Genomic DNA, 56,669 nt, shown 5'->3' on the forward strand with positions numbered 1-56,669 from the left:
TGGATCTTCTGCTCGGGTCGGGCGCGTAGCTTAGCCGCCGTCGGAAAGCCCGCGCCACCCAGCCCGGCGATCCCGGCCTCGCGGATGATCTCGGTCAGTGTGGCCGGCTCCAGCGCGCTGTAGTCGGCGACTGGGTCGAGCTCGGTCCACTGATCCTTGCCGTCCGGCTCGATTGTGATCGCCCATTCTTCCAGTCCGGACGCATGCGGGTAGGGCGCAGGTCCAATCGCTGTCACTGTGCCGGAGGTCGGCGCGTGCAGCGGGCAGCTGACCATGCCGCTGGCTTCAGCGAGCAACTGGCCCTTGAGCACCGTATCGCCCACCTGCACCACGGGCTCGGCACGCGCGCCGATATGCTGCTGCAACGGCAGAATCAGCCGGCTCGGCATGGGCGCGGCTTCCATCCCGCGCTGGGTCGACTCGGTCTTGTGTTCTTCCGGGTGAATGCCGCCTGGAATATCCCAGATACGGATGGGAGCGGCTTGCATCAGGCGGCACCTCGTTGGGCGTCGGTGGCGATCAGGGTTTCGCCGGGCAGTGGGTAGTCCCACTTCCAGGTGGCCGGTGTGGTTGGCAGCGGCACCATGTCGATGCAGTCGACCGGGCAGGGCTCCACGCATAGGTCGCAACCGGTGCATTCATCGACGATCACCGTATGCATCTGCTTGGCCGCGCCGAGGATCGCATCGACCGGGCAGGCCTGGATGCACTTGGTGCAGCCGATGCATTCGGCCTCGCGAATGTAGGCGACGGTGCGCGGCTTCTCTTCGCCGTGTTCGGCATCCAGTGGCAACGGTTCCACGTCCAGCAGATCGGCCAGCGCCTGAATGGTCGACTCGCCACCGGGCGGGCACTTGTTGATCGGCTCGCCATTGGCGATGCCTTCGGCGTAGGGCTTGCAGCCAGGGTGGCCGCACTGGCCGCACTGGGTCTGCGGCAGCAGGTTGTTGATCTGGTCGACGATCGGGTCGCCGTCAACCTTGAAGCGAATGGCGGCGTAACCAAGGATCGCGCCGAACACGACGGCCAGGGCCAGCACAACCAGAATGGCGGTAACGACGATACTCATGGCATTACAACCTGATCAGGCCGGTAAAACCCATGAACGCCAGCGACATCAGCCCGGCAGTGATCATGCCGATGGCGGCGCCACGGAACGGAACGGGTACGTCGGCAATGGCGATGCGCTCGCGCAGACCGGCGAACAGAATCAGGATCAGCGAGAAGCCCACCGCCGCGCCCAGCCCATAGATGGCCGATTTCATGAAGGTCTGCTCGGCCCGGTTGGTGTTGAGCAGCGCCACGCCGAGCACCGCGCAGTTGGTGGTGATCAGCGGCAGGAAGATACCCAGCACACGGTAGAGCAGGGGGCTGGTTTTGTGCACCACCATCTCGGTGAACTGCACGACCACGGCGATCACCAGAATGAACGAGATGGTCCGCAGGAATTCCAGGCCGAACGGCACCAGCAGGTACTGGAAGGTCAGGTAACTGAGGATGGACGCCAGCGTGAGCACGAAGGTGGTTGCCATCGACATGCCGATCGCCGTCTCCAGCTTGCCAGACACGCCCATGAACGGACACAGCCCGAGAAACTGCACCAGCACGAAATTGTTGACCAGAATGGTACTGATCAGAATCAGGGCAAATTCCGTCATGTCACCCAACCCAGAATGGAAAAGAGGCCGGCACGAGGCCGCGCCGGAGTATACCGTCTGGAGCCCCGCACGCGAAGCACAAAGGCCGCGCGGTTACCCGAGCGGCCTTGGTTACTTCACGCGCTGATTACATGACACGCTGGCCGGGCTTGGCGCCGCTATCCGGGCTGAGCAGGTAGATGTCCGAGCCACCGGGGCCGGCCGCCAGGACCATGCCTTCGCTGATGCCGAACTTCATCTTGCGCGGCGCCAGGTTGGCCACGTACAGCACCAGCCGGCCTTCCAGCTTGCTCGGGTCCGGGTAAGCGCTCTTGATGCCGGAGAACACGTTGCGCTTGGCATCGCCGATATCCAGCGTCAGGCGCAGCAACTTGTCCGCACCCTCGACGAACTCGCACTTCTCGACCAACGCGATACGCAGATCGACTGCCGAGAACGCATCGAAGTTGATCTCAGGTGCCAGCGGCTCCTTGGTCAGCTCACCGTTGCCGGTCGCCTGCGCGGTACCGGAATCGGTCGACGAAGCGGCCAAATCCTCCTTCGATGCAGCCACCATCGCCTCGATCTTCGCCGGCTCGATGCGCGTCATCAACGGCTGGAAGGCGTTGAGCTGGTGATTGGTCAGCAGCGTGTCCAGATCGGTCCAGGCCAGCGGCTCAACATTGAGGAACTGCTCGGCCTGCGAAGCCAGCGTCGGCAATACGGGTTTGAGCATGGTCACCAGCTGGCGGAACAGGTTGATGCCCAGCGAGCAGATCGCCTGCACTTCGTCCTGCTTGCCTTCGATCTTGTTCAGCGCCCAGGGCGCCTTGTCGGCAATGTACGCATTGGCCTTGTCTGCCAGCGCCATGATCTCGCGCATGGCGCGAGAGAAGTCGCGCTTCTCGTAGGCCTCGGCAATGCTCGGGGCTGCGGCGGCGAACGCCTCGGTCAGCTCCGGCGCCGGGTTGGCATCGACCATCACGCCGCCGTTGCCCTTATGAATGAAGCCTGCGCAGCGGCTGGCGATGTTCACCACCTTGCCGACCAGGTCCGAATTGACCTTCTGCACGAAGTCTTCCAGGTTCAGGTCCAGATCTTCCACGCCACGGCCGAGCTTGGCCGCGTAGTAATAGCGCAGGTATTCCGGGTTCAGGTGATCCAGGTAGGTGCGCGCCTTGATAAAGGTGCCGCGCGACTTGGACATCTTCTGACCGTTCACCGTCAGGTAGCCGTGCACATTGACCGCGGTCGGCTTGCGGAAGCCCGCGCCCTCGAGCATCGCCGGCCAGAACAGCGTATGGAAGTTGACGATGTCCTTCCCAATGAAGTGATACAGCTCGGCGGTCGAGTCCTTGCCCCAGAACGCATCGAAGTCCAGCTCCGGCGTGCGGTCGCACAGGTTCTTGAAGCTGGCCATGTAGCCGATCGGCGCATCCAGCCATACATAGAAGTACTTGCCCGGCTCGCCGGGAATCTCGAAGCCGAAGTAGGGCGCATCACGGCTGATGTCCCACTCCTGCAGGCCGCTGTCCAGCCACTCGGCAATCTTGTTGGCCACCGCATCCTGCAGCGTGCCGCTGCGCGTCCACTCCTGCAACATCGCCTGAAAGTCGGGCAGCTTGAAGAAGAAGTGCTTGGAATCCTTCAGCACCGGCGTGGCGCCGGAAATGGCCGAGCGCGGGTCCTTCAGCTCGGTGGGCTCGTAGGTCGCGCCGCACTTTTCGCAGTTGTCGCCGTACTGATCTTCCGCCGCGCACTTGGGGCAGGTGCCCTTGATAAAGCGGTCCGCCAGGAACATGCCCTTCTCGGGGTCGAAGTACTGCGTCACCGAACGGGTAGCGATGTGTCCGGCATCGTTCAGCCGCTTGTAGATCAGCTCCGACAGCACCCGGTTCTCGTCCGAATGGGTCGAATGGAAGTTGTCGAACGCCACCAGAAAATCGGCAAAGTCCGCACTGTGCTCGGCCTGCACGTTGGCAATCAACTGCTCCGGCGTGATGCCTTCCTTTTCGGCACGTAGCATGATCGCCGAACCATGCGCATCGTCCGCACAGACATACACTGCCTGGTTACCGCGCAGCTTCTGAAACCGCACCCAGATATCCGTCTGAATGTACTCCAGCATATGCCCCAAATGGATCGAGCCGTTGGCGTAGGGCAGGGCGCTGGTAACGAGGATCTGGCGAGGCTTGGCGGTACTGGGCATGGGCGTTTTGGGTTCTTTGCGGTTGAACGGGGAAAGGGTTGGGATGATAGCAGATGGGGAAGGGGTGGGGGGAGCGTCTAAGTCCCTGCTCGGCAAGAGAAGGGCCCGCGCCGCGTTGGAAAAGGACTTTCGTTGTAATATCCTCTGGGGGGGGAATGGACGCCATAGACGCTCCTCTATATAAAGCTTCAAGATGGACATTTTTCGACGGAAAATGAAATCATCTTTGAGTGAGGCTGCATGCTACTTGAAGTAGTCCAATAAAGACTGTTACGCCCGAGACCAACGCTAGGGAGCTTGTATGAGCGATGAGATTGCATGGATTGATGCTGAGGATGACTTCGGATCATCAGAAGATATAAGTTTCACAGAATATGACATTTCAGCATCGCCCAATGATTTTAACGTTAAAACCTTATTCGATTTCATTGGCTCTGGTGTCGTTAAAATTCCGGGTTTTCAGAGAAACTATGTATGGGACATAAAAAGGGCTTCGAAGCTGATTGAGTCGATCCTGATCGGTATTCCTGTGCCCCAGATATTCTTATACGAGGAAGCAAAAAACAGATTTACCGTGATAGATGGTCAGCAGAGATATATGACCATATATTATTTTATGAAAAAAAGGTTTCCACGAAAGGAAAAGAGACAAGAGCTGAGGGTTATTTTTGATGAAAATAAGGGGATCCCTGAGCATGTTTTAAGTGACAACGAATACTTTCTAGATTTCAATCTAAGTTTGCCGACGAGTCAGCCAAATCAAAAAAATAAATTCAACGGGAAAAATTATTCTACGCTTGATGAAGATGATCGAATATCGCTAGAGCTAAGGACTATAAGGAATATCATAATAAAACAGAATGCTCCGAATGATGATCACTCTGTTGTATTTGAAGTATTCAACCGCCTAAATTCTGGAGGGGTAAATCTAAAGCCTCAAGAAATTAGAACGAGTCTTTTCCATTCAGACTTTTACGATATGCTTTACCGCGCCAACTTGCTGAAAAAATGGAGAGGACTGACTCCCTCGGAAGTGCCAGATTTGAACATGAAGGATGTAGAGATTCTCCTCCGAGGATTCGCGATGCTAATAGAAGGTGAGAATTACCAGCCATCTATGACGAGGTTTTTAAACAAGTTTTCGTTCATAGCTAAGTCCTATCCGAAAGAAAATATAGAATATCTGGAAAAGCTATTCGAAGCCTTTATTGATAAGGCTGGCGAGGCGGGCGCTAAGTTATTTCATAGTAAAACCGGACGATTCAATATCTCTGTTTATGAATCGATATTTGTCGCGGCCTGCTCTGCTGCTTTTCGGAACAAAAACTTGGAAATATTGGATATTGATGCAGGGAAGTCGGAGGCGCTAAAAGAGGATCAGGAGTTTATTAATGCAACGCAATCCGAGACTGCTAGTGCGAAGAACGTGATGCTCAGAATCAATAAAGCTAAAGAAATATTAAACTAACATGACGCCAGTCGATGTTCTTAATAGCGAATATCATTCGATCGTTGAGTTTCTCAACGAGAATTCGCAGCCATCTCTTTCCAGTGATGTGAATAAGTACTTCAAGAAAGTTATCGTTCTTTCATCGGCAAGTTATTTCGAACACAGAATACAGGACATATTGACAAAATTTGTGGAAGAAAAGACTAATAACGATATATGTGCTATCAACTTTTTCAAGAAAAAAGCTATAGGAATGCAATATCATACATACTTTACATGGGGCGAGAAAGGGAATCCGGATAAACCTGGAAAGAATGCTAATAGTTTCTTTGCGCTTTTTGGGGATGACTTCAAAAAAGCCGTCGAAGCTACGATAAAAGATTCGCCAGCCCTGGATCTTTCAATGAAGTCCTTTTTAGAGATAGGGCATTTAAGAAATATTCTGGTGCACAGTAACTTTGCTGCGTATAATCTCGATAACAAGACCACGGATGAAATTTTGGAGCTGTACGGCAATAGTGTGCCGTTTGTTGATTTCATCGAGCAAGTTCTGAAACGGTAGCATCATCAGTCGAAGCCGAACGGCGGAGCGACTAAGGTGCTACGTTATAATTAAAATAGCAAGGCTGTATTTTTGAACAAATTACGCTTGGCTGCAAGGGCACAGCGTCAGTGTCAAGGGTGGAGGATGCGTCTTGGAAGCTAAAGCACCGACCTTAAATATAAAATCGGCTGAACATATGAAAGCAGATCAATCCCATAGCCAAGTCGTTTACCGGATGCCAACATTCTCGCTTGGGCTTCTTCAACGTTGATGGCAGCGCAAGTTAACTCATCAGGGGAATCACAGAAGCCAAGGCGCATAGCTCCAGGCAAGCGAATCGAGTCGCGCCGTTGAAATCGACGCTATTTCTGTGCGGAAGGAGATTGATTGGTGTCCGACTACGATTTTCGACAGTTGAATGATAAAGAGTTCGAGGTGTTTTGTGCCGACCTTCTGGGGGTTGTGCACGGACACAGAATCGAACGATTTAAGCCCGGCAGAGATTCCGGTGTGGACGGACGTTTTTTTTCAAGCTCCGGTAAAGAAGTGATACTTCAGTGCAAACATTGGAGTAGTACGCCACTTGGAAATCTGATACGGACTCTCAAGAAGGCCGAGAAACCGAAATTAGAAAAGTTAAATCCAGAAAAATATATATTTGCAGTTTCTAATCCGTTATCCAGAAGTGATAAAGAGGAAATATTCAAAATTTTCGCTCCCTATATTTCCTCTGAGAGTGATATATACGGAAAGGAGGATTTGAATGATTTGCTGAGTAAGCACCCTGCAGTCGAAAGGCGACACTATAAACTTTGGCTACACAGCGCGTCTGTGATAGCCAATGTATTCAGTAGCGCCCTAATCGGAAGAAGCGAGCATTCTCTAAAGGAGATTGTCAGCACGTCAAGGATGTACGCGATTACATATAACCATGAGCGTGCGCTAACAATTCTTGAAAAATTGGGGGTTCTGATCATCTCTGGTGAGCCGGGTGTCGGAAAAACTACGCTCGCAAATCACCTCTGTTTAAAGTACGTGGCTGAAGGATACGAGTATTACAAGGTTTCCGACGACATTAAGGAGGTAGAGTCAGTATTCAATGCTAACGCCAAGCAGATATTTTATTTCGACGATTTTCTAGGTCGGAACTACCTTGATGCGCTGCGGGGGCACGAAGGTAGTCAAGTTACGCAATTCATAAGACGGATTTCCGCGAACAAAAAAATGCGGTTTGTGCTTACCTCTAGAAGCACTATCCTAAATCAAGGAAAACTACTATTCGATAGCTTTGAGCACGACAATCTGAAGCGGAATGAGTTTGAATTGAGAATCAAGTCTCTATCTGAGATAGATAAGGCCAAAATCCTTTACAACCACATTTATCATTCAGGTATTGGTGATGATTACGTCGAGCAGTTATATGTTGACAAAAGATACAGAGCCGTTATCTCCCATCGTAATTTCAATCCGCGATTAATTAGCTATATCACCGATCCAGCAAGGTTAGAAAATTGTCCTGCAGATGCTTATTGGCAGTACGTCGTTGCCTCTCTTGATGATCCATCTCAGATATGGGATAACCCATTTAGCGTGCAACTAGATGACTTTGGCAGAGCACTGGTTCTTTTTGTTGTATTGCACGGTTATGCAATCCACGAAAGTCAATTAGCAGAGGCGTATCAGTGCTTCGTGTCGTTGCCGAGCAGTCAAAGCTTGCAAGGTAGAAGAGACTATCTGACTAGCTTGCGTGTACTCACTGGCTCGTTTCTAAATAGGACAGTGTCTTCGGTCGGTCTACAAACGATAGATCTGTTCAACCCTTCAATTGGCGATTATGTTTTGCGACGTTACTCACGTGACGTGGCTTCGATTCAGACGGCTTTGATGTGTTTGAAAACTACGATGTCGCTATACACGCTTATCAGCTTGAGAAGATGGGAATATGTTTCCTATGCTCAGTATAAGCAAATTTGCCGAGCGCTCCTGAAGAATGCCCATGTCAGTGGGTATGAGGGTTTGAGGTGTTCTTATATCTCTAAATTAATTAGAATTTACATAGAGTTGTTTGGCGAGGGCGCTCGAGATGAGTCAGAAATTCAAGCTGCGGTTTTACATTTGATAGCGGCTCGGCATGGCGAAATTAGTGAGGATTCATTTGTAGCGATGAAGTGGGCGGTCGAGGTTGAACTGATCGCACCGCTGGACGCTGCAAAGTTTGTCAGTGCTCATTACCAATTTGCTAGCTCCGATGAAGAAATAAGGTCGATCTCGGAGCTCATTGAAAAGTTCCCTAAAGGCTTTGAAGAATACACAGCAGTAGGTGATGTCGTTAGGAGTCACGTCTTTAGCCTCATTTCCGAGAACTTTCTCGAATTCGTTGAAGCAAACGATGCGTTTTCAAAGGTCCAGTACGGTGACTACGACTCAGCAAAGCAAGAGCTTGAGCATTTGCTCGCGGGAAAGCTGGATGAGCTGGGGATTTCCTACGACCAAACAAACATTTCCGAGATAGTCGGTTGTTACGATATTGCTTACGAGCTAGACAGGTATTTCGAGAATACCTTTGACACTGGCGATCGCAGCGTAGAAGGACCAATAGGTCTCATCATCGACGAGATCGATGACCTGTTTGAAAAATCATAGTTTACGCGAAAAAAGAAAGATTGAACTGACCCCGATTTCCACGGACACCGGCCTAAGGGACAGTGTGCAATCGTTCATACTCTAACGGCGTCACGTACGCCACGGGAAAAGGTGGCACACGGAAAAACGGAAAAGGGGACAGATTTATCTTTCCCTCTCCGGTAGCAACATCCTTGCGCCAGTTCACGGCCCCGCTCGCTGATCAAGGAGCCATCGGCTTCAGATGAAAGTCAGCCGGTTTCGAAAACCTTCATCTGCCCCGCGATTCGTCAACACTAGACGCGTGCCGGTCCGATAGGTAAGCGATAAACAGGGCGGATGCCGCCAGTATCGTGAGGCCAATGAAGTCGCCCTGCAGTAATGGCGTGGTACCTGTTTCTACTCCCCCAATCAGTACCAGCGCTGCCGCTGCGAGCAGATACAGCAGGTAGCCGGCAAGGCGCGGCAGAAGCTGCCCCTGGCGCAGACCTATCCATACCAGCCCTGTTGCCTCGATCGCCCAGGTGGCCGATGTCCACTCGGCATCCAGTGCGAGCGGGACGGCCAGTGTCGCAAACAGAATGCCTAGCCCGAGAAAGGACTCGTACAGCAGGCGCAATGGGTGATCCTCGGGGCGCCGAAGCGCTGCGGCAATCGCCAGATAGACTGCAGCCAGCACGACAGCGCTGAGTTCGATACCGTGATCGGTATGTTCGAGCAGGGCGTACTGCAATCCGAATACGACGATGGGCAAGCCAAACACCAGGCTGCCGTCTACCAGCCCTCTCAGCCTGGGTGGCTGGCGGAGCGCGAACAGAATCGAGACAGCCAGGTACAGAGCGAAGAAGGCCGCTATGAACAGCTGAGCTGACATGTAGTGTTCGGGACGGTACTGCATCAGGCACCACGCGCAGGTGATGCCGAAGGTAAACACGAATCCGACCCAATTGTGAGAAATCGGGGTCAGATGAACATTAATTCGTCTGGCTCTTCGGTGGTCGACCCGGTTTCCCTGCGCTGACTGATTGGCCGCTCAGCATCTCTATTTCGCGTTTGAACTTATCGTTCCCCAGAGCCAGACCGCTGAGCGTGGTGGTACGTATCGCCTCGACCAGGTGGTCCGGAAGTACTTCTTTGAATAATCGGCGATAGGCGGACTGCCGCTCCGCTTGGGTCTTTCCCAGCTGTTGAGGATGGAAATCGGGGTCAGATGAACATTAATTCGTCTGGCTCTTCGGTGGTCGTCCTGGTTTCCCTGCGCTGACTGATTGCCCGCTCAGCATCTCTATGTCGCGTTTGAACTTATCGTTTCCCAGAGCCAGACCGCTGAGCGTGGTGGTACGTATCGCCTCGACCAAGTGGTCCGGAAGCACTTCCTTGAATAATTGGCGATAGGCGACCTGCCGCTCCGCTTGGGTGTTTCCCAGCTGTTGATAGAGTGCATGGGGCGAAACCAGTCGGGACGCTTTGCCAAACGCATTGGTTCGGTAGCTGCTCCAGCGGTAGTCGCCCGGAGCGGTCACCATCGCTGCTCGAACGGGGTTGAGCTCCGCAAAAATTGGGGTCAGATGAAGATTAATTCTTTTCGAGGAGGAGCGGAAAATCGATCAGTTCAATGAATGCGTCATCCGCGGTATATGCGTGTGCGGTAACGCTTCATGCGAACTCAAAGAGAAGAGCTTATTCGCGCATTCGTTCGTGCTTCCGATGATTTCTGGAGCGTTTTGGTTTATACCTCTAGTTTTCGCCGCGGTCGGAGTGAACGTTCTCTCGGAAGGTCTACGAAGACCCCCGCAGAAGGGTGAAATCACTCTGGAATCGCTGGCAGACCGCTCTCCTAGATTAGCGGCAAAAGCGATCAGACGATTACGGGATAAGCTGAGCTGAACTGACCCCGGTTTCACGGACACCATAAAAAAGGTGCCAGGTTTATTTTTCCCCTTCGAAGGGAAATCGGGGTCAGATGAACAATAAAATCGTCTGGCTCTTCGAGGGAAATCGGGGTCAAAAAATATTGGGGTCAGATGAGCATCAATTCGTCTGACCTCCGCAGAAATCGTAGGGCAATTGGGGTCAGATGAAGGTTAGCCGGCTTCCGTGCGGAAATCGAGGTCAGATGAACATTAATTCGTCTGACTCTTCGGTGGTCGACCTGGTTTCCCTGCGCTGACTGATTGCCCGCTCAGTATCTCTATTTCGCGTTTGAACTTATCGTTCCCCAGAGCCAGACCGCTGAGCGTGGTGGTACGTATCGCCTCGACCAGGTGGTCAGGAAGTACTTCTCTGAATAATTGGCGATAGGCGGACTGCCGCTCCGCTTGGGTGCTTCCCAGCTGTTGATAGAGGGCATGGGGCGAGACCAGTCGAGACGCTTTGCCAAACGCGTTGGTTCGGTAGCTGCTCCAGCGGTAGTCGCCCGGGACGGTCACCATCGCTGCTCGAACGGGGTTCAGCTCTATATAGCGCTGGCACTGGAGTAGGTATCCATCGGAGTCGACCAGGCAGGACCGGTAGCGTCCTTCCCACAGGGTGCCGGTACGCCGGTGGCGATTGTTGAAATAACGGACATAGCGCCTCCCCAATGCCTGCATCATCAATCCTATGCTTTCCGGGCCGGTCGGCGTAGCAAGTAGATGAATATGGTTGGTCATGAACACCCATGAATGAACGGCCACGCTGTATTCGTTTGAGTATTCGCATAACCACTGCCCGAAGGTGAACATATCTTGCTCGTCTGTGGAAATCGGGGTCAGATGAACATTAATTCTTCATTAATTCTTGGCAGGAATCGCCGAGGACGGGGAAGAACGCGAGCGGCGACTAGATCACAGAAAGCGGCAGAATACTCACCTAGAAATGTTCATCTGATCCAGATTTCCGGCCCCGATTTCCCGTGCCGATCCTGCAATGTTCATCTGACCAGCTTTCGCCGACTTTCCGGGTCGCTTTTCCGTGCTAGACAATCACATCGATACTGTGTTTTTATACAGCTGTGTGCTTTTGCCATGCTATACGAACACCACAACGCTAAGCGGACAATCCTTCATCCTTTGCGACGTCTGGACGTCCTTCTGGTTGACGTCCAGACGTCAGGTTGATATGGTCTGCGAACCAAATCCTAGGCGAAAAACGATGTCTTTAGCTCCCGGTGTCATACGTGATGCAATTATTGCTTTCCTACATACATTGGGCGACGACGCGTCATCCAAGGAGATTGCCGCCGGGATCTCGCGCACTTTAGGGCAGGTATCACCGTCCTCGGTCCGCTCGTACCTTGCTCTCAATACTCCCAAGATATTTGAACGCACCGGGCGAGGACGTTATCGCTTGCAGGGGCTTCCCCTGATCAATTCGTCCGGCGGCGGTAATTTTACACAGGAAAAAATAGGACAAGCCACTTTGTATCGCGCTGACTGCTTCGACTGGTTAGCCTCGCAGGAACCTTGTTCAGTACATGCAGTCGTGACCGACCCGCCTTACGGTCTTGTCGAATACACTGCTAAAGAGACAACGAAGCTTCGCGCTGGTAAAGGAGGGGTATGGCGAATTCCTCCATCTTTTGATGGGCATACCAGGGCTCCGCTTCCACGTTTTACAGTCCTCGACGATCGGGACCGTCAGGCTCTCCATGCCTTTTTTACGAAGTTTGCTTTGCTTACTGCTCGGATCGTTGTGCCCGGCGCGAATGTAATCATTGCGTCGAACCCTCTGCTTTCCCACATCGTCGCTGATGCGATGACTTCCGGAGGTCTAGAGCTCCGGGGATACGTCGCGCGCCAAGTGATGACCATGAGAGGTGGCGATAGGCCGAAGAACGCACACGAGGAGTTCGAGGGCGTGTCGGTGATGCCTAGGTCTCAATGGGAACCATGGGTCGTATTGCGCAGGCCACTCGAAGGGCGAGTGCAAGATAACTTGAGAAAATGGAAAACGGGGGGATTTAGAAGACCCAGTGTGGATAAGCCTTTCGGCGATGTCATACGGTCTCATCCAACACCAGCAACTGAGAAGAAAATCGCGCCACACCCGTCCCTAAAGCCTCAGGCGTTCATGCGTCAATTAATCAGAGGCGTACTCCCTCTTGGGGAGGGAGTAGTCCTCGATCCATTCATGGGGGCGGGATCGACGCTCGCTGCCGCTAATGCTGTCGGCTATAAAAGCATAGGCGTGGAGTTGGACGAAGACTTTTATCAGCTGGCAAAAAATGCGGTCCCTGAGCTATCTCATCTTCGTATCAAAAGCATTGAAGACTGAGCCTGACGAGCCTTACCTCTTCTTTCTCGCTTTTGCCTCTGGCGCACGAGTCGAGGCATAGGAGGGGATTTTATAAACCCACCCTTCCCGAAGCTTTTTGACGCCCTCTGCGTGGAGGGTTGCAGTACGGGTGCCAAGCTCGCCTCGGGCGTTTTTGCGAAAATCATCCACTGTCACTTGCGCAATGTAGACCTCAGTAAATTGCATGGGAAAGCGGTCCGAGACAGGTTGGGTCTCGTTATCGACCTCGTAGACGAAAACACACATCCATTGTGTGCGCGCACCATGCGTATCAACCGCTCCACCTGTTTTTCTCGTGCTTTTGATTTCTACTCCTTGTTCTCCAGCTTTCACGGAGTCATTGGCGTAGATTCCTCGAACAATCAGATCGGGATGACCGTTGAAATACTGGTTTTCAACGAGCGCGCGGGAGGATTTCGCTAATACTGCAGTGATCATGTCAGAGATCAAACCCGACATGATTGCTGGGCGAGTCATGTCGTCCAGACGTTGCAGGCCTTTACCAGACAGGGCCGTATTAACGTCCGCAAAAAAATCGTAAACGTCCTGCATTGCGTGCTCAAAATCGATCAGCCGCAGGTCATACGGAAGGTTGACGTTCTGGTTGAACGCGGCCCTGTCAATCGTATTTTTCTTGACCAATGATATTCTTCCTTGAAGTCTAAGGTGGTGAGGATGAGAGCGCAGGCTGATGCTTACCCAGCGCTTATGGCGCCAACATTACTCTATCTTGTACTAGAAACGCGACATCCGCGAAAATTGGGTTTAGATCAGATGAACATTCCGACTGGCTCCTCGGTGGTCGACCTGGTTTTCCCACCCTAACTGCTTGCCCCGCTCAGCATCTCAATTTCACGTTTGTGAAAAAGGGGTCGGATGAACATTAAATCGACTAGCTCTTCGGCGGTCGACCTGATTTCCCGGCGCTGACTGATTTCCCGCTCAGTATCTCTATCTCGCGTTTGAACTTGAGAGAAATCGGGGTCAGATGAACATTAATTTGTCTGGCGCTTTGGTGGTCGGCCTGGTTTCCCCGCGCTGACTGATTGCCCGCTCAGAATCTCTATTTCGCGTTTGAACTTGTCGTTCCCCAGAGCCAGACCGCTGAGCGTGGTGGTACGTATCGCCTCGACCAGGTGGTCCGGAAGTACTTCTTTGAATAATCGGCGATAGGCGGACTGCCGCTCCGCTTGGGTCTTTCCCAGCTGTTGATAGAGAGCATGGGGTGAAACCAGTCGGGACGCTTTGCCGAACGCGTTGGTTCGGTAGCTGCTCCAGCGGTAGTCGCCCGGGGCGGTGACCATCGCTGCTCGAACTGGGTTCAGTTCTATATAGCGCTGGCACTGGAGTAGGTAATCATCGGAGTCGACCAGGCAGGACCGGTAGCGGCCTTCCCACAGGGTGCCGGTACGCCTGTGGCGAGTGTTGAAATAACGGACATAGCGCCGTCCCAATGCCTGCATCATCAATCCTATGCTGTCTGGGCCGGTCGGCGTAGCAAGTAGATGGATGTGGTTGGTCATGAACACCCACGAATGAACGGCCACGCTGTATTCGTTTGAGTAGTCGCACAGCCACTGCCCGAAGGTGAGCATATCTTGCTCGTCTGCAAAGCAGACCTGGCGATTATTTCCTCATTGAATCAGATGCTGGGGTATGCCTGCGTAAGAAAGTCGCCGCCGCCTGGCCATGTTGAGTCCCTTCCAGTTTCGCAGGCGCATCTTGGCAGGAATCGTCGAGGACGGGGAAGAACGCGAGCGGCGACCAGATCACAGAATGCGGCAGAATACTCACCAGAAATGTTCATCTGACCCCGATTTTCTCGGATTTTCTTTCGAGGTCACCAGTTGCTTGCACAACTGACGGCGATCAAGAGCCTGCTTATTCGCCGAGGGCACCTGGAGCAAGACGATATAAGCGAGCCGATGCAAGTAGCTGCGCAGAAAATCGACGCCGCGCTGACCGCGCCCCATTTAGCCGCGTTGCCAGATGTGCCGGTGCATCAGGCCTGGCCTGTTGAGAACACAGGTGCCGATTCGCTCGATTACGACCTGAAACCCTGGATTCTGCGGCGGTTGAATCTGTCTGTCGATATCGCCATCAAGCTGCGTCAAGATGCGGATAGGGCATTAGCGATCAGGAGTGCCGAGAATCGCCAGGCTAGCCGGGACCGACCGAACTGACCTTCAATTTCTCCCAACGAATAGGAGATTCACCCTTTGGCTTCCAGTCTGCTTGCGCTGATCGATGATATCGCCACCATTCTCGACGATGTCTCGATCATGACCAAAATCGCTGCCAAGAAAACAGCCGGTGTGCTGGGCGATGACCTTGCGCTCAACGCGCAGCAAGTGACCGGTGTGAAGCCGGTCCGAGAGTTGCCGGTAGTGATGGCCGTGTTCAAGGGCTCCTTGCGGAACAAGCTGATCCTGGTTCCTGCTGCGCTGTTGATCAGTGCATTCATCCCCTGGGCGGTGACGCCTTTGTTGATGCTGGGCGGCGCGTTCCTCTGCTACGAAGGCTTCGAGAAACTGGCGCACCGATTTCTCCATGACGATACCGAAAAGCATGCCGAAACCGTCAAGGCGCTATCGGATCCGCATGTGGATATGGTGGCTTTCGAGAAGGAGAAAATCAGCGGAGCGGTAAGAACCGACTTCATTCTGTCTGCGGAAATCATCGCGATCACGCTGGGCACAGTGGCCGACGCGCCGTTCCTGCAGCAGGTCCTGGTGCTGACAGGCATTGCATTGATTATGACCTTCGGCGTTTACGGCCTGGTTGCGGGCATCGTCAAGCTGGACGATCTGGGTCTCTTGTTGAGCCAGAAGACCAGCGCCGTGGTAAAGCGTATTGGCAGGGCCATACTCTTTATCGCGCCCTGGTTGATGAAAGCCCTTTCAATCGTCGGCACGGCAGCGATGTTCATGGTCGGTGGCGGCATTCTTACTCACGGCTTCACCGCTGTGCATCATGCGATTCTAACCAGCGCCGAGTTTACCCTGGCTCTGCCGTATATAGGCTCAGTGATGAGCGGACTGTTGCCAACGCTCCTCGATGCGCTGTTTGGCATATTGGCTGGTGCTGTGATTCTCGGCGTTGTCACGTTGGGGAGCCGGCTTTTTGGGAAGGGTCGGGCTCACTAACCTGTCCGGTTTATTGGCGCGACGTTGGGCCTACGTGCGGAGCGCCGTGGCCCAGGCTGCCCAGACAAAGTAAATCTGCACTCTTAATCAAAAGCCGCTTATAGCGCTTACTCCACCATCCTGATCAGACCCTCTTGCGCCACCGAAGCGACCAACTGGCCATCCTGGCTGTAGATGCTGCCTCGGTTGAGTCCGCGCGAGGCTCCGGACCATGGGCTGTCCATAACGTATAGCATCCAGTCCTCGGTTCGGATTTCAGCGGCGTGAAACCAGATGGCGTGGTCGATGCTGGCGGAGCGAATCTGGGGGTCGCGCCAGGTCACGCCGTGAGGCCGCATGCAGGTACTGAGCAGGGACAGATCCGACGCGTAGGCGAGGGTGGCTCGTTGCAATGGCGCGCTATCCCCTATCGACTCGCGGCTGCGGAACCACATGCTCTGCTGGTCCGTCGGCTCGACTTTCAGGAAGTTGGCATCACCGTTAACCGGCCGGACCTCGAAAGGGCGCTCCCGGCTGAGCATGGGGTAGAGCGCCTCAGGAAGCTGGTCGGCGTGCACCTGGGCGAGTTCTCGCTCATTCGGCAAGCCTTCCGGGCCGCGTTTTTCTGGCATCGGTTGCTGGTGGGCCAGCCCCGGCTCGGGCGCCTGGAACGACGCCGTCAGGCTGAAGATCGGCTTGTCGTTCTGCCGGGCGACCACCCGGCGGTTGCTGAAGCTGCGGCCGTCCAGGTCGGCGAAGACCTCATAGTGGATCGGCAAGGCGCTGTCGCCCGGGCGCATGAAATAGTTGTGGGCGGAATGCACCTGTTTGTCCGGGGCCACCGTGTTGGAGGCCGCCATGAGCGCCTGGGCCAGCACTTCGCCGCCAAAGATTCGGCCGCGATCGCCCTCAAGGCGGTGCCCGATGAAGTGAGTCTCGTCGATCCGGTCCACCTCCAACAGGTCGGATAGCGAGCTCTTCTGTTTCGGTTGGTTCATGAGGTGAGGTTCTCGTGCCAATTTGGAAGCGCTTCCAGCGGAGGGGAACCTTAGCACAGCCGACCTGCGCTGTTCAGCGTCTACATTAACGGGGTCAGAAGAACCTTAATTTAGCCAGAAGCGTTCGTCTGGCCCCATTTCTCCAAGCGTGCGCATGCCAGTACCATGTGCTGGAAGTATCTGCTCAAGACTAGAACTGCGGAGTCGCTTGAACTTCAGCGAGCCGGCTCTTCTGGTTCCACCTGACTATCGCCGCCCTGTTTGTCTTTAACGTCAGCCTCAGCCTCCGCATCTTTGGCTATCCGCCTCCCAGCAAAGCGCGTGATCATCGGCCCAACAAGGCAGGTCACGAAAATTACGATGATGATTGCGTCGACGGTTGTTGCATCGATCAGCTCGGCCTGGAGCGCAGTGACTGCCACCGCGAGCGTCGCAGCAGCCTGGGGCAGTGCGAGTGATGCCATGACGATTCGGGCGGTCGGCCGGTAGCCGAACCACCAGCCGGTCGCCCAGGCGGCGGCAAACTTTGCGAATACGATTGCGAGCAGCAGCATTGCAGCCTCCAGCCATGCTTCGCTGCCGCCGAGCAGCACGTCGAGCTCGAGGCGCATGCCGGTTGAGAGGAAAAAGAACGGGATGAACAGCACCTGACCCGCGAAGCGGACGTGCTCAAGTAGCGGCGGCTGCGACTTCAACGACCGATTCAAGCACAGACCGGCAAGGAATGCCCCCAGGATATTCTTGGTGCCTATCAGTTCAGCGGCCATCGATAACACGAACAACACGGCCAGCACTGCGAGTGCCTTATCGGCACGGTGTGCCCATGGGCGCTCAAAAAACCAACGGCTGGAACGCGGTAAGACGAGAAGGCCGACGGCAACCAGTGCGACGAGCAATACCAGCGGCAGGTAGCCGTCAGGCCCCTTCGTATCGCCGCCGGCTGACTGAAGCACCAGGACCAGCATCACCAAAGCGAGCGTGTCGGTCAGCAATGTGCCGCCGATGGTCGCGACGATAGGGCGGTGGTGCATTAGCTTTTGCCGCTTGATGATCGGATAGCCGAGCAACGTATGCGACGACAAGGCCGCCCCGATCAACAACGCACCAGCCCAGCCATCGGCGAATACGAGGCCGACACCCACCGCTGATACCATCGACAGGATGAACGTTGTAAGTCCGAATCCGATCGCCTCAGCCTTGTGATGGCGGACCACCTCAAGGTCGATCTCGATGCCGGCGAGGAACATGATGTAGACGAGCCCGACGGTGCCGAGCAGCCCGACCACCGGCTCGGACGGCACGAGCTCATAGCCGCCGGGGCCGACCAGCATGCCGATCACCAGCAGCCCGACCAACGCCGGAATGCTCAGCCGCTGGAAGAGCAGGTGCACCAATAGCACCCCTACTGCCAATACGGTTAACTGGAGCATCGGGTCGGAGATAGGCAGTTCGATCATGAGTGGATGCTCCAAGAAAAAAACTAGGGTCAGATGAGCATTTCGCTCGGGGACTGCGGCCAGTTCAAACTGACCCCTTTATCCGCTGATTCACTCCCGCATCTCGTTGCGGCGCATGGGCATTGCATCGATGTCCGCAAACAGAGCCTCTAGATCGACCTGGTCCAGCCGGTCTTTCACTCCGCCATCCTTACCGATCAGGATCACCTGGCCGGGCTCGATCCGGTAGGTCTGCAGGGTGTTGGCCTTTAGCTCCGGTGCCATTGGTCCCGAGTAGTTGGTAAGGGTTCTGGAGTCCTTGAATACCAGCCAGAGGAGATCGCGATCTGTAACGCCGGCTGCATTGTCTTCGAGTAGGGATGCTGCCTTCTCTGCGTCGGCCACTTCATTAACAACGATGATCCGGTTTTGCCATTGCAAGCTGGAAAGGTCGGTCAGCATAGGTTGCTCGCTGCTTTGCGCACAGAGACTGAACAGGAGAAGAAGGAGGGTGATGTACCGCATAGATTGATCTCCAGATACTTGGCCCAGGCCCGTATGGACGCCAGTGAACTGATCCCCGAGCGTACCGATACATCAAAAGTAACCATACCCAGCCTATGGTGAGTGGACCGATGAGAACCGGAAGCTAATATCGTAGCAGTCACTGTGCGATCACACTTCGGCCGTCATGGCAGAACAATGGATTACCCTTCAGGAGCACTCATGGTCCCTTTCAGACATTCCCTGATTTTTCTCGCTACTCTTGGGCTGTTGACGGCCTGCGACAACTCAACAAACGCAGATGACACAGATCAAGCTTCTGCGCCGTCCAATTCAGCCCAGGCAGCTCCTGCAGAATCGTCTTCCAGTGCGGCCGATACCGAATCTGCTGAAACAACGGCGGCATCGGATCAGGACGAGGCGGAATCAACCGATTCTGGTACGCCGTTTTCCGTCAGCGAGGTGACGCGGTTCGAGCAACCCTGGGCCATGACATTCCTGCCAGACGGCCGACTGCTGGTGACAGAGATGGCGGGTAACCTGCGTTTGCACGATCTCGACAAAGGCGAGACCGGCAGCATCGAGGGCGTGCCCGACGTGGTTCAAGCCGGACAGGGTGGCCTGGGTGATGTGCTCGTGCATCCGCAGTTCAAGGATAATCAGCAGATCTATATCAGCTATGTCGAGGCTGGAGACGGCGGTTCTGGTGCGGCGGTCGCCCGGGCGCGGCTGGTATTGGACGAGAATGGTGGCGGCGAGCTTGAAGATCTGGAAGTTATCTGGCGGCAGACACCGAAGGTGTCTGGCGATGGTCATTTCAGTCACCGGCTTGCCTTTGATGATGAAGGAAAGCTGTGGATCAGCTCCGGCGAGCGGCAAAAGTTCGACCCGGCTCAGGACATGGACGGTAATCTGGGCAAAATGATCAGACTGAACGCCGACGGCAGCGTGCCTGACGGTAATCCTTTTACCGATCAGGGCGAGGTGGCGGCCCAGGTCTGGTCGTTGGGTCACCGCAATATTCTCGGCATGGCATTCGATGCTGACGGCAGGTTGTGGGCCCATGAAATGGGGCCAGAAGGTGGCGATGAGCTGAACCTGATCGAAAAGGGTGCCAACTACGGTTACCCGATCGTATCCAACGGCGAGCACTATGACGGCAGGGACATCCCCGATCACGATACCCGCCCAGAGTTTGAGGCGCCCGTTATCACCTGGACGCCGGTCATTTCACCGGCAGGGTTCATCATTTATGACGGCGAGCTTTTCCCGGAGTGGAAGGGTAGCGGCTTTATCGGCGGCCTCTCATCCAATGGGTTGGTGCGTGTCGCGTTCGATGGAGAAAACGCCCGGGAGGCGGAACGCTTTGATCTGGAGCGTCGTATACGCGAGGTCGAGCAAGGACCGGACGGCGCAGTCTGGCTCCTGGAAGATGGTCGGCGTGGAGGCAACGGCACGCTGCTGAAGCTGACGCCGAAGGAGTAGATCGATAGCAGAGCCAGCCTGGTGCTGGCTCTGCTACGCCTCGCGTTACAACTCCAGATATTCCGCGATCAAGAACGCTTCACCCTTGCCTTCGTGCGCACCGAAGTAGCTGACCGGCTCGCGTTCGCCGTTTTCGATAGACCCCACCTCACAGTCAATGCCGTATTGCTTGGCCAGGCCATTGAACAGGTCCACCGGGTAGTTCAGGTGAATGTTTTTCGTCACCGGCTGGCTGATGCCCAGCTCCCAATCAGCACAGTCCTCGCTGTCGCAGGCGTTGATCAGGGTGACATCGTTAGCCGTATTGGCTTCGGCATAAGCCTGTAAGGCCGCCTGCAGTTCAGGCAGGCTCTGCCGTAGTTTCTTTTCCCGCTTTTCTTCCAGGCGGTCACAGGCAACAAGAAAGTAGACAAGCATCTGAAGTATCCGGTTTGGCGGCAACACCCAGCCCGTTGCCGATCAATGAAGGTTGCCGTCAGTTTACCTGCTTACGACGTGCGAGGGAGCCGCAACGTGACTCGTTACACATCCCGGCGTGCGAACTGGCGGGCATCCCGTAGACTGAGCAAACACTCATCTCGAGAGAACCCATAATGTTCGGCCTATTCAAGAGCGACCCGGCAAAGAAGTTGCGCAAGCAGTACAACGCCAAGCTGGAAGCGGCCATGCAGGCGCAGCGTAACGGCGATATTCGCACGTACTCCATGCTGACTCAGGAGGCCGATACGCTGTGGAAGCAGCTGGAGCCGTTGGAGAAACAGCGAGGATGAATGAACTGGCCTCTCGCCTGATGTTATCCCTGTTCATCGTTGCCCTTGTGGGCTGCAGTGCCGTCCCAGAGGGCGAGGGCGGTACGTCTGTTGGCTTCACCGAAACCGGGCTGGCGTCCTTCTACGCGGACCACCACCAGAACCAGAAGACCGCCAACGGTGAGCGCTATAGCCACAAGCTGAATACCGCCGCGCACAAGAAGTTGCCCTTCGGCTCTCAGGTGCGGGTGACCAACCTTCAGACGGGCAAGAGCGTGGTGGTCCGGATCAACGACCGCGGCCCCTTTGTGCGCGGGCGGATCATTGACCTGTCCAAGTCGGCGTTCAGCAAGATCGGCAACACCTCTGCGGGGGTGCTGAAGGTGAAGATCGAAGTGATCAAGTGATGTCCGTCAGCTGCGGTAAGAGGGTTTCATACCGTCCGGGTCAAGGTCAGGTACCGTGCGATACCCCGCCATTACCAGACTGAACACACCAAACAGCAACAGGCCGATCGCCACCAGCGTGAATAACACGCCGGCATCTCTCAGGGAGGAGACTGCCTCGCCCAGTGTCTTGACCTGCGAAGAACTGGACAGCCACGCCGATTGCACAAAGGACCAACTGATCACCGCAAAGACCACTGCTCTGGCAGCGAAACCAGCGTGGCCGATGAATTTGGTGAAACCAGGTGCGCGGGGCGAAATCCGTTGCATGAATTCGCCCGAAATAGCTTTTTTTGCTTGAGCCAATGCAGCCCCCAGGAAGCACAGACCAACAATCCCTACCACGATGGCCCCGAACTCCATCGACAATATGGTATTGGTCGCTTGTTGTGCTTCCCCTCCGCCCCCGCCGCCGGAGGATTGCTGATTACCCTGGGCGAACTGGAAGGCGGTGTACGCCAGCACCAGGTGGGCCAGGCCGCTGGCACCGTGCCCCAGCCGCTGGGCAATGCCCTTCTTGTCTCGGCCATAATTTTCTGCGTCAAAAAGCAGTGAAGACAGGCGGTAGAGCGCATAGCCGACCAGACCCAGTGCGCACAAATAGAGTATGGGGGTGCCACCTGGCACTTCCTGCAGGTAATCAAAAACGCCTTGCGGACCCTCGCTTGCCTGGCTTTGCCCTGTGGCAGCCAGGAAGAGGTAACCGAGCAGAAGATACACCACCCCACGAGCGGCAAAGCCCAAGCGTACCAGCCAGCTAAATTTTTCAGATTTGTCTACCATGACCAGTTCCTTCAGTTGAAAGCATCACCCGCAGCAGGCGAATACTCGGTCGGATGACTGCGTGGAGGCCTACCTACTCGGACTCCAAAAGATGTAGGAGGTCAAACGCGGGGGTTGGTTCAGGAAGAGCGGAGAGGTGTGCGTAGACGGGAGAATGGCGGCAGTTGCGAGTGAGCTGACGCCGGGCCTGCGTTTCCAGCGCCCCAAGACACACGTTCTCCGAGGGTAAAAAGTAATGTCCTTTGTTGTTGTGTTGCTGTTGCTGTTGCTGGAAACAGCGCATCCGTACGGTTTGAATTGGTCTGTTGGCTCTGCGCCTGGCACTGCTGGCGACATCTGCGCACCGGCATGCCAAAACTATCACGGCGCTTCCGGACTTGCGTTAACCGGAATGAGCTATATCGACGAAATGAAAGCGGGTGCTGTGCGGAGCCGGGCGGCACTTTTTCAGGCGATGCATTAAGGATGCGAGATTGTCTAGGCTTGTACGGGCAGCCGCGCGGTTGAAAACCGATGATGTGTCAATTTAACCGCTTCCGCCACAGCCTGGCTTGTTCTCCCGATTTGGGCAACCTACATGCTTCGGTTCAGCGTGCTCGGCCGCGTTGGTCCAAAGCAGCGCTTGCCCAAAACCCAGATTCCGACGCGAGCGGTTTTTGGAAAGGTGGCAGGACGCGCAAAGCGGGGTGGTGATAAACTTTGCCTTTCGCTAGATCGTATGCCGAACGAAAAAGGAATTTTCGATGCAACCAAGGGGGAAGTGGTTTCCGACGGTCGCCATCTCTTTAGCTATCGCGCTGGGGGGATGCAAGGAAGATCGAGGCGGAGCGGAGTCCGACGCCAAGCATTCTGAACCACGCATATTGATAACTCAGTCGAGCGGCCTGGCAGCAGGGATACCCGCGACGCCCTTGATAAGGAAACCTCTTCCAGTCGCGGAGCATACAAGGCGCGCTCATGACTACCGCGTTTTCCAAGCGGAGCTTCCGATCGTTCCTCCAGCGGCGCTTCAGGACGCCGAAATCTATCTCGGTAAGTATGATGCTCTGCAAGGCGATGCGTTGTACGTACTGGAGGTGCCTGACGGCTGGGATGGAGATGGCCTGATTATGTGGGCTCGCGGTTATGCCGGCGACGGCGATATCCTGACTTTGCCTACGCCTCCCGCCGCATGGCGCCAAGCGGTCATAGGTGCGGGGTACGCTTGGGCGGCTTCGTCCTATTCGGCCAATTTCTATGACGCCCGGGCCGGCTTGGAAGATACCAACAAGCTCGCTCTGAACGTGATGAGCTATGTCGAGCGTGATTCAGGTGCACGGCTTTCTGTACCTAATCAGTATCTTATTTCCGGCGCGGGCATGGGCGGGCACGTTGCCGCCGCTGCAGTCGACCGAGAGAACAATGAGCGCACCAACTCCAAGGTCCCCTACGAAGGCGCTGCACCTTTCTGTCAATCCGAGCAGAACCAATTTCAATGGCTCGGAGATTACACTTGGTTGATGATGGAACTAGCTGGATACGGTGATGAAGACTACTCCAAATTTCCAGAACTAGTCGGCCAGTTTCAGTATGTCGATACCCTGCCATCGCTAGTCCGCTTCGGTCCGATGGTAGACGCCCTGTTCTTTCGACAACCACCCGGCGAGCCGAAATGGCTCTAGCCCACGGGATTCGGCGGGTACCCCTTGATGAACATCGCTACGTATTTGACCGGAGGTCAGCGGCCTGTCTTTACGTTAGGCTTCATGTCCGTGTACCAAGATGTGGTTATGAGCACCGGCGGCGGTGACGGGACGATCAACGGAATTCTGGGAAAAAACTTTTACGGTAATGAAAGTCAGTTTTATCGGTTTTCCGGTACTCCAGCGAAGACCATGGAAGAGTTTATCTTTAACGCCGGGGTCTCTCGAGTTACCGCTGACCCGGATGCGAATCCCCTTCGCGACGATGGGGTGCGTTGGATTCCATTGGTAAACGGAGATTTCGATGTGCCGGTGCTGACTATGCACACGCTCGGCGACTTCTATGTACCGTTCCGTCATCAGCAGTTATACCGTGAGCGGGCGATCGCAAGCGGGAATGACGATTGGCTTGTGCAGCGAGCGATTCGGGCGCCAGGTCATTGCGACTTCTCGGCAGGTGAATACCAGGTAGCGCTCGCCGATTGGCTGCAGTGGGTGAATCAAGGTGTCAAGCCGACCGGTGATGACGTGCTCACTCCAGAGATAGTCGCAGATTTCAACTACGGGTGCGCATACACCGTCGGCCAACGCCCCCTGGTAGGAGTCTGCCCGCCCGATAGTCTGCATGCGAAATCTGGCGTTATGCAAAACGATGTTATTAGGCGGTTTCCCTGAGGGGAGGCGGCGACCTCCGCTTGTGCGAAAAAGGAAAAAGGCGGCGAGAATGCGCAGATTGCGTCGCGATAAACACTGCATTTCGCTAGAGTCAAATGCCGAAAGAAAAGGGAATTTTCGATGCAACCAAGAGGAAAGTGGTTTCCGACGCTCACCATCTATTTAGCTATAGCGCTCGGAGGATGTAAGGACGATCGAGGCGGAGCGGGGTCAGACGCCGGGTATTCTCAGCCACGCACACTGATAACTCAGTCGAGCGACCTGGCAGCAGCAATACCTCCAGCGACGCCCTTGATTAGGAAACCGCTTCCAGTATCGCGATCGGCTCAGATCGAGGAGGTCGTTAGCGCTTCAAATGACCCTGCCCTAGTGTCAGGGAATGACGTGTTAGTCGAGGTATTGGTCTCCAATCCCATGGACGCAGTGGCAGACGTGTTGGTTACGCTGAACGGTGTCGACGTTACGAGCGAATTCGATTTGCGAACGCAACATCGCATTATCGGGCTAGTTTCCGGTCTTGAAATTGGCGAAAACACGATCATCGCATCGTCCCGCACCAACCCGTCGTCGTCCGCGCAACTAATCGTAAGAAATCATCCATCCTCAGGACCTATATTTTCTGGCCCGCATCTTCAGCCTTGGATTTGTGCTCAGCCGAGCCCAACCACAGTTACAGTTGTTAACCCGGCCAGCGGAGATTCCGCAGAAGCGGAGGCACGTGTAAGCGGATTGTCCAACCTGCCGGACTCAGACTGCAATATCCCACAGGAAGTGAGCTATTACTACCAGCCCGCCAGCATCTCAGGTTATTGCAGGCCCGATACTCATTCACCGAACGCGTGCTTCATTCCGTTTGATGTCGCCAATCCTCCACTCGATAACGAGATCGCCAGATTCAAGAATGATCGAGGTGATACTGTTCGAAAAATCCTTGCGGTTGAGCGCGGGGCACTGAATCGAGGGATGTATTATTTAATGGTGTATCACGATCCTGAGAAACCTCATCACCCCGCGCAACCGCAGAAAGGTTGGAACAATAAGTTGATTCTTAATTTCGGAGGGAATATATGGGGCGGCCGATACCAAATCCCTTCGTCGGGCTATTTCCCTGATCCTGTAGTGCTGGCGCTGCATGCAGGGTATATGTTCGTCAACACGACCTTGAATGACTACAGGAACAACTTCAATCACGCCGTAGGCGCGGAAGCGCTTATGATGTTAAAAGAGCGAATCGTAGAAACGTACGGGCCAATTCGCTACACCGTAGGCATCGGGGCTAAAGGTGGGTCCACCGCTGCGCTGTCTGTAGCTGGCAGTTATCCAGGGCTGATTAATGGATTGGTTGTCAGCGAAAGTACCGCGGATGAATTGACCATGCGTATCGAAGCCTCTGAGTGCGCGCTGTTCAGTGGTCCCGGTGGATATCTTTCAACCATTCCTTCGGACGAGCAAGACGAGTTGGCACTTAGCTTTAGCGGTCATTTCGCTGCTAGTAATTGTGTAAACTTGAACCAAGATTATCATCTATGGGGCGCGAGACCGGGTTTCGCAACAAATTGCGGCGAGATTTTTCCATCCAGCCTCGTATTCCATCCGACAGAAAACCCCGGCGGTGTGCGTTGCTCGCATGTAGAACATAATGTCAACATGCTTGGCAGCAGCGCCTACCCAGACGGTGTTACCCGAGCAAACCAGCCACTGGATAACGTGGGGGTGCAGTACGGCTTGATGGCTCTGCGTCGTGGCACCATCTCACCCGAGCGGTTCGTGCACTTGAACGAAAATATTGGTCAGCACGATGGGGACTTCAGTCGTGTTCCTGGAGTACGTAGGAACGAAGCTAAGGTTGAGGCTCTAGAAAGAGCTTATCGTTCAGGAATGGTGACGAATGGGCGTCACCTGGCAAGCGTCGCAATTATTGACATGCGGCCAAGCGAGCAGGCTTGGAGCAATACGCTGAGCTGGAGAGTCCTTCCTCTGCGCAAGAGATTAACTGACGCAAACGGCCGTTACGACAATCATATCATTTGGGCATATTCCTCAATATCCCCCCCTCAAATAAACGCTTTCACCGCGATGGACCGTTGGTTGGAGACTGTCGAAGCAGATGATACCGATCGTTCCAATGCGGAAAAGGTGGCAGCAGCTAAACCAACGGACGTTACTGATCAATGCTTGACTAAGTTCGATCTAGAGATAATAGATATAGGATGGGGCTCCCAGGACTGTCCGGTGAAGTTTGGTATGTCACCTCGCCAGGTCGCTGGGGGGCCGCTCGCCGAAGACGTACTTAAGTGCCAACTCAAGCCGCTTGTTCTGGAAAGTGATGATTACACTCTGATTGAAAATGGTGCTGCGATAGTCTTTACTTCAGAACAGCGAGTGCGACTGAAGTCCGTCTTTGCAGAGGGCGTCTGCGATTGGACGAAGCCGGGGGTTGGTCAGCAAGCCAGTCCCGGTTGGATGAGCTTCGCCGATGGCCCCGACGGAAAACCTCTAGAGTTAACTTCGTATGGTCCTGGCGAGAAATAAAGGTTGCCAGTGTGATGACGAAACACGGTAGATCGGAGGATTGGCTATAGGCGACGCGTACGCTTCTCGATGAGAGGCATAGTGGATCCAGCGATACCTGGAACCAACATAGGCCCTGTGAAGCCGGCAGCGGGAGCGCTCGATGGCGCGCTCGTCAAAGCGTTCGCTCAACCCAGACCGGTAGAAGGCGAGTTTCGGCAAACCGAGTTATTTTGACGGAGAACACTAACTCATCTGTACTCGATCGAGGCGAAGCAAGGCGTTATGCCCGATCCTAACGCTTGTTGTTCTCGTCTGCACAGCTCTAGCTCGATTACCCGGATGCCTACCAATCATTCCGGACGTTCGAACCAGGCTAACTCTAACGGCACAGCGTCGGGGCCATTGACGTAACTCATCCAGCCTGGGTTCAGTTGCTGTCCCACGCCTGGCTTACCCCAATCACACACACCGTCAGCGAACACCTTCTGTAGCCGGTCTTGCTGGTGTGCTGTAAAGGTTATCCGATCACCACTGCCGGCGAACGTATAATCCTTACTCTTCAAATCGAGCGGTTTGAGTCGACACTTGAGTATATTCTCAGTCGCTGGTCCACCTGCAACCTGGCGGGGTGACAGGTTGAATTTTACGGGACACTCTGGCGCATCAAGGCTCATTTCCTGCACCGCGCCTTGTCCCGTGCCGGCCAAACAGCGATCGGTTGCTTCAGCAGGCTTCGCAACGATCACCTTCTCCGTTAGGAGGCGCGGGGTATCATCCTTTTCTATTGCGCTGAGCCAACTATCCATGGTCTTAAACGCCGCCTCGCTCAGCGGGGGCATGGAATGGAACGCCCAGATCACGTGGTTGTCATGGTGATGATGAACGTCAACGAGCCGCTGACGTACCGACTGAGAGCGCCAGTTTAAGTCTTGACTCCAGGACGTTTCATTTATTCGGAGGTCGATGATCGGCACGTTGCCCAGGTAACGGCCGTCGGTGACCATTCCTGAGCGATAAGCCCTTTCCAAGCTTTCGAGTGTTGCAACACTTCGCCGAGGGCCCGCGACTCTTACATGGTCCTGACTGTAGTAACCAATGTTTTCATTGATATGCACGAACTCTTCCGGGGACATGGTGCCGTTCCTCAAAGACAGCAAACCATACTGAATCCCAGTATTATCCAATGGATGGCCAGCTCTCGTTACGCCGTCCGGGCCAGTATGTCGGCCGAGCAGGTTAACGTTGTGTTCGAGATGAGAACATCTCACGCCGCCGGGATGGTGGGTCGGATTATATTGCAAGTACGGATGGAACGTGGGGCCACAGCTTGTATGCGAGCTAGGGTTGAGTGCCTGCAACCGTCCGCCATTCAAGCTGAGGCAATGACTGAAATCGTAGTGGCCGCTAAATGTCATCGACATGCGGTCTCGTTCCTGCCAGTCAAGCGTAGGGAAGTTAGAAAGATAGCCACCAGTAGCGCTAAACAGACCACAGTCTATCGCTTCGATGCTGGTGGTGAGTTCATCGGCATGGGTTTGTTCTGTAATGAGCCCGTCCAGAAGACCAGGATACGCTGACGCTATGGACAGCTGCGTGAGCGAGCCGCCCGAACTTCCAGTCCCCACTGCGTATCGAATTGGGCCGTAAGTCTCTACGATACGTTCTCTCATCATCATCAGTGCTTCAGCTCCGACGGCATGATTGGAACTGCTGGAATGGTCAGTCAGCGTGGTCGTTGCAAGCATGTAACCAGCCCGAAGGGCGGCTTCGTTAAAGAAAGGAGAGTTTGGTGGTGCCTGGCGTCGGCTCCCCCAAATATTTCCTGCAAAAGAGAAGACGACCTTGTTGTTCCAGCCCTTCTGGGGTTGTGCAGCGTGATGCGGCTGAGCCGGGTCATGGAAAGTCACTAAGGAGAACATCCCTCGGTTTAGCGCACCGCGCTCTACCGCTATAATGCTACGAACTGTATCGCCTCGGTCATTGGTGAATCGCGCAATGTCACTATCGGCCGGTGGGGTGGCAGGATTGAACGGGATGAAGCAAGGCTTTTCGCCCTCTATAGTCATAAAGCAGAAGCTTTCCGCTCGAGCTAGCGGTTGGTAGTAATAGCGGGTTTCGCTAGCCATGTCACAGTTTGCGTCCGGCTCTACGGCCAGCCCGCTTACAGGTGCGGTCATCTCGGCCGATCGTCCAGTCGCCGGATCGGTCACTGTCACCCATTTTTCTTTAGGCTGAGCACAGACCCAGGGCTGTAAATGCGGACCAGAAAATATTGGTCCCGACGAAGAATGGTTCGTTACTACCAACCGCGCGGACAACGACGGATTTGCCCAGGATGAAGCAACGATAGTGTTTTCGCCAACTTCAAGACCTGAGACTAGCCCAATGTATCGATTTTGCGCTCGCAGCCCGAATTCGCTCGTTACGACGACACCGTTAAGCGTTACAATGACATCGGCAGCTGCTTCCATTAGGTTCGTGACCAGTACCTCGACCAACACGTCATTGCCTGACACTAGAGCAGGGTCATTTGAAAGACTGATGACACCCTTAATCTCGGCTGATCTCGAGACTGGAAGGGGCTTTCTAACTAGTGGCATCGGTGCGGGCAATAGCGCTAGGGCGCGTACCTGAGGTAACTCTGTGCTTTGCTCCGAATGCTCTTGATCTAAATCCGGTGCACCTCGATTGTTTTTGCATCCACCCAGGAGAATAATTAGAGATACGGCGAGTAATGGAGCCCACTTCCGTTCTTGTCGCATCGAAAATTCCTTTTTTCGTTAGCATATGAATGTGTCTAAAAGCGCAGCTTTGTCTTGATCACGTTGGCACATCTTGACTGCCATTTGTTGAAACAGCAACGTTAAGGCGAGGCAAAACTACGAAGCAACTGGACCACATCCATACTACTGTTGATGAAATGCAAGCTTTGGATTGACGCCATTGCAGTGGTGAGCGTTTTTTTGCGAGCGCAAACGCACCGGCCTAGCTGATGACGCTACCGTTTCGTCTAGGCCTAGCCTAGCCTGGCCTGGCAGAGGCCGTCCGCTGGCTGCGGTCGTCCACTTGCGTCGTTCAATCGCTTGAGGGGCCTACTACTGGTCGGATCCGGTTGGCTGAGGCTACTGGCCTGAAAGGTCGCCAAGCGGGCCGAGACTGACGCTTCGGTACCGAGCTGTTAACCGTCAAACCTTTAGCTGTCTTTGACTGCGTACTTGTCCTTCATCAAATACGCATAGGCTGTATTGAAAGCCACTTCCTGAAAGGCCTTGAGGCCGGTGCCGGCATAATCGATCTGAATCGGGTTGCGCTTCAGCGAGTCCTTGATATCAGTCGTCGACATGATGACCACGTTCAGGTCGGTGATCAGCTCGATGGCCGCCTCCAGCTTGAAACCGACCGCGCCGCCAGCAAACTTGCCCTTCATTGGTCGCTGGCGGATGACAACCTGGTCTACCTGGTAGTCCTCCATCAGCTTGGCAAAGGTCTGCTGGAAATAGCGCAATTCAGTCGTGCTGTTGACGTCCTTCAGGGTCAGCTTCCGAGAGCGAAAATCGGGTAGCTCAAAGATGTCGTCGCTCAACGACAACAAGCACACGTTCACGTCATTACTGTTGATCTCAACGCCACACACTCTCATGGAACACCCCATCTAGCTGAATTGGCGCAGTGTAGCGCAAACGCTGGGCGGATCTGTCGATTGCCGCTTAGTCGAGTGGTTTGAATGGTTGGGAGGTATCTGGGATGAACGCGTGCCCGCCGAAGCTGTTACGCATGGCGGCCAAGAGCTTGTCGCCGTAGGAGTCGGGCTCGCGCGAGCGTAGCCGCTCGAGCAGCGCCAGGGTGATCACTGGCGCCGAAACATCCAGCGCGATTGCTTCGGCTACAGCCCATCGCCCTTCGCCTGAGTCGCGGACATAAGGAGCGATCCCCTTCAATCCTGGGTTGTCCTTCAGCGCCGAGGCGGTCAGATCCAGCAGCCATGACCGCACGACGCTGCCGTTGCGCCAGAGATCGGCAATTTGATGCACGTCCAGATCAAGCTCCGTCTTCTTGCTGAGGATGCTGAAGCCTTCGGCCAAGGCCTGCATCATGCCGTACTCGATGCCGTTATGGACCATCTTGCTGAAATGCCCGGCACCGGCTGGTCCGACGTGGGCCCAGCCGCGGTCAGGCGAGGGCGCGAGCGCCTGGAAGATCGGCGTGAGTCGCTCAACGGGCGCCTGCTCCCCGCCGATCATCAGGCAGTAACCCTCGGTCAGGCCCCAGATACCCCCACTGGTACCGCAATCTAGGTAGTTGAGCTGGTGTTGTGCGTATTCCCGGGAGCGGCGCATGCTGTCCTGATAGAAGGAATTGCCGCCGTCCACCAGCGTGTCGCCTGGCTCGAGCAGCGGCAGCAGCTCGTCGATCATGGTTTGAGTGATGACGCCGGCAGGAAGCATCAGCCATACCACGCGCGGGGTCGGTAGTTGTTGCACCAGCTTCGCTGCCGAATCCACGCTTCGGCCTCCCTGTTGCGCAAACACCTCGCGGACCGTCGGCTGAGCGTCCAGCCCGACCACCTCATGCCCGCTCTGCATCAGTCGTTGCGCCATATTCGCGCCCATACGTCCCAGACCAATCATGCCGAGCTGCATCAGTATCCTCCGGTAATTCGCTGTGGTTACGAAAAGGCGGCTTGTGCCTTTCAGGATTCTCTCAAGCCTAGTTCACCGTTCATGATTCGGACGGCCTGCGGTGCGCGATGTGCGAGGAGAAAGGATCGCCGCATACCACCCAATCACCATGGTGTATGCGGCCAGAAAGTAACGGCTGAACATCCATGTGCTGCCCTAAGATAGCGGCACAACAATAAGCAGGGTTTCAGCATGAAGAAATGGATCATCTCGGTCGCGGTGCTGCTGGTGGTGGGGAGCGGCGTTCTGTGGGCGACGGCCGACAAGGATATGCGCAGGCTGGCGCTGAACTTCCCGACCAACGAGAGCGTGCTGTTCTGGTCAACCGAGCAGCGCGATGCTGCTTTCCGGGCCATGGACCGCTTGCCGGTTCTTTCGGATGCGCGGGTGATTCCCGCTGGTGACAATGCCTACCCGTTACCTGAGGGTGCGCCGCTGGATATCGATCTGGACGTCGACGCTTATATGAAATCGCAGCGCGCCGCCGCGCTGATCATCGTCCATGACGGCAAGATTCGGCTTGAGCAGTACGGGCTGGACTTTGGCCCTGAAGGTCGCTGGACCAGCTTCTCGGTGGCCAAATCCTTTACCTCGACACTGGTCGGTGCGGCTATCAAGGACGGTCACATCAAGAGCATCGATGATGCCGTATCGGACTACATCCCCGACCTCAAGGGCTCCGCCTAGACAACGTTACCATCAAGCAACTGCTGACGATGACGTCGGGTGTGAAATGGAACGAGGATTACGCAGACCCGCAATCGGATGTTGCGCAGTTCAGCAGGCATGAACCCGAGCCGGGCGTCGATATCACGGTGAGCTACATGCGCCAATTAGAATCCGAGGCGGAGCCGGGCACCAAGTGGGTCTACAAGACCGGCGAGACCAATCTGATCGGCGTGCTGGCCAGTTCGGCTAGCGGCAAGACCCTGTCGGAATACCTGTCAGAAAAGGTCTGGAAGCCGTTTGGCATGGAACAGGACGCGACCTGGCTGCTGGGCTCCACCGGGCATGAAATCAGCGGTTGCTGCGTACAGGCTGCGACCCGGGATTATGCGCGCTTCGGGCTGTTCATCATGGGCGGTGGACTGGTCGATGGTGAGCCGGTATTGCCCGAGGGCTGGATCGCCGAGGCAACCACCAAGCAGGCAGATATCGGCAAACCCGGGGCGGGCTACGGCTACCAATGGTGGACTCTCGATGACGGCGCCTATATCGCCCAGGGCATCTTCGGTCAGGCCATCTTTATCGATCCCAAGAGGCGACTGGTGATCGCCTCGAACGGTAACTGGCCCCAGGCAACCGACCGCCAGGGCGATCAGGGTGAGGAGCGGCTGGCGTTCTTCCGGCAGGTGCAGAAGGCAATTGATCGGGAGGCTCAGCGTTAGCTTCAGCCAGCCGTGGGAAGGGGCAGATCAATCTGCTCCTCTGGTTTGAGGCGACTTCGGGCCGATAGGCCAACAACTGTCACAGCCATGACAGACTCATCCTCACTGAGCCGCTACCTTCAAATCCATGTCGGGCGACTGGTTGCCTGCGAAACAGGGAGAATCGCGCTATGTCATTTGAGTCGAAGGTAGTCTGGGTTACCGGGGCGTCGTCGGGTATCGGTGAGGCACTGGCCAACGCACTGTTTGCTCAAGGTGCCTATGTAATCCTTTCCGGTCGACGCGCCGATGCGCTGCAGGCGCTGGCTGATCAGGCGCCGGAGCGCACGCTGGTGCTGGCCTTCGATACCACCGACTACGACCGATTGCCGGCTCTGGTCGAGCAGGCCTGGAGCTGGCGTGGGCGCGTTGATGTGCTGATCAACAATGCGGGTATCAGTCAGCGCAGTCTGGCGCTGGACACCTCGCTGGATGTGTATCGGCAGCTGATCGAGGTGGACTACATGGCGCCGCTGGCGTTGACTCAGGCCCTGCTGCCGCGGTTGGTGGAGCAGGGTGGCGGCCAGCTGGCGGTGGTCAGCTCGGTGGCGGGCAAGGTGGGCACGGCGCTGCGCACTGGCTACTGCGGTGCCAAGCACGCGGTGGTGGGTTACTTCGAAGCGCTGCGTGCGGAAGTCGAAGAAGCCTATGGCATTGGCGTGAGCATCATCATTCCCGGCTCAGTGCGCACCGATATCGCAAAGAATGCGCTGGAAGGGAGTGGCTCGGCGCGTGGGCGGTCCGATGCGAATATCGAGAACGGTATCGATCCAGTCGCAGCAGCGCACACCATCCTGAATGGACTGGCGGCGCGTCAGCATGACATCGTCGTAGCGGAGGGCATGGAGCTGGGTGCGCTACAGTTGCGCACGAACGATCCGGCCAAGTTGTTCATGATTACCAGCAAGGAGGGCGCGCGTCTGGCCAAGGTGCGAGAAGAGCTGGGCGCAGGGGCATCGGTTGATCCAAGGGCGGTGAACAAAGACTGACGGGGCGCAGTGATAGCGCCCCGGCTGGACACAATTTCTTACATGCAATCGCTGCGTCTGCTCCCTTGAAACGCGCCGCCGCGACCTTATAAGAATCTTGCAAACGGAGTGGCGCTGCGGCGTTTCGTTTCAGAGGGTGGCGCAGCACATTCCGGTTTTCTTCTTGGCACGAACATAGGGAGGAAACCCATCATGTCCAACAATGTGAAGCAATTGGTCACTCAGGGTAACGCTACCGAGAACAAGCGCGACATCGCCGCGCCCCGACTTGATACCGTCAGCGGTCTGCGTCGGCAGGTCGACAGCCTGTTCGATGAGTTCTTTCGCGATCCGATCCTGTCCCTTGCCCGCGCGCAGGAGCCAGGAGCGTACTGGCGCAGCGAGTCCGGCCCGGGCAGCCTGGCCGTAGACGTCATCGAGACCGACAAGTCCTACGAGATCATCGCGGACCTGCCCGGCCTGACCGAAAAGGACGTCGAGGTGACGCTGTCGCACGGCAACCTGATCATTCAGGGCGAGAAGAAGCTCGAGCGGGATGAAACGAAGCAGACCTACCATCTTTCCGAGCGGTGGCAGGGTAGCTTCAAGCGTGTGTTCAGACTGCCGAAGGGCGTCGATGCCGAGCGTATCGAAGCGAGCTTCAGCAAGAGCGTAATGACCATAAGCCTGCCGAAGACTCCGGAAAGCATCAAGCCGGAGAAGGTGATCAAAATCAAAGCGTCATGAGCTATCAAAACCCCGGTTGAACGACCGGGGTTTTTTGGCGCACCCGATCAAAGGCGGTGTGAACCTGCGCCCTCTGCTATCGCGTCCTTGTCACCCGAAGCCGCAGACCCTGTGAAGGGAACCTCCGGCTTTCAAAGGACTCAACCCGAAGGTAGGCGAGGCCTCCGGCCTGCGGATTTCACCGCAACGATCGGGGCTGGCTTCCTCTGGAAGTTGAAGTCGACTCATGGCGTCGGCCTAACATTCTGGCGCAGAGTGTTCGCCCGGCGAGCATGGATCCACTGCTGTAGAGACGAATAACAACTCAGGCGAAAAGGTTGAAAGCACTATGGCGGAGGACACTGGTTATCCTAAATCCGAGTCAATTCGAAAAACCAATCCAGCAGCTTTCCTCCGAGGATTTCTGCAGGAGCCGAGCCAGGTAGGATCGATCATTCCGAGCTCGCGCTTCCTCGAACAACGGATCGTCGATGCCTCGAATCTATCTGCTGCCACGCGAGTGGTGGAGCTGGGGCCTGGTACCGGCGGCACCACGCGAACCTTCCTTCGGCACCTTGGCCCGGATGCGCGATTGCTCTCGATCGAACTGAGCCCTTACTTCCACGATCTGCTTGGCGAGATCGAAGACCCGCGCTTCATCAACCACCTGGGCAGCGCCGCGGATCTGGCCGACATCCTGGCGCAGCACGGCATGGAGCAACCGGATGTGGTGATTTCCGGCATTCCATTCTCGAAGATGCCGCAGCCCGTTGCGACGCGCGTGGCGCAGGCGGTCAAGGATTCGCTGGGGGAGAACGGGCGCTTCGTTGCTTATCAGTTCCGACGTGATGTCGCCGGGTACACCAACCCGATCATGGGCGCGCCCGCCGGTTGCACGCTTGAACTGCGGAATATCCCGCCGATGCGGGTTTATAGCTGGTACAAGACGGCAGATTGAACTGGTATCAGATTTCGCGGCTAGGCCTGTCTGGCGAATTTGAGTAAGATTCTTGGCGGTGATAGGAGCACTGGATCGCTCCGTATAGAAACAGGGATGACGTTACATGCATTCAGACTGGGATGATGCCCCGCAACGCATCAGAAAGCGGAAAGATACTCGTCGGTTCGCAGCTGTCTTGCTTGCGGTCGCGGTCTCGGTTGCCGTGGCGCTACTGGTTGGGCAAGCCTATTTGACTTCGGGTAGACCGATTCTTACCTCCTGGCAGACCGAACGCGCTCCGCAGGTTCCACCCCTTCCTACTTCGAGGACAGACGCACCGTCTGTTGCAATCACCAAGCCCAGTCATCCACCACCCCAGAAAACGCCTGAAGAATTGTTCCGGGAGCAGGTTGAGCGCGACCGTCAGCGAGCCGCCACCAGGCAGACCGAGTTCAACGATTCGAACTATGTGCCTAAGCGATCGATAAACGTGATTCCAGCTGTTGCCGAAGTTCAGCGCGTGGCCACCCGGTCAAACAGTCGCCCCATGGGTCTAACCGGAACGGGACATGCAACCGTCAATTGGCAGGATGCCCGAGGGCGGCGCAGCAGTTGGCAAACGACATTCACTTATCGGAATAGCACCATCGATAACACCACGTTCTGCCTAAATGTCGGCAAGGGCTCGATTCCTTATCGCTCATGCCGCAAAGGCGCTCGCGAGTGGCTTAAGGCAAAGTGCCGCACCAAGCAACCGTTGAACGATGGGTGGCGGGATATGTATTGCCATGCATACCAGGCGTATCGCACCTGAAGGTGTTATGTAAATTGACCAGGCGGTTGGAAGCGAAACGGGACAGATTGGATCGTCACATACCTGTGCTGGGCGTCGAAAGTACCCGGCGAGACTCGCAGCTCTTCCACACCAAACCAACCAGCCCGATCGCCACCACCGCAAATAGAATCTGAAAGCGCGGCGCATCCAGCACCTGCAAGGTCAGGCCAGAGACCAGCACCCACAACACCGGGATGATGCTCGCCGCCCAGAGCGCCCAACCTCGGAACACGATCAACGCCAAACCCAGCGTGGCCACCGCCGTAGGATCGGCGTGGATGCCGAGTACCTCTGCCTGATACCACGAGCCACCCGTCAGCGGGGCGATCAAGGGCATGCCGATAAGACCGAAGATAGCTAGAGCCAATCCGATAAGTATCGGTGGGCTGGTGAGGCGCGGCGCTTTATCCAGGCCAAATCCGGTCAACGCAACCAGTGCCAGCAGGACGGCCTGGACGATGAACGCGTAGCCGGCATAGCCCCCGGCCCAGTTGAGCTCTGCATAACGCTGGATGAAAAACGCCACGCCGACGAAAGCCCAGAGCGGAGCGGGGAGAAGGCAGGCGAGCTGCGTGCGGCCCTTCAATGCCAGAACAATCGCGGCTGCGCCCAGCGCCAGTGTCAGCACATGCAGCGGCCAGAAGGTTTCGCCCATCCGCTCGATCAGGCGGAAGTACACGTCCGTGGTGAACGGGATGAAGTCCTGCAGTTGATAGCTGGCCCAGTCGTTCATAGCGATTCGATGTACGCGGCCATCCGTTTCCGAGCGTCAGCCGAGGGCATCGGGGCATGGCCGGCGCGCATGTTTTCCCGCATATGCTCGACCTGGGTGGTGGCCGGGATCGCGCAGGTGATCGCCGGGTGGCTGACGATGAACTTCAATAGAAAGTCCGCCCAGGTGCTGCAGCCGCATTCCGCTGCGGCCCATTCGGGCAATGGCTCGTTTCTCCGCTTGAGGTTCTTGATCAGGCTGCCGCCCTCGAAAGGCCGGTTGGCGATGACGCCGATGTTTCTTTCCTGTGCCAGCGGCAACAGCCGGTCTTCCGCCTCGCGCTGGGCGATGTTGTAGGTGAGCTGAATGAAGTCGATGTCTTCCGACGTCATGATTTGCTCCATCTCGCGGTGCCGCCGCCCATGCGAGGTGGTGATGCCGATGTAGCGGATCCTGCCGTCGGCTTTCATCTCCTGCAGCGCTGCCAGGTGCTCGCGCCAATCAGTCAGGTTGTGGACCTGCACCAGGTCGAGCTGCTCCACATTCCAGCGCATCTCCTGCTCGGCCACCTGTTCGCGGGCAGACCCACCGGCCGGGCTCCAGACCTTGTCTGCGGCGAACAGGTTTTCGGGCGTACCCAGTTGTTGTAACGCGTAACCCAGCGTATCCGGCGATGAGCCATACATGGGCGAGGTATCGATCAGGCGACCGCCAAGCTCGAGAAACGTCCTTACCACCTCGGTGCGAGCGTCCAGCAATTTCGGGTCGCTGCCCACGTTGAAGGTGCGCCAGGTACCCATGCCGATGACGGGCAGTGTGTTGTCGGTGCCTGCATAGGGCTTTTGCCGCAGCCCGCCGGGGCTGGCGAAAAGGGACGTGGAAGGCAGCATCATCGCCGCCAGGGTGGCACCGATGAGCTTGAGGCTCTCTCTGCGAGTGATGCGATGGGTCATGGCGCTCGCTCTTTCAGGTTTGTTGGGTTGGCACCGCCTCCGGCTCCGCAACGGCCAGCTCTTTGGGAAAGCGACGTATCAACAGAGTCAAGCCGAAACCCACCGAGAGCACCAGGAAAGTGAAGCTGAACGCTGCGGTAAAGCCGCCGGTGGATTCGATCAGCCACCCGGCGATGGCCGGGCCGAGGAACTGGCCGATGGCGAAGAACAGGGTCGCGAAGCTGAAGGCGATGGGGATGTAGCGGGGCGCTACCTGATCGGTCGCGCTGGTCTGGATCATCGCGAACAGCCCGTTGATCGAGGCGCCCATGACCAGGAAGTGCAAAAAGAAAAACAGCAGAGTCTGGTCGATTAGCGGCAATCCCATCGCCACGATCACCATGAAAATGCACATCGCCAGCGCATTGCCACGCCCCCAGAAGTCGGACACCCAACCCCACAGCGGGCCTGCAGCGATGGACATCAGGCCCATCATCGCCATGAAGCTGCCGGCGGTGGAGGCACTGTGACCGGTCTCGACCATGTAACTGACCATGAAGACGGTCTGGACGATATAGCCCATGCCGATGATGCCGTAGGTGCTAGCCACGATCAGCACGCGTGGGTTGCGGTAAATCCGCCACTTCTCGTCCGAGGGCAAGCCGCCCGCATCGCTGGACTTGGCCTGGGGAGGGTTGCGCACGAACAGAGCGATCATGGCCGCGACGAACAACGCTGCACCGGCAAACACGCCCCAGCTGACACGCCAGCCATGCTCGCCGAATGCCGAGAACATGGCTGGCACCAGCACCCCGGAGACCAGCACACCGAGTCCCACGCCGCTGGTCATGCATCCGATGACCAGGCCTCGCTTCTCGGGAAACCAGGTCGCCAGCAGCGATACCATGGGCGCAAAGGCGAAGGCCGTGCCAAACCCCAGCACTCCCTTGAGGAACATGACCAACCAGAAGTTGGCGGCAAACGCTAAACCAACGAAGCCCACCGTCACCGTTAGCATGCCAAACAGAATCGACGCCTTGGCGCCCCAGCGCGCCGCCGCCAGGCCGCCGGCGAGGACGAAGCAGACGTAACACAGCGCGGTCACCGTGCTGAGAATGCCCGCCTGCTGATAGGACAGACCAAGGTCCGCACGCATCGCCGGCAGGATCACGCCATAGGCCAGGCGGGCGAAGCCGATCACAACCAGGGACGTTAGGGTGCCGCACAGCACGGTGATGACCATGTTGGGGCGGTTGTTGCTCTGGGACATCGGGGCTCGCTTGGTATCAAATGCTTCGTAGCGAGTGAGGTTAGCAGCTATCACTCGCGGCGGCCGGAAGAGCGGATCAACATGCGTCTCGTAGTTGAGCCAATCATCATCAGATCAATACAAGCAGTACGGACGTCGGATCCGCGCGAAGAGCTTCACGAACTTTTCTGCACGATGGGAGCCGAGTTTATCCTTGGGCCAGAGGGCCGGTTTACAGTGGGCTGACTGCTGGCTTTGACTCACACCGAAGGCAGTTGAAGGAAGCGATGCGCAACGATGTGAACGCCTTGGGATGTGCATGACTCCGCGGTTCGCGCCCAGGTGCGCTCCTACAGGAGACCGCGCCGGCTGAGTGTTCCATGTAGGAGCTGACTGGCCGAAGGCCTGGCTGCGAAGGGTTTGGCTTACCCTCGCATCCAGGGGGGAGGCGGCGGCTCATCGCTGGGTTCGTCCGTGGCGTTGCGCAGTGCTTCCCGACGTTCCTGCTCGGCGAGGGTTGCCTTGATTTCACGCATCACGCCGTCAAGATCGGCTTCATCTTCCGGCTCGTCGAACTCACCCGTCAGTTCGCTATCCGGCGTCAGCTTGCCGTCTTCATACAGCGCCCACATTTCCTTGGCGTAGCGCGTCGCTTTGAGTTCCGGGGCGAACTGGCCGAAGTAGGCCGACATGTTGCCCACGTCCCGTTCGAGCATTTCGAACGCATGGTTGTTGCCGGCTGCGTCGACCGCTTGCGGCAGGTCGATGATCACCGGGCCGTCCCCGTCGAGCAGTACGTTGAATTCGGACAGGTCGCCATGCACCAGCCCGGCGCAGAGCATCTTGACCACTTCGCCGATCATGAACGCGTGAAATTCCCGCGCGTCTTCGGGCTCCAGGTCTACATCATTGAGACGTGGGGCGGCGTCGCCGTCGGGATCGGTGATCATCTCCATCAACAGTACGCCGTCGAGGAAGTCGTACGGTTTGGGTACGCGCACACCGGCTTGTGCCAGTCGATACAGCGCGGCGACTTCGGCGTTCTGCCAGTTCTCTTCCTTTTCCTTGCGGCCGTGCTTGGAGCCCTTGGCCATGGCGCGGGCGTCGCGACTGCTGCGTACCTTGCGGCCTTCCTGATATTTCACTGCCTGACGGAAGCTGCGGTTATTGGCCTCTTTATATACCTTGGCGCAACGCAGTTCCTTGCCGCAGCGCACCACGTAAACCGCTGCTTCCTTGCCGCTCATAAGCGGTCGCAGCACTTCGTCGATCAGCCCATCTTCGACTAACGGCTCGAGTCGTTTTGGCGTTTTCATCCCAGCTTACGGATCCTCTTGATGTTTGAGTGATGCAGCGTGGCTCCTCGGTGGACAAGCTTGGCGTTGCCCACCGCTGCTAATACATTCAGGTCTGCAGATTACGGCAATCGTCAATCGGCTTCCATGCTGCGCTGGGTCGATTTCTGAACTTCTTGCGTCAGCTCGTACTCTTCAGAATTCAAGATGAAGCTCCCCGTTTGAGCTTTGATAGCCTCGGAGACGTAATGCCACGAACACCGACTGAAGCCGAACAACGGGCGATTCTCAAGCGACTCGACAAGTTCAGCCGTTTCACCGACAGCAGCATCGGCCTGCCTTTTACCCGGTTCAAGATCGGTGTCGAAGCTATCGTGGGTCTGATTCCGGGCATTGGTGATGCGGCCGGCCTGGCGATGGCCTGCTATGTGTTACTGGAGGCTCAGCGGGCCGGGGCAAGCGGTGAGGTAAAGCGCCGCATGCTGCGTAATGTGGGGATCGACTTTGCTGTGGGTCTGATACCGGTGGTGGGGGACGCCTTCGACGCCGTCTACAAGGCCAACACGCGCAATACGCGATTGTTAAGGGACTATCTGAACGCCCAGCTGGCCGTAGAGGAGCCGCCGCGAGTCTTCCCATGGAAGATCCTGATCGGTTTGTCGGTGCTCTTCGCCGGGATCGCTGGCGGCGTCGCGGTTCTTATGTAAAAGCCCTTAAGGATAAATAATCCGAATTAAAGGTATCTATCTGTCAGCGATGCTGTACAGTGGGCACCAGCTTGATAGAAAGTATTTAGTTCAGATCTCCACTTCGTTGTATCGCTAGTCGTGCCTCGTCCTGAAGTTTCTAAGTTATCGCCTCTTTCCAGCATCCGGTCCGCACGGACCATCATTTGTTATTTCAGGATACTTATTATGTCTACTACTACTGGCACGGTTAAATGGTTCAACGAAGCTAAAGGCTTTGGTTTCATCGAACAGGCAGGTGGCCCGGATGTGTTCGCACATTTCAGCGCCATCACCGGCTCGGGTTTCAAGACCCTTGCCGAAGGCCAGCGCGTTGAGTTCAAGCTGACGCAGGGCCAGAAAGGCCCGCAAGCTGAAAACATCATGGCCGTCTAAGCCTTCGGGCGCCTCGCGCGCCTGACTGCGAAGAACCAAAAAGCCCAGCTAAATGCTGGGCTTTTTGTTGGCCAGCATTTAGCTGTCTGCGAGGTTGGTTGCCGGGGCGGAAGCGTCCGGGAGTGACGCTGGTTATGATGCCAGCCTGTTCGGCCTGTGCTTCAAGGGGGATATTCCCGGCGATTGCGTGGTCGGTTGTTGCACACGCCATCCGAACGGACTGGCCTCATGCCTTTAAGTGCCTCATGTAAAGGGGCCTCGGTAAATGGAGTACCCATGCAGGAAAAACCGACATCCACCCTTAATCCTCCGGTGTTTTTCGGCTCCGCCGCTCTCATCTTTGCTCTCGTGCTGTACAGCGTGGTACTGCCGGAGCAGGCACAGGTCGTATTCGGTGAGTTGCAGTCCTGGATTATCACCAATGTGGGCTGGATCTATATTCTCGCGGTGGCGGGCATTCTTCTGACGGTTGTCCTGGTCGCCGTTAGCCGCTTCGGTGACATCAAATTGGGGCCTGATCACAGCGAGCCGGACTACCGCCGGCCGACCTGGTTCGCCATGCTGTTCTCTGCCGGGATGGGTATCGGTTTGATGTTCTTCGGCGTCGCAGAGCCGGTCATGCATTTCCTCGATCCGCCTGCGGGAGAGGGCGGCACCGCGGCCGCAGCGCGTGACGCCATGCGCATTACCTTCTTCCATTGGGGGCTCCATGCCTGGGCGATCTACGCTATCGTCGCGCTGATCCTGGCGTACTTCAGCTATCGCCATCGCTTACCGCTGACGCTTCGTTCGGCGCTGTATCCACTCATAGGTGACCGCATTTACGGCCCTATCGGCCACGCGGTAGACATATTCGCTATCATCAGCACCTTGCTGGGTGTGGCCACGTCGCTCGGCCTTGGGGTCAGTCAGATCAATACCGGGCTCAACCACCTGTATGGGCTGCCTATATCGGTTCCCGTTCAGGTGGGCCTTATCGTGGCAACCACAGCGTTGGCGACCGTGTCCGTGGTAACGGGTCTGGACAAGGGTGTTCGACGGCTGTCGGAGGTCAACCTGATCCTCGCAGTCATCCTGCTGGCTTTCGTGCTGATTGCCGGCCCCACCGTGTTCATCCTGCAGACGTTCGTGCAGAACACCGGCGGTTACCTGTCGAATCTGGTCAACACCACGTTCAACCTGTATGCCTATGAGCCGAACGACTGGATCGGCGGCTGGACGCTCTTTTACTGGGGCTGGTGGCTGGCCTGGTCGCCCTTCGTTGGGTTGTTCATCGCACGTATTTCTCGCGGCCGTACCATCCGCGAATTCGTTACGGGCGTGCTGCTCGTACCAACCGGTTTCACCTTGTTCTGGATGACGGTCTTCGGCGACACCGCGATACATATGATTCTGTGGGGACAGGTCGAGGGCCTCGGACAAGCGATCGAAGCGAATTCGGCCTTGGCGCTCTTCGCATTTCTTGAGGAATTTCCGTTCGCCTCGGTATTTTCGCTGATCGCAATCCTCATGGTGGTGGTGTTCTTCGTTACCTCTGCGGACTCCGGGGCGCTGGTGGTTGACCTTCTGGCATCGGGTGGGGTGAGCCCGACGCCAGTCTGGCAGCGCTTGTTCTGGGCGACGTCCATGGGTGTCGTGGCCATCGCTTTGCTGCTTGCGGACGGGCTGACCGCCTTGCAGACCGCCACAATCGCCAGCGCGTTGCCGTTTACCCTGGTTCTGATGCTGTGCATCGTCGGGTTACTGAAGGCCTTGCGGCTGGACGCCACCAAACGCGACCTGCGATATCAGACGCCGACCACCTCGCCGACCACCTCGACCGCATCTGGCGGGTGGCGCCGCCGGCTGCATAACATGGTTCGCTTTCCGAACGAGCCAGAAGTGGAGCGATTCCTGACAGAGGTCGTTCAGCCGGCTTGCGAAGCGATCAATGGCGAGTTCGATGCAGAAGGGTTCGAGACACGTGTGAGCCGCGGTGAAGACTCCCGTGTCCGGCTTGAAATTCTCCATCAGGGCGAAACGGACTTTGTCTACGAGGTGCGTCCGCGCGCTTACGAGCGGCCCAGTTTGACCTCGGTGAACGATGACGAGAATACGGCAGACGAGTATTACCGTGCCGAGGTGTATCTGAACGAAGGTGGGCAGAACTACGACGTGATGGGCTGGAGTCGCGACGAGGTGATTGGCGATATTCTGGACCAATACGAACGGCATATGCACTTCCTTCACGTCGTGCGCTGACCGAAGCGCTGACTCGTGCCTCCGGGCGCGGTCAGCGATTGTGAGCGCAGCACTGCCCTAGGCAGGATGCATTCGATGGTGAACCGGCCGATACGTCAGATCAGACGCATCGGCCGGCTCCGGTCATGGCTTTAGTTGAAGGTCGGGTCTGGTTCTCTCTGCCGTCTTCAGCACTTTTGCTTCATGCCTCTTAGCTCGACCGAAGCCATCCCGCCGTCGACATTGGGGGCTCTCTACGATTGCTGTTCGCGTCGGAGGCATAGCCTTCGCCTTTTATGAGCCGGCGGTTTCATCGGTTAAGCACCTGGTACCCCTCGCAAGGCAAGGTTTCGAATCAGCTCGGCAATGATGAAACGCTCACGGTTTTGTATGACGGCGGGTGCCCGCTGTGTATGCGGGAAATCGCTCACGTTAAAGGCCTGGCGGAAAGGCGCGAAGACAGTGCGCTTCGCTTTGTGGATATCAGTTCCGGCGCGAGTGATTGCGCAGCCTTTGCGGACGATCGCGAGAAGTTGCTGGCTCGCTTCCATGTACAGCGCAGCGACGGGTCGCGGCTCGATGGCGCCGAGGCCTTCGTCGCCATGTGGAGCCGGCTCCCCGGCTGGCGCTGGTTGGCACGTGTGGCCCGGCTGCCTGGCGGGCTCGCGCTGTTCGAGTTGAGTTACCGCGGGTTCCTCCGGGTGCGGCCCGCACTGCAGCGACTCGCACGCCAGGCGGAAGCAAAGCGGCGCAGGTGAGTCATTCAGGTTCGGTATCTTCGTCGGATCGCCCGGGGCGAGTGGGTAGACTCAATGGCACATTCAGCGGTTACCACAATCCGTTTCGAGGAGATAAAGGTTGAACTACGAAGACGTCGTGATGGGGCGCCGAAGCATTCGCGCCTTTAAGCAGAACCCGGTTCCGCGTAGCGTCATCGAGGAAGTCATTGCACTGGCCAGCCGAGCGCCGTCGTCCATGAATACGCAACCCTGGCACCTGCACGTTCTTACAGGGGAGCCGTTCGACCGCATTCGTGCCGAGAATACCGAGCGCATGCTGGGCGGCGTTCCGCCGAGCAAGGAGAGTCGGGGCATCGGCTCCTATGAAGGCACGCATCGAGACCGGCAGGTCGAGATAGCCGTGCAGTTGTTCCAGGCCATGGGCATCGCACGTGACGACAAGGAAAAGCGCCAGGACTGGATCCTGCGTGGATTCCGCCAGTTTGATGCGCCGGTTTCGATCGTCGTCACCTACGATCGAGTGCTGCAGGAAGGCGACATCGCCCAGTTCGACTGCGGCGCGCTGGTCAACGGCCTGGTGAACGCAGCTTGGTCCCGCGGACTTGGTTGCGTGGTCAACAGCCAGGGCATCATGCATTCCCCAGTCGTGCGCAAGCATGCCGGCATCCCGGAAGATCAGGTGATCATGATCTGCGTCGCGATGGGATACCCCGATGAGGACTTCCCAGCCAATGCCGTCGTGTCCAAGCGTCGCCCAGTCGACGAGGTTGCCCGCTTCATCGGTTTTTGATACGTAGGGTGGATAACCGCGCAGCGTTATCCACCAACCTGGCTACCTGGAAATGACCACCCGCGACGAGCTCAAGGCAAGGCCTTTGCCGTTTTCCCTTGGCGTGCTGGAATGTGAGTTACCGCAATATCAGTTCAATCGTTTCCTCTACGAACTGGTAGGCAGCGAATGGGAGTGGGGCGATCGCGACGACTGGACTGACGAGCAATGGCGCGCCATTGTCGAAAGCGACGAACTTCGTACCTGGGTGGCGTATGACCGTGGCAGTACCGCCGGTTACTATGAGCTGTACCGTCCGGACGGGGTGAACGCGGAGATTCGCTATTTCGGACTGGCAACGGGTTCGATCGGCAAAGGCCTCGGTGGACCGTTGCTGAGCCATGCGATCGAATCGGCGTGGAATTGGACGGGAACTGAGCGGGTGTGGGTGCACACCTGCACGTTCGATCATCCGAGCGCACTGGGCAACTACGTGTCACGAGGGATGAAGCTTTATCGGGAAGACGTTCTGCCCGCCCACGCACCGTAGGGTGGATAACCGCGCAGCGTTATCCACCGCTTCGGCAGGTGCGTGAGCTATGTAGTGGGTAAGCTTCGCGTTATTTACCCTACGAAGCATGGAAGAGATGTCAAATGCTAAGGATTGTCGGTCTAACATTGGCCGTATTCGGGTTGCCTGGATCGGAACTGGCGCTGGCGGAGAACGAGCAACACATCCAACTCAGAACCACCGATGAAACCGGCTGCTATATTACCGACGGCAAGTTCACCAGCCCAACCATTGGCGTGGCGGCGGGGCTGTACCATGAAGCCTGGTTTCCCAAAGAGCGTGCGCTGAGGATCATCAACGTAGCATTGGCGTCAGGATGCGATATCGGAGAACCAGACGACGTAGGTTCTACGCCTTTAATAGCGTCGATTATTTATAACGAACCAGCGTAGCGAAGTTTCTTTTGGAACAAGGTGCGGACCCTTACCTGGCCATCTCAAGTCCCAAACCGTACTTGGATGGGCAGAATGCTTTCCAGATACTTGAGTTCTTGACCAGCCGTCAACGGACGGAGGACAGGAGTGAGCTGGTTGCGTTGTTCGCCGCTTATCAGGAGAAGAGATAGTCGTGTCTTCAAGCGAGCCTTACCGAGCCTCGTAGCCGGCGAGGCCACTAAGCCTCACCGAGCGAAAGCTGCCTGTAACTCCGATACCAAATGAGCCCGCAAAGCTTTGATTCGCTGGGCACGGGCGACGTCTGGATGAGTAAGAATCCAAAGCTCTGTTTTGAGCTCCGCGATAGGTTCGCTTAGCGAGACCAGCGGCTGTTGGTTCTCCGCCAGGTAGTCCGATAGCACGGCTTTCCCTAAACCCGCCCGCACCGCGTGGTACATGCCCAGAACACTGTCGGCGCGAAAGGAGCAGCGAGCGTCAATTCCGGAGGCTTGCATCCAGCGTTCCAGCGCAACGTAACCGAGCTGCCTATCGGGCCCTATCCAGGCATGTGTCTCTTGTGCCGCACTTGATGCATAGACCGACTGAACAATCGAGCCTACCTTGCGTCCGATAAGCCGCTCGTCAGGGTTCGAGCCAGGGCGGACGGCCATGTCAGCGTCCCGTGTGCCCAAATCATACAAGCGATTGGACAGCGCGATTTCGAGTGTGATGGAAGGGTGCGTCTTGGAGAAGCGGCTTAGCGCTGGCGCGAGCGGACCGGCTAACAGGGAGTCGGTGGTGGTAAGGCGGATAGTCCCAGAAAGCTGATCATCTTGGCCGGTGAGACGACGCTCGGCTCCGAGCATTTCCAATTCAATGCGCGCGGCGGTGGCGCTTAGGTCGTCTCCGGCAGGAGTCGGCGTGTAGCCTTTCCGTGAGCGGAAAAACAGCCTGATTCCTATCCGCCGTTCCAGCGCGTTCAGCCGCCGGAAGATCGTGGCATGGCTACTTTCCAGAGATCGTGCCGCGCCGGCCAGAGAACCGTTTCTGGCGATCGCCAGCACGACGCGCAAGTCATCCCACGAAAGGTTGTTTGCATTCATGCAAAGTCCGTTGTTGGCGTGACCGGATGTTGACCCGGACTGGATGTGAGTAGGGTGGAACAGAACTCAACCGCACTCGGAGACCGCTCATGCATGCCCTGATCGTTTACTGTCACCCCGAACCCCATTCGTTCAATGGCGCGATGAAAGATACCACCATCGACGGGCTCGCAGACGCTGGCTACAGCGTTGAAGTATCCGATCTGTACGCGGACGAGTTCGATCCGGTGGAGCATGCCCGGAATTACGCGACTCGTGAATGTTCAGAACGGTTCTTCCCGCTGACGGAGCAGAATCATGCTTATGATCAGTGCACATTGCCCAGTGATGTGCAGCGCGAGATCGCTAGATTAGAGCGCGCCGATCTTATCATTCTTCAGTTTCCCCTTTGGTGGCACGCTCAGCCGGCAATGCTCAAAGGCTGGTTCGACCGGGTATTTGTTTACGGCGGGCTGTATTCCGGAAAGATGCGCTATGACACCGGACGGTTCGGCACCAAGCGGGTGATCTGTTCGGTTACCACCGGCGCGCCTGCTCCAACCTTCGGTCGGCATGGCAGAAGCGGGGATATCGTCCGGCTGCTCTGGCCTATTCATTACTCGCTGTATTACTTGGGATTGCAGGTGCTCGTTCCGAATGTGATCTTTGGTGCGCAAGGCGGCGGACTAGAGTACCAAGATGAGCAAGCTTTACAGGCTCGTTTGGACGTCGAAAGATGCGCATGGTCAAACCGTGTGGCGGCGCTTCATGCCGAGCCTTCGCTAGCTTTCGCGGGCTGGGATGACTGGGATGAGCATGGAGCGCTCCGGATCAATCATCCGCGGCGCTGGGCGGACTGAAACGATCGTGTGTCCGAGGCGGTGCCGTAGGGTGGATAACCGCGTAGAGTTATCCACCACATTGGTGGGTGTGTACGAACCCACGGTGGACAAGCTTCGCGTTGTCCACCCTACTTATTTCAGATTTTCGGCCGCCTGCGTTTCCAGCTCTGACTTTAATCTAGGCTCGAGCTTCAGTTGGCGTGCCAGCTCATCAAGATAGGAGCGTTCCATGAAGTTCTGGTCGTCCACCATGAGGATGCTCGCCAGATACATTTCCGCGGCGATTTCGGGCGTTGTGGCGGAACGTGCCACGTCGATGGGATCGAGGGGCTTGCGTAGTTCCTGGTCGAACCACTGCTTGAGCTGAGGGTCGGGTGTCAGCTTCTCGATTTCGCCTTCGATCATCTGGCGCTCACGATCGTCGACGTGTCCGTCCGCCTTGGCGGCGCCGATAAGGGCACGCAGGATCGCTTGGCTATGCTCCTCCACCTCAGCGGGAGGGACACGGTCTACTGTTCGCAGCTGACCTTCCGGCTGAGCCATGCCGGTCTGCACTTCGTTCTGGCTCTGCCAGTTGCTGTACGCCTTGTAGGCGACCAGGCCGAGTGCGGCGAGCCCGCCGTAGGTGGCGACCTTGCCGCCCATTTTTCGATGCTTCTTGCTACCCATCAGCATGCTGATCGCGCCGCCACCCAGAGCGCCGCCGCCAACGCTGCCGAGCAGCCCGCCGAGCGCCGATTCGATTCCTGAGCCTGATTTTGAGCCCGAGCTTGAGCCCTGCTTGGTGCCGTTACCTTGATTCTGAAGCAGATCCTTGCCACTGGTGAGCAATTGATCGAGCAGGCTGCGGGTATTCATGAAAACCTCGGCGGGAGCTGGCTGAAACGCCAACATACGTTTGCTTCCCGCTTTTTCGCAAGCTCGAAAGAGACCGTGTTGTAACGGCCTCTTACAATCATGAGATCGGAGCGGACTCGCATTGGTTGAATCCCAGCCTTGTTTCCGAGCGCAGGGTTGGCTAGCCAACCGAACCCTGCGCCAGATGCTGAGGTTACGAGGCTGTTTCGGGGGAGGCTGCGGTTGCCTGACTGCGCTGCGCAAGACTTCGCAGCAGTCCATCACTGTGGGCATACGCCCCGAATATGCCGCCCTCGCGCTCCATGCTGCGCAAAACGGCTTCATGCAGCTCCGGCGTCGCTGCGCCGCAGCAGTCTTCGAGCAGCAAGCAGTCCAGACCACGGTCATTGGCGTCGCGCAGGGTCGATGACACGCAGACATCGGTTGTAACACCGGCCAGCAGCAGCCGAGTGATGCCTCGGGCCGACAGTATCTGCCGCAGGTCGGTGGCATAGAAGGCGCTGTTGCCCGGCTTGTCCAGAACCACTTCGCCGGCATGCGGGGCGAGGGCATCGACAAAGTCGCAGCCATATTCTCCACGCACCAGCAGGCGGCCCATTGGACCCTCACTACCGATCGCTGCGCCTTTGCGCTCGCCCTTCAGGCGTTTGGTGGCGTTCAGGTCGGACAGGTCAGGGCGATGGCTTTCACGGGTATGGACGATCAACATGCCCGTCCGACGAACTGCGTCAAGCAACCGCCGACAGGGTTCAACGGTGCGCTGCACATGATCGAGATTTTCCCCCAGGCTACCGAAGTAACCGTCTTCCTCGAGAAAATCGCGCTGCATGTCGATCATGATCAACGCTGTGTCACTGGCGCTCCAGGACTGCGCCAGCGGCCAGGGGTAGGGCGCCGACTGGTCGACTACCTGGTAACCGCTCATGGCTGCTCGATCCAGGTAGTCGGGAAGCGCAACTTCACGTTGCCGGCGTTACCGATGATGTCCCCGTCGCCTGTTTCGATGCCGATATAGCCTTCATTGGGCACGTTGTCGCCCAGCAAACCGTGTTGAAAGGCGAAGGTCGTCATGGCCTTGAGCTTGGCTTCGTATTCATCGCCGGTCACCAGTTCCCTGGCTTCTTCGGGAGTAAAAAAGTCGATGGTCTCGAGCTGGCTGGCCAGGCCTTTCTCATCGGTGTTTAGTGCCGAGGCCATGTATTGCATGAATTCTTCATGCTGGGGATGATCCGCCTGCATCATCTCCATCACTTCGTACCAGGCTCCAGCGATGGCCTTGCCCAGGTCCGGGTTCTTCTCCAGCTTTTCGGTCTGCACGACCAGAGCATCGACGATCTCGCCGTGAATATCGGACGAATCGAACACCAGTGTGGTATCAGGATACTGCTCGAGGATCTGCGTAAGCTGCGGCTTCCAGGTCGATACCGCCTGGGTGGACGGATCTTCGAACGCGCTGGCGATATCGGCGTCCGAGGTATTCACCACGGTGACGTCTTTCTCTGACATACCTGCCTTATCGAGCGCTCGCGCCAGCATGTAGTGCGAGCCGGAGAGTTCGACCAGGTTGATCCTTTTGCCTTTTAGATCCTCGATGGTTTTGTCCTTGCCACGCATCACGATGCCATCGCTGCCGGCAGAGGTGCTCAGCGGCACCACGGCGGTGGTGTCGACGCCGGACCCGGCCGGGATGGTCAGCGCATCGAGCGTGATCGCAATTGCACCGTCGAACTCGCCTGCGGCGAACTGGGTTTGTGCTTCGATGTAGTCGTTCATCTGGACCGCTTCCAGATCGAAGCCGTACTTGTCGCCCCACTTTTTCAGAATGCCGGCGTCTTCGGCGTAACCCAGAGGCATGGAACCGGCATAGATGGTCCAGGCAATGCGGTAGGAATCCTGGGCGGCGGCGCCCATGGAAGCGGTGGCGCTCAGGGCCAGGGCCAGGGCACTCAGGCTAGTTCTGTATCGATTCGGCATGTCGTTGGACTCCTACAGCATCAATGGAGTCCACATCTTATTGAAGCAAGCGGCGGGGAAAAATGACGGAAAATGCACGTGAGCGTGCATAAAAGTCATGATCAGGATCGGAGCAGCAGATCCCGAAAATGCGCCAATATGGGGCGCGCCTTCACGTTCTCCTGCTGGTACGCCAGTTCTATCCGGGAATGGTGAGCGAAGCGCTCGGGCAGGACCGCGAGAAGCTGGCCGGACCGCTGCCAGCTCCGCGCGTAGTGTTGCGGAATAAACCCGACATAGCGACCGGAGAGAATGGACAGGACGATCGCCTCCAGATTCGAGGCAAACGAGACCTGACCACGGTGATCCTGGGCAAAGGATTCCAGATCCTGATGTTTGAGGAACTTGCGTGCGATCAGGTCCTGCGTGAGCAGGGCGGCGTAGATTGCGGTGTCCTCTGCTCCCTGAGCGATCAAGCGGCCGAGCGGCGAGTCATGGAAACAGTACAGTGAATCCGATTCCTGATAGAGCGTGTGATAGGTCAGATGCTCGTGCTTGCTCTCGAAAATACCTACCGCCAGGTCTGTCCTGCGGTCCAGCAACTGTTTCTCCGTGTCTGCCGGAGCATGCACTTGGATGTCGAGATCGACTTTGTCGCCGTAGCGCTGGTGCAGAGCCTGCAGGGCTGGCTGCAGCGGGCACTGGGGATCGGTGATGATGTTGTCGATAAGGCTGATGTGCAGGCTATCGCTGTCGTTTGCGCTGAGCCCTGCGACTTTCTGTTGAAAGCCACGCAGGCTGGAAAACAGCTTCAAGGCCTCCTGGTAGACCTTTTCGCCCTCGCGGGTGAGAAGAAATCCCTGGCGTCCACGTTCGCAGAGCACCAGGTTCAGCTGCGCTTCCAGTTTGGACAGCGCGCGGCTGATGGTGGAGGCGTCCTTGTTCAGAATCGCCTGGGCGTTGGATATGCCGCCGGCTTCTACCACGGCCAGATAAATACGAAGCAGATTCAGGCTGATCGAGTCCATGGAAGGCATTGCGCTTGTTTCGTACCTGTAGCGAGTAGGGGGTGGAGCAGGGCGTCGCGATGCACAGAATAGGAGCGGTCGGGGGAACAGAGCGACCGCTCCTATCAGGTTCGTCAGCTCATACGGTGCAATGCGCAGATCTTGTTGCCAGCCGGGTCGCGGAGGTAGGCGAGGTAAATCTGACCGGTAGAACCCTGGCGCACGCCCGGCGGGTCCTCGCAGGTCACGCCACCGCTGGCGATACCGGCTGCATGCCAGGCATCGGCCTGCTCAGGGCTGTCCATGGCGAAGCCGATGGTGCTCCCGTTGCCGTTGCAGGCGGGCTCGCCGTTCAGCGGCTTGGTGATGGCGAAGACGCCGGTTTTGGTGAACCAGAAGCAGCGACCCTTCTCGTCCATGACGCCGGGTTTGCAGCCGACTACGCCCAGTATGGCGTCATAAAAAGCCTTGGATTCCTGCATATCGTTGGCGCCGAGCATGACATGGCTAAACATCGTGTCTTCCTTTCTATGGGACTTGGTTGTTCTTTTTGGCGTGACCAGCCTTCCGCTTAATGCGGCGCGAGTCAATAGTGCGTCGGCGCGCGGTATAAAGCGAGTGGGTCAGGCTGATCGAGAATGCGAACGCTTAGGTTTCGAACTACGATAAGAGTCTACATAACCTATTGGCAGTATTGGTTTTTCTGCCCTGATAGCTGGCAATGGGAAAGCCGCTTCGGCACAATGGACATACTCACTACAGCTTCGGGATATCCGCATCATGAAAGGCCACCAGGAAGTCATCGATTGTCTCATCGAGCTGCTGCGCGGAGAGCTCGGCGCGCGCGACCAGTATTTCCTGCACTCGCGGCTTTACGAAGACATGGGCTACGCGAAGCTGTACGAGCGCATCAACCATGAAATGGAAGAGGAAACGCAGCACGCCGATGCCATTCTCAAGCGCATTCTGTTTCTCGAAGGCATCCCGGACATGCGTCCGTCGGTCATTCATCCCGGTTTCACCGTACCGGACATGCTGGCCGCGGACCTGAAGCTGGAATACGAAGTGCGAGACAACCTGGCAGGCGCTATCGCGCTGTGTGAACGCCACGGTGACTACCAGACCCGCCAGATTCTCGAGATCCAGTTGAAGGATACCGAGGAAGACCACGCGTACTGGCTCGAGCAGCAGCTACGCCTGATCAAGCTGGTCGGTATGCAGAACTACCTGCAATCGCAGGTCTGACCCTCGCTATTAGCCCTGAGCTGCCAGGGCCCACCGGTACGAAACCGCTCATCACATTCCTTTCCACAGGTCGACTTCTGGCACTGTGTTCGGCCCTTTCGAACTGCAGCTGTACCTTGTGGCGCATAGAGGCGGCGCGTATAAGAATCGCTCGCCCAGGAACCCTCTATGAACATATCCGATGTGACCGTTTCGCCAGAATGGCAACCCGCCGGGCGCCGCGAATGGCTGGGATTGGCCGTGCTGGTATTGCCGACCCTGTTGCTGGCGCTCGACATGACCGTGCTGCATCTGGCCGCCCCGCACCTGAGTGCCGACTTGCAACCGACCAGTTCGCAGTTGCTGTGGATACTCGACATCTACGGCTTCATGGTGGCCGGGTTCCTGATCACCATGGGTACGCTGGGCGACCGGATCGGCCGCCGGCGGCTGTTGCTCGCTGGGGCTTTTGCCTTCGGTCTGGCGTCGGTCGCGGCGGCGTTCGCCACGTCTGCAGGTATGTTGATTGCCACGCGTGCGCTGCTCGGTATAGCCGGCGCCACCTTGATGCCGTCTACGCTCTCACTGATCCGCAACATGTTTCACATCGAGCGCGAACGTACCCTGGCGATTACCATCTGGATGACCGGATTCATCGTCGGTAGCGCCATCGGGCCGCTGGTTGGCGGTTTGATGCTGGAGTTCTTCTGGTGGGGTTCGGTGTTCCTGCTGGCGGTGCCTGTCATGGCGCTGCTGCTTATCGTCGGGCCGACATTGCTGCCGGAGTTTCGCGACGAGCAGGCAGGTCGGCTCGACTTTGCCAGCGCCGTCTTGTGCGTGACGGCGCTGTTGCTGGTTATTTTCGGCTTGAAAGACACCGCGCGCGACGGCGTCAATCTGCTTGCCTGCGCCGCGGCTGTTGCGGGCTGTGCCATCGGCTTCGCCTTCGTCCGCCGGCAGAAGCGGCTGGCCGATCCGATGTTCGACATGGCCCTGTTCCGCCGTCGTGCGTTTACCGTGTCGGTCACGGCGATGATGCTCTCGCTGCTTGCCCTTTCCGGCTCCTGGCTGATGATCTTCCAGTATCTGCAAGGCGTAAGCGGGCTCAGCGCGCTGGAGGCCGGGCTGGTCATGTTGCCGGCCGCCGTCATCCAGACCTGCGCCTCGCTGCTGGTTCCGCGCGTGGCTCGTGGCCTGAGGCCCGCGGTCTTTGTCAGCCTTGGTCTTGGCTTGGCCGTGGTCGGCTTGCTCGTGTTGCTATTGGTTCAGGGGCGCGACGGGATCGGGCTCATCGTGCTGGGGACGGTACTGTTGGGTGTCGGGATCATGCCGATGATGATTCTCGGCACGGATCTGGTCGTGAGCGCTGCGCCGAAGGAAAAGACCGGCGCCGCGGCAGCGACATCCGAAACGGCGTCCGAGCTGGGCATGGCCATGGGCATTGCGGTGATCGGCAGCGTCGGCGCAGCGGTGTATCGGCGACACGTCGCAGGCGAACTGCCTGCCGGGCTGAGCGCCGAACACGCCGAGATAGCCGGGGACACCATTGGCGGCGCCCTGGCCGTTTCCCGTCAGTTGCCGCCGGAGTTGGGGGAGGCGCTGCTTGCTGTTGCCCAAAGCGGCTTCGCTGAAGCACTGCATGCCAATGCGCTGATCGGGGCAGCAATCATGGCTGGCACGGCGCTGCTGACGGCGCTGTGCCTGAGTGAGGTGAAACTGGAGGCCGGCGCGCACTAAAGCGGCTGGCGACTCTGGCCTGTCTGCCCATCAGGCCGTTGGAACGGCTTCCACCGCCGGTTGGCCGCTGGCGAGGAACTGACTGGCCGGTACCGGTCGCCCCAACCAGAACCCCTGAAGCACGTCGCAGCCTAGTTCAGACAACAGCGCCTGTTGCTCGGCATCCTCGATGCCCTCCGCCACGACGCGCAGATTCAGCGCCCTGCCCAGCGTCACGACCGATGCCACGATCGCCGCGTCGATGCCACCGGCGCACACTTCGCTGATGAAGCTGCGGTCGATTTTCAGTTCGCGCACGGGCAGGCGCTTGATATAGGAAAGGCTGGAATAGCCTGATCCGAAGTCATCGATCGACAAGCAAACGCCGAGCGCTGCCAGTTCCTCGAGCATGGCGATGGCCTCAGCGTCGCGAACCGCCATGGTCTCGGTGATCTCGATGGCCAGGTTCTGGGCGGGCAAATCGTAGCGGGCCAACACGTCCCGCACGTGTCCCACCAGCCCGTGATGTCTCACATGCAACCCTGAAATGTTCACCGCGACCTGCCAGGTGGTATGGCCGGCTGCGCGCCACGCCTGCAACTGGCGTGCCGCTGCGTTCAGCACCCATTCGTCGATACGGGTAATCAGTCCGGCCTGTTCGGCCAGCCCGATGAATCGATCAGGGGCGAGCAAACCCAGCTCCGGATGCTGCCAGCGCACCAGCGCTTCGGCACCCATCGGCGCGCCCGTACTGGCGCAGAACTTGGGCTGGAAATGCAGGACCAATTCCTCGCGCTCGATACCCAGGCGCAGCTCATGCAGCAGCTTGAGTTGGGCGCGAGCGTCGACGTTCATCGCCGGTTCGAAGAAGCTGTAGTCGTTACGTCCGTTATGTTTCGCGTGGTACATGGCGGCGTCGGCATTCATCAGCAGCTCCTGCTTGTTGTCCCCGTCTCTGGGATACAGCGCGATGCCGACGCTGGTGGAAATGCGCAGCTCATGCTCGCCAACTGGGAAGGGTCGGTTGACCAGCTCTATGATCTGCTCCGCAATGGCGCTCACGTCCTCGCCATCGGATATCTCGGCCAGCAGGACGAACTCGTCGCCGCCAACCCGGGCAAGCGTATCGCGCGAGCGCATGTGACCGTTGAGACGATTGGCGACCACGCAGAGCAGCTCATCACCGGTGTGGTGACCGAAGGCATCGTTGATCGGCTTGAAGCCATCCAGATCGAGGAACATGACTGCGAAGGTACGGCCGTGCCGCCTGGCCCGGGCGATACATTCGTTGATCC

General features: G+C 57.0%; 56 protein-coding genes (2 of these 56 running past the window's edge). 28 read left to right on the forward strand and 28 right to left on the reverse strand.

The window, feature by feature from the left end:
* From rsxC to metG, 4 genes are all read right to left on the reverse strand, one after another.
* On the reverse strand, positions 1-488 hold the 5' end (the start) of the coding sequence (gene rsxC, locus BLT85_RS04130) for an electron transport complex subunit RsxC (protein ID WP_093391964.1). The gene continues 1,885 nt to the left of window position 1, outside the view; the window shows 488 of its 2,373 coding nt (coding positions 1-488); it begins with the start codon at positions 486-488; its stop codon lies beyond the left edge, outside the window.
* Positions 488-1,069, reverse strand: coding sequence for an electron transport complex subunit RsxB (rsxB, locus tag BLT85_RS04135; RefSeq protein ID WP_093391965.1), 582 nt, complete (start codon positions 1,067-1,069; stop codon positions 488-490). Before rsxB ends, rsxC begins: the two co-directional genes overlap by 1 nt.
* Positions 1,070-1,073: 4 nt before the next feature.
* A complete protein-coding gene (gene rsxA, locus BLT85_RS04140; RefSeq protein ID WP_093391966.1) occupies positions 1,074-1,658 on the reverse strand; it encodes an electron transport complex subunit RsxA in 585 nt (194 codons plus the stop codon).
* A 127-nt stretch (positions 1,659-1,785) separates the two neighbouring features.
* Positions 1,786-3,846: a methionine--tRNA ligase gene (gene metG, locus BLT85_RS04145; RefSeq protein ID WP_093391967.1), complete on the reverse strand. Its 2,061-nt coding sequence runs from the start codon at positions 3,844-3,846 to the stop codon at positions 1,786-1,788.
* Between the two features lie 301 nt (positions 3,847-4,147).
* Here metG and BLT85_RS04150 point away from each other — a divergent pair, with 301 nt between their 5' ends.
* From BLT85_RS04150 to BLT85_RS04160, 3 genes are all read left to right on the forward strand, one after another.
* Positions 4,148-5,314 carry a GmrSD restriction endonuclease domain-containing protein gene (locus BLT85_RS04150; protein WP_093391968.1) on the forward strand — a complete coding sequence of 389 codons (1,167 nt, stop codon included), beginning with the start codon at positions 4,148-4,150 and terminating at the stop codon, positions 5,312-5,314.
* 1 nt (position 5,315) lies between these two features.
* Complete coding sequence (locus tag BLT85_RS04155) at positions 5,316-5,858, forward strand: HEPN domain-containing protein (RefSeq protein WP_093391969.1); 543 nt, start codon at positions 5,316-5,318, stop codon at positions 5,856-5,858.
* Positions 5,859-6,230: 372 nt separating this feature from the next.
* Positions 6,231-8,483: an nSTAND3 domain-containing NTPase gene (locus BLT85_RS04160; protein ID WP_157718119.1), complete on the forward strand. Its 2,253-nt coding sequence runs from the start codon at positions 6,231-6,233 to the stop codon at positions 8,481-8,483.
* Positions 8,484-8,733: 250 nt separating this feature from the next.
* Here BLT85_RS04160 and BLT85_RS04165 read toward each other — a convergent pair whose 3' ends face one another.
* The 3 genes from BLT85_RS04165 to BLT85_RS04175 form a co-directional block, all read right to left on the reverse strand.
* Complete coding sequence (locus BLT85_RS04165; RefSeq protein WP_231701532.1) at positions 8,734-9,360, reverse strand: DUF2339 domain-containing protein; 627 nt, start codon at positions 9,358-9,360, stop codon at positions 8,734-8,736.
* A 319-nt stretch (positions 9,361-9,679) separates the two neighbouring features.
* Positions 9,680-9,988, reverse strand: a complete 309-nt coding sequence (locus tag BLT85_RS04170; protein WP_093391972.1) for a hypothetical protein — start codon at positions 9,986-9,988, stop codon at positions 9,680-9,682.
* Between the two features lie 597 nt (positions 9,989-10,585).
* The gene (locus tag BLT85_RS04175) at positions 10,586-11,137 is read right to left on the reverse strand and encodes a transposase (RefSeq protein WP_231701533.1); all 552 of its coding nucleotides are present in this window, start codon (positions 11,135-11,137) and stop codon (positions 10,586-10,588) included.
* 457 nt (positions 11,138-11,594) lie between these two features.
* Between BLT85_RS04175 and BLT85_RS04180 the strand changes: the two genes are divergently transcribed.
* The gene (locus BLT85_RS04180; RefSeq protein ID WP_093391974.1) at positions 11,595-12,716 is read left to right on the forward strand and encodes a DNA-methyltransferase; all 1,122 of its coding nucleotides are present in this window, start codon (positions 11,595-11,597) and stop codon (positions 12,714-12,716) included.
* Positions 12,717-12,728: 12 nt separating this feature from the next.
* Here BLT85_RS04180 and BLT85_RS04185 read toward each other — a convergent pair whose 3' ends face one another.
* Both BLT85_RS04185 and BLT85_RS04190 read right to left on the reverse strand, forming a co-directional pair.
* Positions 12,729-13,379 (reverse strand): hypothetical protein, encoded by a 651-nt coding sequence (locus BLT85_RS04185; protein WP_093391975.1) that lies wholly within the window; start codon positions 13,377-13,379, stop codon positions 12,729-12,731.
* 353 nt (positions 13,380-13,732) lie between these two features.
* Positions 13,733-14,332, reverse strand: coding sequence for a transposase (locus BLT85_RS04190; RefSeq protein WP_231701534.1), 600 nt, complete (start codon positions 14,330-14,332; stop codon positions 13,733-13,735).
* Between the two features lie 252 nt (positions 14,333-14,584).
* On the opposite strand from BLT85_RS04190, the gene BLT85_RS04195 reads away from it, so the two are divergent.
* Complete coding sequence (locus BLT85_RS04195; RefSeq protein ID WP_093391976.1) at positions 14,585-14,920, forward strand: hypothetical protein; 336 nt, start codon at positions 14,585-14,587, stop codon at positions 14,918-14,920.
* A 36-nt stretch (positions 14,921-14,956) separates the two neighbouring features.
* Complete coding sequence (locus BLT85_RS04200; RefSeq protein WP_093391977.1) at positions 14,957-15,883, forward strand: DUF808 domain-containing protein; 927 nt, start codon at positions 14,957-14,959, stop codon at positions 15,881-15,883.
* 107 nt (positions 15,884-15,990) lie between these two features.
* Here the strand turns inward: BLT85_RS04200 and BLT85_RS04205 are convergent, their stop codons facing one another.
* From BLT85_RS04205 to BLT85_RS04215, 3 genes are all read right to left on the reverse strand, one after another.
* Positions 15,991-16,860, reverse strand: a complete 870-nt coding sequence (locus BLT85_RS04205; RefSeq protein WP_093391978.1) for an acyl-CoA thioesterase — start codon at positions 16,858-16,860, stop codon at positions 15,991-15,993.
* Positions 16,861-17,075: 215 nt separating this feature from the next.
* Complete coding sequence (locus BLT85_RS04210) at positions 17,076-18,317, reverse strand: cation:proton antiporter (RefSeq protein ID WP_093391979.1); 1,242 nt, start codon at positions 18,315-18,317, stop codon at positions 17,076-17,078.
* Between the two features lie 90 nt (positions 18,318-18,407).
* Complete coding sequence (locus BLT85_RS04215; RefSeq protein ID WP_093391980.1) at positions 18,408-18,821, reverse strand: DUF4174 domain-containing protein; 414 nt, start codon at positions 18,819-18,821, stop codon at positions 18,408-18,410.
* 144 nt (positions 18,822-18,965) lie between these two features.
* Between BLT85_RS04215 and BLT85_RS04220 the strand changes: the two genes are divergently transcribed.
* Entirely contained in the window at positions 18,966-20,285 is a 1,320-nt protein-coding gene (locus BLT85_RS04220; protein ID WP_231701535.1) for a PQQ-dependent sugar dehydrogenase, read from the forward strand.
* 45 nt (positions 20,286-20,330) lie between these two features.
* On the opposite strand, the gene BLT85_RS04225 is transcribed toward BLT85_RS04220, so the two are convergent.
* Positions 20,331-20,702 carry a hypothetical protein gene (locus tag BLT85_RS04225; RefSeq protein WP_093391982.1) on the reverse strand — a complete coding sequence of 124 codons (372 nt, stop codon included), beginning with the start codon at positions 20,700-20,702 and terminating at the stop codon, positions 20,331-20,333.
* A 176-nt stretch (positions 20,703-20,878) separates the two neighbouring features.
* Here BLT85_RS04225 and BLT85_RS16620 point away from each other — a divergent pair, with 176 nt between their 5' ends.
* Complete coding sequence (locus BLT85_RS16620; protein ID WP_157718120.1) at positions 20,879-21,055, forward strand: DUF6435 family protein; 177 nt, start codon at positions 20,879-20,881, stop codon at positions 21,053-21,055.
* Positions 21,052-21,441, forward strand: coding sequence for a septal ring lytic transglycosylase RlpA family protein (locus BLT85_RS04230; protein WP_093391983.1), 390 nt, complete (start codon positions 21,052-21,054; stop codon positions 21,439-21,441). Before BLT85_RS16620 ends, BLT85_RS04230 begins: the two co-directional genes overlap by 4 nt.
* A gap of 6 nt (positions 21,442-21,447) precedes the next feature.
* Here BLT85_RS04230 and BLT85_RS04235 read toward each other — a convergent pair whose 3' ends face one another.
* Complete coding sequence (locus BLT85_RS04235; RefSeq protein ID WP_093391984.1) at positions 21,448-22,263, reverse strand: DUF1206 domain-containing protein; 816 nt, start codon at positions 22,261-22,263, stop codon at positions 21,448-21,450.
* 235 nt (positions 22,264-22,498) lie between these two features.
* Between BLT85_RS04235 and BLT85_RS16625 the strand changes: the two genes are divergently transcribed.
* The 4 genes from BLT85_RS16625 to BLT85_RS04250 all read left to right on the forward strand — a co-directional run bounded on the left by BLT85_RS16625 (position 22,499) and on the right by BLT85_RS04250 (position 27,152).
* A complete protein-coding gene (locus BLT85_RS16625) occupies positions 22,499-22,726 on the forward strand; it encodes a hypothetical protein (protein WP_157718121.1) in 228 nt (75 codons plus the stop codon).
* 280 nt (positions 22,727-23,006) lie between these two features.
* Positions 23,007-23,924, forward strand: coding sequence for a hypothetical protein (locus BLT85_RS04240; protein ID WP_093391985.1), 918 nt, complete (start codon positions 23,007-23,009; stop codon positions 23,922-23,924).
* 27 nt (positions 23,925-23,951) lie between these two features.
* The gene (locus BLT85_RS04245; protein ID WP_093391986.1) at positions 23,952-24,620 is read left to right on the forward strand and encodes a hypothetical protein; all 669 of its coding nucleotides are present in this window, start codon (positions 23,952-23,954) and stop codon (positions 24,618-24,620) included.
* A 384-nt stretch (positions 24,621-25,004) separates the two neighbouring features.
* Positions 25,005-27,152: a DUF6351 family protein gene (locus tag BLT85_RS04250; protein WP_157718122.1), complete on the forward strand. Its 2,148-nt coding sequence runs from the start codon at positions 25,005-25,007 to the stop codon at positions 27,150-27,152.
* Between the two features lie 332 nt (positions 27,153-27,484).
* On the opposite strand, the gene BLT85_RS16630 is transcribed toward BLT85_RS04250, so the two are convergent.
* From BLT85_RS16630 to gnd, 3 genes are all read right to left on the reverse strand, one after another.
* Entirely contained in the window at positions 27,485-29,896 is a 2,412-nt protein-coding gene (locus tag BLT85_RS16630) for a DUF6351 family protein (protein WP_331456730.1), read from the reverse strand.
* 431 nt (positions 29,897-30,327) lie between these two features.
* Positions 30,328-30,774 (reverse strand): DUF3010 family protein, encoded by a 447-nt coding sequence (locus BLT85_RS04265; protein ID WP_093391990.1) that lies wholly within the window; start codon positions 30,772-30,774, stop codon positions 30,328-30,330.
* 67 nt (positions 30,775-30,841) lie between these two features.
* On the reverse strand, positions 30,842-31,774 hold the full coding sequence (gene gnd / locus BLT85_RS04270; protein WP_093391991.1) for a phosphogluconate dehydrogenase (NAD(+)-dependent, decarboxylating): 933 nt from the start codon (positions 31,772-31,774) through the stop codon (positions 30,842-30,844).
* 231 nt (positions 31,775-32,005) lie between these two features.
* On the opposite strand from gnd, the gene BLT85_RS16940 reads away from it, so the two are divergent.
* The 5 genes from BLT85_RS16940 (at position 32,006) to BLT85_RS04290 (ending at position 35,892) form a co-directional block, all read left to right on the forward strand.
* Positions 32,006-32,500 carry a serine hydrolase gene (locus tag BLT85_RS16940; RefSeq protein WP_197673868.1) on the forward strand — a complete coding sequence of 165 codons (495 nt, stop codon included), beginning with the start codon at positions 32,006-32,008 and terminating at the stop codon, positions 32,498-32,500.
* Positions 32,501-32,529: 29 nt separating this feature from the next.
* Positions 32,530-33,201 (forward strand): serine hydrolase domain-containing protein, encoded by a 672-nt coding sequence (locus BLT85_RS16760; RefSeq protein WP_197673869.1) that lies wholly within the window; start codon positions 32,530-32,532, stop codon positions 33,199-33,201.
* Positions 33,202-33,371: 170 nt separating this feature from the next.
* A complete protein-coding gene (locus BLT85_RS04280) occupies positions 33,372-34,229 on the forward strand; it encodes an SDR family NAD(P)-dependent oxidoreductase (protein WP_093391992.1) in 858 nt (285 codons plus the stop codon).
* Between the two features lie 192 nt (positions 34,230-34,421).
* On the forward strand, positions 34,422-34,955 hold the full coding sequence (locus tag BLT85_RS04285; RefSeq protein WP_093391993.1) for an Hsp20/alpha crystallin family protein: 534 nt from the start codon (positions 34,422-34,424) through the stop codon (positions 34,953-34,955).
* A 328-nt stretch (positions 34,956-35,283) separates the two neighbouring features.
* On the forward strand, positions 35,284-35,892 hold the full coding sequence (locus BLT85_RS04290; protein WP_093391994.1) for a class I SAM-dependent methyltransferase: 609 nt from the start codon (positions 35,284-35,286) through the stop codon (positions 35,890-35,892).
* 851 nt (positions 35,893-36,743) lie between these two features.
* On the opposite strand, the gene BLT85_RS04295 is transcribed toward BLT85_RS04290, so the two are convergent.
* The 4 genes from BLT85_RS04295 to BLT85_RS04310 all read right to left on the reverse strand — a co-directional run bounded on the left by BLT85_RS04295 (position 36,744) and on the right by BLT85_RS04310 (position 40,918).
* On the reverse strand, positions 36,744-37,442 hold the full coding sequence (locus tag BLT85_RS04295) for a DUF6064 family protein (protein WP_093391995.1): 699 nt from the start codon (positions 37,440-37,442) through the stop codon (positions 36,744-36,746).
* Positions 37,439-38,374, reverse strand: coding sequence for an aldo/keto reductase (locus BLT85_RS04300; RefSeq protein WP_093391996.1), 936 nt, complete (start codon positions 38,372-38,374; stop codon positions 37,439-37,441). Before BLT85_RS04300 ends, BLT85_RS04295 begins: the two co-directional genes overlap by 4 nt.
* A gap of 13 nt (positions 38,375-38,387) precedes the next feature.
* Complete coding sequence (locus BLT85_RS04305) at positions 38,388-39,623, reverse strand: MFS transporter (protein ID WP_093391997.1); 1,236 nt, start codon at positions 39,621-39,623, stop codon at positions 38,388-38,390.
* Positions 39,624-40,027: 404 nt separating this feature from the next.
* Complete coding sequence (locus tag BLT85_RS04310) at positions 40,028-40,918, reverse strand: PA4780 family RIO1-like protein kinase (protein ID WP_093391998.1); 891 nt, start codon at positions 40,916-40,918, stop codon at positions 40,028-40,030.
* Positions 40,919-41,145: 227 nt separating this feature from the next.
* Between BLT85_RS04310 and BLT85_RS04315 the strand changes: the two genes are divergently transcribed.
* From BLT85_RS04315 to BLT85_RS04345, 7 genes are all read left to right on the forward strand, one after another.
* On the forward strand, positions 41,146-41,604 hold the full coding sequence (locus BLT85_RS04315) for a DUF4112 domain-containing protein (protein ID WP_093391999.1): 459 nt from the start codon (positions 41,146-41,148) through the stop codon (positions 41,602-41,604).
* A gap of 207 nt (positions 41,605-41,811) precedes the next feature.
* Positions 41,812-42,018, forward strand: a complete 207-nt coding sequence (locus BLT85_RS04320; RefSeq protein WP_093392000.1) for a cold-shock protein — start codon at positions 41,812-41,814, stop codon at positions 42,016-42,018.
* Between the two features lie 276 nt (positions 42,019-42,294).
* Positions 42,295-44,259 (forward strand): BCCT family transporter, encoded by a 1,965-nt coding sequence (locus tag BLT85_RS04325; RefSeq protein WP_093392001.1) that lies wholly within the window; start codon positions 42,295-42,297, stop codon positions 44,257-44,259.
* Between the two features lie 392 nt (positions 44,260-44,651).
* Positions 44,652-44,996, forward strand: coding sequence for a thiol-disulfide oxidoreductase DCC family protein (locus BLT85_RS04330; RefSeq protein WP_197673870.1), 345 nt, complete (start codon positions 44,652-44,654; stop codon positions 44,994-44,996).
* A 100-nt stretch (positions 44,997-45,096) separates the two neighbouring features.
* Positions 45,097-45,768 (forward strand): nitroreductase, encoded by a 672-nt coding sequence (locus BLT85_RS04335; protein WP_093392003.1) that lies wholly within the window; start codon positions 45,097-45,099, stop codon positions 45,766-45,768.
* Positions 45,769-45,820: 52 nt separating this feature from the next.
* Positions 45,821-46,297, forward strand: coding sequence for a GNAT family N-acetyltransferase (locus tag BLT85_RS04340; protein ID WP_093392004.1), 477 nt, complete (start codon positions 45,821-45,823; stop codon positions 46,295-46,297).
* Between the two features lie 104 nt (positions 46,298-46,401).
* On the forward strand, positions 46,402-46,710 hold the full coding sequence (locus BLT85_RS04345) for a hypothetical protein (protein WP_093392005.1): 309 nt from the start codon (positions 46,402-46,404) through the stop codon (positions 46,708-46,710).
* 227 nt (positions 46,711-46,937) lie between these two features.
* Here the strand turns inward: BLT85_RS04345 and BLT85_RS04350 are convergent, their stop codons facing one another.
* A complete protein-coding gene (locus BLT85_RS04350; RefSeq protein ID WP_231701578.1) occupies positions 46,938-47,756 on the reverse strand; it encodes a LysR family transcriptional regulator in 819 nt (272 codons plus the stop codon).
* Positions 47,757-47,884: 128 nt separating this feature from the next.
* Between BLT85_RS04350 and BLT85_RS04355 the strand changes: the two genes are divergently transcribed.
* Positions 47,885-48,634 carry an NAD(P)H-dependent oxidoreductase gene (locus BLT85_RS04355; protein WP_093392007.1) on the forward strand — a complete coding sequence of 250 codons (750 nt, stop codon included), beginning with the start codon at positions 47,885-47,887 and terminating at the stop codon, positions 48,632-48,634.
* Between the two features lie 114 nt (positions 48,635-48,748).
* Here BLT85_RS04355 and BLT85_RS04360 read toward each other — a convergent pair whose 3' ends face one another.
* The 5 genes from BLT85_RS04360 to BLT85_RS04380 all read right to left on the reverse strand — a co-directional run bounded on the left by BLT85_RS04360 (position 48,749) and on the right by BLT85_RS04380 (position 52,949).
* A complete protein-coding gene (locus tag BLT85_RS04360; RefSeq protein WP_093397372.1) occupies positions 48,749-49,474 on the reverse strand; it encodes a tellurite resistance TerB family protein in 726 nt (241 codons plus the stop codon).
* A gap of 193 nt (positions 49,475-49,667) precedes the next feature.
* Positions 49,668-50,399, reverse strand: a complete 732-nt coding sequence (locus BLT85_RS04365; protein WP_093392008.1) for a cysteine hydrolase family protein — start codon at positions 50,397-50,399, stop codon at positions 49,668-49,670.
* Entirely contained in the window at positions 50,396-51,448 is a 1,053-nt protein-coding gene (locus tag BLT85_RS04370; protein WP_093392009.1) for a putative urea ABC transporter substrate-binding protein, read from the reverse strand. The genes BLT85_RS04365 and BLT85_RS04370 overlap by 4 nt, the downstream gene beginning before the upstream one ends.
* A 101-nt stretch (positions 51,449-51,549) precedes the next feature.
* Complete coding sequence (locus BLT85_RS04375; RefSeq protein WP_172829807.1) at positions 51,550-52,455, reverse strand: LysR family transcriptional regulator; 906 nt, start codon at positions 52,453-52,455, stop codon at positions 51,550-51,552.
* A 113-nt stretch (positions 52,456-52,568) separates the two neighbouring features.
* Positions 52,569-52,949, reverse strand: a complete 381-nt coding sequence (locus BLT85_RS04380; protein ID WP_093392011.1) for a VOC family protein — start codon at positions 52,947-52,949, stop codon at positions 52,569-52,571.
* A gap of 265 nt (positions 52,950-53,214) precedes the next feature.
* Between BLT85_RS04380 and bfr the strand changes: the two genes are divergently transcribed.
* Both bfr and BLT85_RS04390 read left to right on the forward strand, forming a co-directional pair.
* Positions 53,215-53,679, forward strand: a complete 465-nt coding sequence (bfr, locus tag BLT85_RS04385) for a bacterioferritin (protein WP_093392012.1) — start codon at positions 53,215-53,217, stop codon at positions 53,677-53,679.
* A 168-nt stretch (positions 53,680-53,847) separates the two neighbouring features.
* Complete coding sequence (locus BLT85_RS04390) at positions 53,848-55,395, forward strand: MFS transporter (protein ID WP_093392013.1); 1,548 nt, start codon at positions 53,848-53,850, stop codon at positions 55,393-55,395.
* Positions 55,396-55,425: 30 nt separating this feature from the next.
* On the opposite strand, the gene BLT85_RS04395 is transcribed toward BLT85_RS04390, so the two are convergent.
* Positions 55,426-56,669: the 3' portion of a putative bifunctional diguanylate cyclase/phosphodiesterase gene (locus BLT85_RS04395; RefSeq protein WP_093392014.1), read on the reverse strand. It continues 838 nt past the right edge of the window; 1,244 of the gene's 2,082 nt are visible here — the last part of the coding sequence; its start codon lies beyond the right edge, outside the window — the gene reads right to left on this strand; its stop codon occupies positions 55,426-55,428.

The organism is Halopseudomonas xinjiangensis, from assembly GCF_900104945.1.
GTDB classification, from domain to species: Bacteria; Pseudomonadota; Gammaproteobacteria; order Pseudomonadales; family Pseudomonadaceae; genus Halopseudomonas; species Halopseudomonas xinjiangensis.

Coding starts and splice junctions, on each gene's coding strand:
- BLT85_RS04230 (WP_093391983.1), top strand. CDS start 21,052: ATGAATGAACTGGCCTCTCGCCTGATGTTATCCCTGTTCATCGTTGCC.
- BLT85_RS16630 (WP_331456730.1), bottom strand. CDS start 29,896: ATGCGACAAGAACGGAAGTGGGCTCCATTACTCGCCGTATCTCTAATT.
- BLT85_RS04330 (WP_197673870.1), top strand. CDS start 44,652: ATGCGGGAAATCGCTCACGTTAAAGGCCTGGCGGAAAGGCGCGAAGAC.
- BLT85_RS04315 (WP_093391999.1), top strand. CDS start 41,146: ATGCCACGAACACCGACTGAAGCCGAACAACGGGCGATTCTCAAGCGA.
- BLT85_RS04210 (WP_093391979.1), bottom strand. CDS start 18,317: ATGATCGAACTGCCTATCTCCGACCCGATGCTCCAGTTAACCGTATTG.
- BLT85_RS04235 (WP_093391984.1), bottom strand. CDS start 22,263: ATGGTAGACAAATCTGAAAAATTTAGCTGGCTGGTACGCTTGGGCTTT.
- BLT85_RS04165 (WP_231701532.1), bottom strand. CDS start 9,360: ATGCAGTACCGTCCCGAACACTACATGTCAGCTCAGCTGTTCATAGCG.
- BLT85_RS04190 (WP_231701534.1), bottom strand. CDS start 14,332: ATGCTCACCTTCGGGCAGTGGCTGTGCGACTACTCAAACGAATACAGC.
- BLT85_RS04310 (WP_093391998.1), bottom strand. CDS start 40,918: ATGAAAACGCCAAAACGACTCGAGCCGTTAGTCGAAGATGGGCTGATC.
- BLT85_RS16760 (WP_197673869.1), top strand. CDS start 32,530: ATGACGTCGGGTGTGAAATGGAACGAGGATTACGCAGACCCGCAATCG.
- BLT85_RS04205 (WP_093391978.1), bottom strand. CDS start 16,860: ATGAACCAACCGAAACAGAAGAGCTCGCTATCCGACCTGTTGGAGGTG.
- BLT85_RS04170 (WP_093391972.1), bottom strand. CDS start 9,988: ATGGTGACCGCTCCGGGCGACTACCGCTGGAGCAGCTACCGAACCAAT.
- BLT85_RS04265 (WP_093391990.1), bottom strand. CDS start 30,774: ATGAGAGTGTGTGGCGTTGAGATCAACAGTAATGACGTGAACGTGTGC.
- BLT85_RS04215 (WP_093391980.1), bottom strand. CDS start 18,821: ATGCGGTACATCACCCTCCTTCTTCTCCTGTTCAGTCTCTGTGCGCAA.
- BLT85_RS04245 (WP_093391986.1), top strand. CDS start 23,952: ATGAACATCGCTACGTATTTGACCGGAGGTCAGCGGCCTGTCTTTACG.
- metG (WP_093391967.1), bottom strand. CDS start 3,846: ATGCCCAGTACCGCCAAGCCTCGCCAGATCCTCGTTACCAGCGCCCTG.
- BLT85_RS04155 (WP_093391969.1), top strand. CDS start 5,316: ATGACGCCAGTCGATGTTCTTAATAGCGAATATCATTCGATCGTTGAG.
- BLT85_RS04285 (WP_093391993.1), top strand. CDS start 34,422: ATGTCCAACAATGTGAAGCAATTGGTCACTCAGGGTAACGCTACCGAG.
- BLT85_RS04290 (WP_093391994.1), top strand. CDS start 35,284: ATGGCGGAGGACACTGGTTATCCTAAATCCGAGTCAATTCGAAAAACC.
- BLT85_RS04375 (WP_172829807.1), bottom strand. CDS start 52,455: ATGGACTCGATCAGCCTGAATCTGCTTCGTATTTATCTGGCCGTGGTA.
- BLT85_RS04340 (WP_093392004.1), top strand. CDS start 45,821: ATGACCACCCGCGACGAGCTCAAGGCAAGGCCTTTGCCGTTTTCCCTT.
- rsxB (WP_093391965.1), bottom strand. CDS start 1,069: ATGAGTATCGTCGTTACCGCCATTCTGGTTGTGCTGGCCCTGGCCGTC.
- BLT85_RS16940 (WP_197673868.1), top strand. CDS start 32,006: ATGAAGAAATGGATCATCTCGGTCGCGGTGCTGCTGGTGGTGGGGAGC.
- BLT85_RS04365 (WP_093392008.1), bottom strand. CDS start 50,399: ATGAGCGGTTACCAGGTAGTCGACCAGTCGGCGCCCTACCCCTGGCCG.
- BLT85_RS16620 (WP_157718120.1), top strand. CDS start 20,879: ATGTTCGGCCTATTCAAGAGCGACCCGGCAAAGAAGTTGCGCAAGCAG.
- BLT85_RS04300 (WP_093391996.1), bottom strand. CDS start 38,374: ATGACCCATCGCATCACTCGCAGAGAGAGCCTCAAGCTCATCGGTGCC.
- BLT85_RS04150 (WP_093391968.1), top strand. CDS start 4,148: ATGAGCGATGAGATTGCATGGATTGATGCTGAGGATGACTTCGGATCA.
- BLT85_RS04380 (WP_093392011.1), bottom strand. CDS start 52,949: ATGTTTAGCCATGTCATGCTCGGCGCCAACGATATGCAGGAATCCAAG.
- BLT85_RS04320 (WP_093392000.1), top strand. CDS start 41,812: ATGTCTACTACTACTGGCACGGTTAAATGGTTCAACGAAGCTAAAGGC.
- BLT85_RS04360 (WP_093397372.1), bottom strand. CDS start 49,474: ATGAATACCCGCAGCCTGCTCGATCAATTGCTCACCAGTGGCAAGGAT.
- BLT85_RS04370 (WP_093392009.1), bottom strand. CDS start 51,448: ATGCCGAATCGATACAGAACTAGCCTGAGTGCCCTGGCCCTGGCCCTG.
- gnd (WP_093391991.1), bottom strand. CDS start 31,774: ATGCAGCTCGGCATGATTGGTCTGGGACGTATGGGCGCGAATATGGCG.
- BLT85_RS04180 (WP_093391974.1), top strand. CDS start 11,595: ATGTCTTTAGCTCCCGGTGTCATACGTGATGCAATTATTGCTTTCCTA.
- bfr (WP_093392012.1), top strand. CDS start 53,215: ATGAAAGGCCACCAGGAAGTCATCGATTGTCTCATCGAGCTGCTGCGC.
- BLT85_RS04225 (WP_093391982.1), bottom strand. CDS start 20,702: ATGCTTGTCTACTTTCTTGTTGCCTGTGACCGCCTGGAAGAAAAGCGG.
- BLT85_RS04305 (WP_093391997.1), bottom strand. CDS start 39,623: ATGTCCCAGAGCAACAACCGCCCCAACATGGTCATCACCGTGCTGTGC.
- BLT85_RS16625 (WP_157718121.1), top strand. CDS start 22,499: ATGTCCTTTGTTGTTGTGTTGCTGTTGCTGTTGCTGGAAACAGCGCAT.
- BLT85_RS04390 (WP_093392013.1), top strand. CDS start 53,848: ATGAACATATCCGATGTGACCGTTTCGCCAGAATGGCAACCCGCCGGG.
- BLT85_RS04240 (WP_093391985.1), top strand. CDS start 23,007: ATGCAACCAAGGGGGAAGTGGTTTCCGACGGTCGCCATCTCTTTAGCT.
- BLT85_RS04355 (WP_093392007.1), top strand. CDS start 47,885: ATGCATGCCCTGATCGTTTACTGTCACCCCGAACCCCATTCGTTCAAT.
- BLT85_RS04325 (WP_093392001.1), top strand. CDS start 42,295: ATGCAGGAAAAACCGACATCCACCCTTAATCCTCCGGTGTTTTTCGGC.
- rsxA (WP_093391966.1), bottom strand. CDS start 1,658: ATGACGGAATTTGCCCTGATTCTGATCAGTACCATTCTGGTCAACAAT.
- BLT85_RS04345 (WP_093392005.1), top strand. CDS start 46,402: ATGCTAAGGATTGTCGGTCTAACATTGGCCGTATTCGGGTTGCCTGGA.
- BLT85_RS04280 (WP_093391992.1), top strand. CDS start 33,372: ATGTCATTTGAGTCGAAGGTAGTCTGGGTTACCGGGGCGTCGTCGGGT.
- BLT85_RS04295 (WP_093391995.1), bottom strand. CDS start 37,442: ATGAACGACTGGGCCAGCTATCAACTGCAGGACTTCATCCCGTTCACC.